54 protein-coding genes and 1 pseudogene are annotated in these 56,536 nt (G+C 53.3%); 22 read left to right on the top strand and 33 right to left on the bottom strand.

The window, feature by feature from the left end; translation table 11 throughout:
• Nucleotides 1-321: 321 nt before the first annotated feature.
• Complete coding sequence (locus SYN7336_RS20285) at nt 322-750, bottom strand: hypothetical protein (protein ID WP_017327777.1); 429 nt, start codon at nt 748-750, stop codon at nt 322-324.
• A gap of 74 nt (nt 751-824) precedes the next feature.
• Between SYN7336_RS20285 and SYN7336_RS20280 the strand changes: the two genes are divergently transcribed.
• Nucleotides 825-1,607: an IS5 family transposase gene (locus SYN7336_RS20280; RefSeq protein ID WP_017324155.1), complete on the top strand. Its 783-nt coding sequence runs from the start codon at nt 825-827 to the stop codon at nt 1,605-1,607.
• A 407-nt stretch (nt 1,608-2,014) separates the two neighbouring features.
• Here SYN7336_RS20280 and SYN7336_RS20270 read toward each other — a convergent pair whose 3' ends face one another.
• The 7 genes from SYN7336_RS20270 to SYN7336_RS20240 form a co-directional block, all read right to left on the bottom strand.
• Nucleotides 2,015-2,473: a type II toxin-antitoxin system VapC family toxin gene (locus SYN7336_RS20270; RefSeq protein WP_026101186.1), complete on the bottom strand. Its 459-nt coding sequence runs from the start codon at nt 2,471-2,473 to the stop codon at nt 2,015-2,017.
• Nucleotides 2,466-2,714: a hypothetical protein gene (locus SYN7336_RS31585; RefSeq protein WP_162139129.1), complete on the bottom strand. Its 249-nt coding sequence runs from the start codon at nt 2,712-2,714 to the stop codon at nt 2,466-2,468. The genes SYN7336_RS20270 and SYN7336_RS31585 overlap by 8 nt, the downstream gene beginning before the upstream one ends.
• 82 nt (nt 2,715-2,796) lie before the next feature.
• The gene (locus tag SYN7336_RS20260) at nt 2,797-4,911 is read right to left on the bottom strand and encodes an FAD-dependent monooxygenase (RefSeq protein ID WP_017327773.1); all 2,115 of its coding nucleotides are present in this window, start codon (nt 4,909-4,911) and stop codon (nt 2,797-2,799) included.
• A gap of 147 nt (nt 4,912-5,058) precedes the next feature.
• Nucleotides 5,059-8,208, bottom strand: coding sequence for a translation initiation factor IF-2 (infB, locus tag SYN7336_RS20255; RefSeq protein ID WP_017327772.1), 3,150 nt, complete (start codon nt 8,206-8,208; stop codon nt 5,059-5,061).
• Between the two features lie 337 nt (nt 8,209-8,545).
• Nucleotides 8,546-8,824: a YlxR family protein gene (locus tag SYN7336_RS20250; protein WP_017327771.1), complete on the bottom strand. Its 279-nt coding sequence runs from the start codon at nt 8,822-8,824 to the stop codon at nt 8,546-8,548.
• Nucleotides 8,825-8,886: 62 nt separating this feature from the next.
• Entirely contained in the window at nt 8,887-10,368 is a 1,482-nt protein-coding gene (gatB, locus tag SYN7336_RS20245) for an Asp-tRNA(Asn)/Glu-tRNA(Gln) amidotransferase subunit GatB (RefSeq protein WP_017327770.1), read from the bottom strand.
• 70 nt (nt 10,369-10,438) lie between these two features.
• On the bottom strand, nt 10,439-10,864 hold the full coding sequence (locus tag SYN7336_RS20240) for a TerB family tellurite resistance protein (RefSeq protein ID WP_017327769.1): 426 nt from the start codon (nt 10,862-10,864) through the stop codon (nt 10,439-10,441).
• A gap of 89 nt (nt 10,865-10,953) precedes the next feature.
• On the opposite strand from SYN7336_RS20240, the gene SYN7336_RS20235 reads away from it, so the two are divergent.
• Nucleotides 10,954-11,712 carry a 5'-methylthioadenosine/adenosylhomocysteine nucleosidase gene (locus SYN7336_RS20235; protein ID WP_017327768.1) on the top strand — a complete coding sequence of 253 codons (759 nt, stop codon included), beginning with the start codon at nt 10,954-10,956 and terminating at the stop codon, nt 11,710-11,712.
• Here SYN7336_RS20235 and SYN7336_RS20230 read toward each other — a convergent pair.
• From SYN7336_RS20230 to SYN7336_RS20220, 3 genes are all read right to left on the bottom strand, one after another.
• Entirely contained in the window at nt 11,709-11,909 is a 201-nt protein-coding gene (locus SYN7336_RS20230) for a hypothetical protein (protein WP_017327767.1), read from the bottom strand. The genes SYN7336_RS20235 and SYN7336_RS20230 overlap by 4 nt on opposite strands.
• 198 nt (nt 11,910-12,107) lie before the next feature.
• Nucleotides 12,108-12,728 (bottom strand): hypothetical protein, encoded by a 621-nt coding sequence (locus tag SYN7336_RS20225; protein WP_017327766.1) that lies wholly within the window; start codon nt 12,726-12,728, stop codon nt 12,108-12,110.
• A 60-nt stretch (nt 12,729-12,788) separates the two neighbouring features.
• Nucleotides 12,789-13,247, bottom strand: coding sequence for a CBS domain-containing protein (locus SYN7336_RS20220; protein ID WP_017327765.1), 459 nt, complete (start codon nt 13,245-13,247; stop codon nt 12,789-12,791).
• 277 nt (nt 13,248-13,524) lie between these two features.
• Between SYN7336_RS20220 and SYN7336_RS27005 the strand changes: the two genes are divergently transcribed.
• Nucleotides 13,525-13,914, top strand: coding sequence for a hypothetical protein (locus SYN7336_RS27005; protein ID WP_017327763.1), 390 nt, complete (start codon nt 13,525-13,527; stop codon nt 13,912-13,914).
• A gap of 1,046 nt (nt 13,915-14,960) precedes the next feature.
• Nucleotides 14,961-15,512 carry a TPM domain-containing protein gene (locus tag SYN7336_RS20205; protein WP_162139128.1) on the top strand — a complete coding sequence of 184 codons (552 nt, stop codon included), beginning with the start codon at nt 14,961-14,963 and terminating at the stop codon, nt 15,510-15,512.
• A 284-nt stretch (nt 15,513-15,796) separates the two neighbouring features.
• Here the strand turns inward: SYN7336_RS20205 and SYN7336_RS28330 are convergent, their stop codons facing one another.
• Nucleotides 15,797-16,099, bottom strand: coding sequence for an ISL3 family transposase (locus SYN7336_RS28330; RefSeq protein ID WP_017327761.1), 303 nt, complete (start codon nt 16,097-16,099; stop codon nt 15,797-15,799).
• A 627-nt stretch (nt 16,100-16,726) separates the two neighbouring features.
• Here SYN7336_RS28330 and SYN7336_RS29265 point away from each other — a divergent pair.
• Nucleotides 16,727-16,936, top strand: a pseudogene (locus tag SYN7336_RS29265) (transposase); the annotation flags it as partial.
• A 209-nt stretch (nt 16,937-17,145) separates the two neighbouring features.
• Here SYN7336_RS29265 and SYN7336_RS29260 read toward each other — a convergent pair.
• The 3 genes from SYN7336_RS29260 to SYN7336_RS20175 all read right to left on the bottom strand — a co-directional run bounded on the left by SYN7336_RS29260 (nt 17,146) and on the right by SYN7336_RS20175 (nt 18,634).
• The gene (locus tag SYN7336_RS29260) at nt 17,146-17,484 is read right to left on the bottom strand and encodes a type II toxin-antitoxin system PemK/MazF family toxin (protein ID WP_071590827.1); all 339 of its coding nucleotides are present in this window, start codon (nt 17,482-17,484) and stop codon (nt 17,146-17,148) included.
• Nucleotides 17,484-17,720 (bottom strand): hypothetical protein, encoded by a 237-nt coding sequence (locus tag SYN7336_RS20185; RefSeq protein ID WP_017327758.1) that lies wholly within the window; start codon nt 17,718-17,720, stop codon nt 17,484-17,486. Before SYN7336_RS20185 ends, SYN7336_RS29260 begins: the two co-directional genes overlap by 1 nt.
• Before the next feature lie 701 nt (nt 17,721-18,421).
• Nucleotides 18,422-18,634 (bottom strand): hypothetical protein, encoded by a 213-nt coding sequence (locus tag SYN7336_RS20175; protein WP_017327756.1) that lies wholly within the window; start codon nt 18,632-18,634, stop codon nt 18,422-18,424.
• A gap of 370 nt (nt 18,635-19,004) precedes the next feature.
• On the opposite strand from SYN7336_RS20175, the gene SYN7336_RS20170 reads away from it, so the two are divergent.
• Complete coding sequence (locus SYN7336_RS20170) at nt 19,005-19,268, top strand: type II toxin-antitoxin system Phd/YefM family antitoxin (RefSeq protein WP_227498550.1); 264 nt, start codon at nt 19,005-19,007, stop codon at nt 19,266-19,268.
• A 1-nt stretch (nt 19,269) separates the two neighbouring features.
• Nucleotides 19,270-19,539: a type II toxin-antitoxin system RelE/ParE family toxin gene (locus SYN7336_RS33120; RefSeq protein ID WP_071590826.1), complete on the top strand. Its 270-nt coding sequence runs from the start codon at nt 19,270-19,272 to the stop codon at nt 19,537-19,539.
• Between the two features lie 229 nt (nt 19,540-19,768).
• Here the strand turns inward: SYN7336_RS33120 and SYN7336_RS26995 are convergent, their stop codons facing one another.
• Together SYN7336_RS26995 and SYN7336_RS20160 are read right to left on the bottom strand one after the other, a co-directional pair.
• Nucleotides 19,769-20,281 (bottom strand): GNAT family N-acetyltransferase, encoded by a 513-nt coding sequence (locus tag SYN7336_RS26995; protein ID WP_017327754.1) that lies wholly within the window; start codon nt 20,279-20,281, stop codon nt 19,769-19,771.
• Between the two features lie 153 nt (nt 20,282-20,434).
• On the bottom strand, nt 20,435-21,061 hold the full coding sequence (locus SYN7336_RS20160; RefSeq protein WP_017327753.1) for a Uma2 family endonuclease: 627 nt from the start codon (nt 21,059-21,061) through the stop codon (nt 20,435-20,437).
• 403 nt (nt 21,062-21,464) lie between these two features.
• Here SYN7336_RS20160 and SYN7336_RS33115 point away from each other — a divergent pair, with 403 nt between their 5' ends.
• The gene (locus SYN7336_RS33115; protein WP_026101183.1) at nt 21,465-21,770 is read left to right on the top strand and encodes a phage integrase N-terminal SAM-like domain-containing protein; all 306 of its coding nucleotides are present in this window, start codon (nt 21,465-21,467) and stop codon (nt 21,768-21,770) included.
• Between the two features lie 226 nt (nt 21,771-21,996).
• On the opposite strand, the gene SYN7336_RS20150 is transcribed toward SYN7336_RS33115, so the two are convergent.
• The 12 genes from SYN7336_RS20150 to SYN7336_RS20095 all read right to left on the bottom strand — a co-directional run bounded on the left by SYN7336_RS20150 (nt 21,997) and on the right by SYN7336_RS20095 (nt 33,193).
• Complete coding sequence (locus tag SYN7336_RS20150) at nt 21,997-24,231, bottom strand: ComEC/Rec2 family competence protein (RefSeq protein WP_017327751.1); 2,235 nt, start codon at nt 24,229-24,231, stop codon at nt 21,997-21,999.
• A 169-nt stretch (nt 24,232-24,400) separates the two neighbouring features.
• Complete coding sequence (locus SYN7336_RS20145; RefSeq protein WP_017327750.1) at nt 24,401-24,829, bottom strand: type II toxin-antitoxin system VapC family toxin; 429 nt, start codon at nt 24,827-24,829, stop codon at nt 24,401-24,403.
• Nucleotides 24,826-25,194 carry a hypothetical protein gene (locus SYN7336_RS32470; protein WP_017327749.1) on the bottom strand — a complete coding sequence of 123 codons (369 nt, stop codon included), beginning with the start codon at nt 25,192-25,194 and terminating at the stop codon, nt 24,826-24,828. The genes SYN7336_RS20145 and SYN7336_RS32470 overlap by 4 nt, the downstream gene beginning before the upstream one ends.
• Before the next feature lie 105 nt (nt 25,195-25,299).
• The gene (gene bchD, locus SYN7336_RS20135) at nt 25,300-27,321 is read right to left on the bottom strand and encodes a magnesium chelatase ATPase subunit D (protein ID WP_017327748.1); all 2,022 of its coding nucleotides are present in this window, start codon (nt 27,319-27,321) and stop codon (nt 25,300-25,302) included.
• A gap of 108 nt (nt 27,322-27,429) precedes the next feature.
• A complete protein-coding gene (locus SYN7336_RS20130; protein WP_017327747.1) occupies nt 27,430-28,092 on the bottom strand; it encodes a Na(+)/H(+) antiporter subunit B in 663 nt (220 codons plus the stop codon).
• On the bottom strand, nt 28,089-28,778 hold the full coding sequence (locus SYN7336_RS26990; protein WP_051039852.1) for a DUF4040 domain-containing protein: 690 nt from the start codon (nt 28,776-28,778) through the stop codon (nt 28,089-28,091). The genes SYN7336_RS20130 and SYN7336_RS26990 overlap by 4 nt, the downstream gene beginning before the upstream one ends.
• Nucleotides 28,771-29,049 carry a monovalent cation/H(+) antiporter subunit G gene (locus tag SYN7336_RS20120; RefSeq protein ID WP_017327745.1) on the bottom strand — a complete coding sequence of 93 codons (279 nt, stop codon included), beginning with the start codon at nt 29,047-29,049 and terminating at the stop codon, nt 28,771-28,773. The genes SYN7336_RS26990 and SYN7336_RS20120 overlap by 8 nt, the downstream gene beginning before the upstream one ends.
• Nucleotides 29,046-29,297: a hypothetical protein gene (locus tag SYN7336_RS20115; protein ID WP_017327744.1), complete on the bottom strand. Its 252-nt coding sequence runs from the start codon at nt 29,295-29,297 to the stop codon at nt 29,046-29,048. Before SYN7336_RS20115 ends, SYN7336_RS20120 begins: the two co-directional genes overlap by 4 nt.
• Nucleotides 29,294-29,683 (bottom strand): Na+/H+ antiporter subunit E, encoded by a 390-nt coding sequence (locus tag SYN7336_RS20110; RefSeq protein ID WP_026101181.1) that lies wholly within the window; start codon nt 29,681-29,683, stop codon nt 29,294-29,296. Before SYN7336_RS20110 ends, SYN7336_RS20115 begins: the two co-directional genes overlap by 4 nt.
• Nucleotides 29,680-31,131, bottom strand: a complete 1,452-nt coding sequence (locus SYN7336_RS20105) for a cation:proton antiporter (RefSeq protein ID WP_017327742.1) — start codon at nt 31,129-31,131, stop codon at nt 29,680-29,682. Before SYN7336_RS20105 ends, SYN7336_RS20110 begins: the two co-directional genes overlap by 4 nt.
• Nucleotides 31,128-31,487: an NADH-quinone oxidoreductase subunit K gene (locus tag SYN7336_RS20100; RefSeq protein WP_026101179.1), complete on the bottom strand. Its 360-nt coding sequence runs from the start codon at nt 31,485-31,487 to the stop codon at nt 31,128-31,130. Before SYN7336_RS20100 ends, SYN7336_RS20105 begins: the two co-directional genes overlap by 4 nt.
• 14 nt (nt 31,488-31,501) lie before the next feature.
• Nucleotides 31,502-33,193 (bottom strand): SulP family inorganic anion transporter, encoded by a 1,692-nt coding sequence (locus SYN7336_RS20095; protein WP_017327740.1) that lies wholly within the window; start codon nt 33,191-33,193, stop codon nt 31,502-31,504.
• Nucleotides 33,194-33,483: 290 nt separating this feature from the next.
• Between SYN7336_RS20095 and SYN7336_RS20090 the strand changes: the two genes are divergently transcribed.
• From SYN7336_RS20090 to SYN7336_RS29245, 7 genes are all read left to right on the top strand, one after another.
• On the top strand, nt 33,484-34,038 hold the full coding sequence (locus SYN7336_RS20090; RefSeq protein ID WP_017327739.1) for a response regulator transcription factor: 555 nt from the start codon (nt 33,484-33,486) through the stop codon (nt 34,036-34,038).
• 522 nt (nt 34,039-34,560) lie between these two features.
• Nucleotides 34,561-35,073, top strand: coding sequence for a chemotaxis protein CheW (locus SYN7336_RS20085; RefSeq protein WP_017327738.1), 513 nt, complete (start codon nt 34,561-34,563; stop codon nt 35,071-35,073).
• A gap of 181 nt (nt 35,074-35,254) precedes the next feature.
• The gene (locus SYN7336_RS26985; protein WP_017327737.1) at nt 35,255-39,478 is read left to right on the top strand and encodes a GAF domain-containing protein; all 4,224 of its coding nucleotides are present in this window, start codon (nt 35,255-35,257) and stop codon (nt 39,476-39,478) included.
• A 128-nt stretch (nt 39,479-39,606) separates the two neighbouring features.
• On the top strand, nt 39,607-43,803 hold the full coding sequence (locus SYN7336_RS28320; protein ID WP_017327736.1) for a response regulator: 4,197 nt from the start codon (nt 39,607-39,609) through the stop codon (nt 43,801-43,803).
• 38 nt (nt 43,804-43,841) lie between these two features.
• A complete protein-coding gene (locus SYN7336_RS20070) occupies nt 43,842-44,312 on the top strand; it encodes a chemotaxis protein CheW (protein WP_017327735.1) in 471 nt (156 codons plus the stop codon).
• A 96-nt stretch (nt 44,313-44,408) separates the two neighbouring features.
• Nucleotides 44,409-45,047, top strand: a complete 639-nt coding sequence (locus tag SYN7336_RS20065) for a Uma2 family endonuclease (protein WP_017327734.1) — start codon at nt 44,409-44,411, stop codon at nt 45,045-45,047.
• Nucleotides 45,048-45,054: 7 nt separating this feature from the next.
• Nucleotides 45,055-45,312 carry a DM13 domain-containing protein gene (locus tag SYN7336_RS29245; RefSeq protein ID WP_083885829.1) on the top strand — a complete coding sequence of 86 codons (258 nt, stop codon included), beginning with the start codon at nt 45,055-45,057 and terminating at the stop codon, nt 45,310-45,312.
• 110 nt (nt 45,313-45,422) lie between these two features.
• On the opposite strand, the gene SYN7336_RS31815 is transcribed toward SYN7336_RS29245, so the two are convergent.
• The 4 genes from SYN7336_RS31815 to apcB all read right to left on the bottom strand — a co-directional run bounded on the left by SYN7336_RS31815 (nt 45,423) and on the right by apcB (nt 47,656).
• Nucleotides 45,423-45,569: a hypothetical protein gene (locus SYN7336_RS31815; protein ID WP_017327732.1), complete on the bottom strand. Its 147-nt coding sequence runs from the start codon at nt 45,567-45,569 to the stop codon at nt 45,423-45,425.
• Between the two features lie 203 nt (nt 45,570-45,772).
• Nucleotides 45,773-46,072, bottom strand: a complete 300-nt coding sequence (locus SYN7336_RS20050; protein ID WP_017327731.1) for a hypothetical protein — start codon at nt 46,070-46,072, stop codon at nt 45,773-45,775.
• A 220-nt stretch (nt 46,073-46,292) separates the two neighbouring features.
• Nucleotides 46,293-47,129: a TlyA family RNA methyltransferase gene (locus SYN7336_RS20045; protein WP_017327730.1), complete on the bottom strand. Its 837-nt coding sequence runs from the start codon at nt 47,127-47,129 to the stop codon at nt 46,293-46,295.
• 23 nt (nt 47,130-47,152) lie between these two features.
• On the bottom strand, nt 47,153-47,656 hold the full coding sequence (gene apcB, locus SYN7336_RS20040) for an allophycocyanin subunit beta (protein WP_017327729.1): 504 nt from the start codon (nt 47,654-47,656) through the stop codon (nt 47,153-47,155).
• 276 nt (nt 47,657-47,932) lie between these two features.
• Between apcB and SYN7336_RS20035 the strand changes: the two genes are divergently transcribed.
• The 7 genes from SYN7336_RS20035 to SYN7336_RS20005 all read left to right on the top strand — a co-directional run bounded on the left by SYN7336_RS20035 (nt 47,933) and on the right by SYN7336_RS20005 (nt 56,530).
• Nucleotides 47,933-49,762, top strand: coding sequence for a response regulator (locus SYN7336_RS20035; protein WP_017327728.1), 1,830 nt, complete (start codon nt 47,933-47,935; stop codon nt 49,760-49,762).
• A 53-nt stretch (nt 49,763-49,815) separates the two neighbouring features.
• Nucleotides 49,816-50,448 (top strand): chemotaxis protein CheB, encoded by a 633-nt coding sequence (locus SYN7336_RS20030; protein WP_173399672.1) that lies wholly within the window; start codon nt 49,816-49,818, stop codon nt 50,446-50,448.
• Nucleotides 50,445-52,301 (top strand): CheR family methyltransferase, encoded by a 1,857-nt coding sequence (locus tag SYN7336_RS20025; protein WP_026101176.1) that lies wholly within the window; start codon nt 50,445-50,447, stop codon nt 52,299-52,301. Before SYN7336_RS20030 ends, SYN7336_RS20025 begins: the two co-directional genes overlap by 4 nt.
• 534 nt (nt 52,302-52,835) lie before the next feature.
• Nucleotides 52,836-54,908 (top strand): PAS domain S-box protein, encoded by a 2,073-nt coding sequence (locus SYN7336_RS28315; protein WP_017327725.1) that lies wholly within the window; start codon nt 52,836-52,838, stop codon nt 54,906-54,908.
• A complete protein-coding gene (locus tag SYN7336_RS20015; protein ID WP_017327724.1) occupies nt 54,877-55,257 on the top strand; it encodes a response regulator in 381 nt (126 codons plus the stop codon). Before SYN7336_RS28315 ends, SYN7336_RS20015 begins: the two co-directional genes overlap by 32 nt.
• A gap of 255 nt (nt 55,258-55,512) precedes the next feature.
• On the top strand, nt 55,513-55,821 hold the full coding sequence (locus SYN7336_RS20010) for a two-component system response regulator (RefSeq protein ID WP_156820246.1): 309 nt from the start codon (nt 55,513-55,515) through the stop codon (nt 55,819-55,821).
• A 430-nt stretch (nt 55,822-56,251) separates the two neighbouring features.
• Nucleotides 56,252-56,530, top strand: coding sequence for a hypothetical protein (locus SYN7336_RS20005; protein ID WP_017327722.1), 279 nt, complete (start codon nt 56,252-56,254; stop codon nt 56,528-56,530).
• Nucleotides 56,531-56,536 lie beyond the last annotated feature (6 nt).

The following is a 56,536-nucleotide window of genomic DNA, read 5'->3' as shown; positions in this document are numbered from 1 at the left end:
AATTAAGACTGAAACTCCTTCACCATTTACCCTTAGAGCGTGTTTGAGAAGTCTACCGTCCTACGAAGGAATAGGGGTTCCAGACATCAACTCCGAACGCGAGAATCAGGGTTTCAGGCTTCTTAGCTACCTTTTCAAACGCCCTCTAAGGAACAACGATGGCTAGCATAGAGACAGAGATTGATGCTTATTTGCAGAATCATCAGCTTCAAACACCACAGCAGATTCAAAATACTACCGCTCATATCTACAACCTGGCTACTCAATCATAGAGCGGAAAGAGAGTAACACTAATTAATCGAGATGCCTATTGGTGAAGACTTAAAGAATAATAATTGGCGGGACAAGTATAATATCTTCTAACCGAGACCCATGACTTACAAGATTGCTAATTGCATGATACTCACAACTTCTTTTTGCGACTCCTATAAAGTAATTAAAACCTAGATCCAATCTAGACTCTGCGATCAAAAAGGCTTCACAAAAAGTTGATATATCAGTAAAAAGGTGCTCCTGTTCACTTCCAGTGACAACCTCCTTAAAGACAAAAGAATGAGGAAATGAAACCCTTGAATTCATTAGCATTATCCGACAAAATGCCATTGGGACAAATACAACAATCTCATTAGCAAGATCTTTAGAGATTCCTCTGGAGAGAAAAACCTCAATAAGCTCTTTATCATCTAAGTCCTGTAGTTCTTGAAAAATATCTAGAGCAAGTTTAATAGACTGTTTTAAGCTAATATGCATTCTTGTAAGCCTAAGAGCGTGTCTGAAAAGGTCAGCAGATAAAGTTGAGAGGCTGAGTTAGAGCCTCCCAACCAATGACACGCCAATCCTACGACACCGATCTAACCCCTGCCCAGTGCGAGCTTCTAGCTCCGCTATTACCGCCAGCTAAGCCAGGCGGTCGTCCCCGCAGCGTCAACGTTTTCGAAGTGGTCAATGCCATCTTCTATCTGTTGAGAGCCGGATGTGCCTGGCGTCTGCTGCCCCACGACTTCCCCGCTTGGCAAACGGTCTACCATTACTTCCGTCAGTGGGAAGCCGATGGCACCTGGGAAGCTCTCAACCATGCTCTGCGCCAGCAACTGAGAGAAACGGTGGGGCGCAATCCTTCTCCCTCGGCAGCCTGCCTGGATTCCCAATCGGTCAAAACAGCTGGTGCCGCTCAAGAAACAGGCTTTGATGGAGGCAAAAAAGTTAAAGGTCGCAAGCGCACTATCCTGGTTGATACGATGGGTCTACTGCTGGGTGCCAAGGTCCACAGTGCCCGACGCTCCGACCATGACGGCCTCACCTTGCTGGGGATTTGGTTTGCCAGTATGTGGAGTTGCTTGCAATTGATTTGGACCGATAAAACCTTTGGTGGCAAATCTTTTGTGGCTTGGGTTGAGCAAGCGTTTGGCTGGACTATTGAAGTCGTACAACGGCCTGCTGAGCAAAAAGGGTTCCAGCTTTTACCTCGGCGATGGGTGGTTGAGCGCACCTTTGCCTGGTTTGGTCGATACCGTCGCTTGAGCAAGGACTACGAATATTTGCCCACTACGAGTGAGACGATGCTTTACGCTGCTATGGTCAATCTCATGCTTCGTAGGCTGGCTTGAGACTTTTCAGACACGTTCTTACAAATTGACGAAAATGCCGAGCTGCTCTCGACGTCAGTGGAAGGAGATACTTTTATTTACGATATGCGGTTCTCGAACATCAATGCCCAGGAGACTAGCCCAGAGTTGGTGGCTACCGTGCTTGACTCCATCTTCACTTCTTTTGCTTGTGAAGATGCCTCGATAAAATCCCTACTCAATCAGGGCATCTCCCTGCGTTTTAACGTAAAAGATATCAACTACACTCCGCTAACCGATTTAAACTTGCATCCTAGCGATTGCAGTACCTAACCCAGCGATCGAGCTGGCGAGCTCAACTGACGGTAGCCCCTTCAGAGTCAGCTCTGGCCGATTGCAACCTATTTCAGAAGGCAAGCAACATTTGATGGGACGAGGACGGTCTCGAGCTACTTGTTTCGATCCGGCAACAAAAACGTTGCCAGAGAATGAATTTGGTAGGCTGTGCCCTGCAGCGATCGGATGAGTTTGCGATCGGCTGTCACTAAAGGAAGGCGCAAACGCTCGGAGAGTTCAACGTAGCAGGCATCGTAGGCTGAGATATTTTGAGCAATGGCAATGTCTAGCGCTTCATTCACAAGCTCTGGAATTGCAACTGTTTGGAGCGCCAGTGCCGCAAGCCTGAGTGAGCTGGCCTTTGCCTCAGCCGCAGGGTAATTGGCCCGTCGCACATACTGCCAAAGCACATTAGCGCATTCGGCATAAAACAGCTCTGGCACATACAAAGCGGTGTCTGGTTCATTACCGAGTTGGGCAAATAGAACTTCTGCTCTATCGGACCCCTCCCGATCGATGAAGAGTTTGATGGCAATGCTGGCATCGACCACACATCGAACAGGTCTACTCATCGTATCCTCGGATTTCTCGCAGGATCGAAACGCTATCCGGCACGGTTGGCGGAGGGGTCCATCGAGCTCGATGAATTTCCTGGAGTAACCTAGATTGAGTCTGTTGCTGCATCTCAACATCTAAGACTTGTTGCAGTAAGGACACAATTTGCTCGTTAATAGAGCGGGATTGAGAAAACGCCATCCCTTGAATTTGGCTGTACAGCTCATCTGGTATCTCTAGCGTTTTGATTTGAGTCACTTCGCTCACCTTCTTTACTATGGGCAAAGTCCGCTCGATGCATCTTCCGCTTGACATCAACCAAGCAGTCGATCTGACGAGTTCAACTGACGGTAGCCCCTTCAGAGTCAGCTCCAACGGAGCTAGGGGCTTCGGCCTCGCGCTCTGCTTCCACCAGCTCCGCCAGCGGAGGCAATTGAAACCGCATGGCTGGATTGCCCACACCGTAAGTGAGTAGATAGCTCCAAGCCTGCAGGCGGTGCCAGAGGCGGGGATAGCGGGGCAGCAGGATCGCCTCGAGGCGAGGGGCGATCGCCGGAACCCAGCCAAACAAAAATGACTGCAGCGCGCCGAGGGTGAAAGCTAGATAGGAGGGCAGCCAGCGCAGCATTCCTTCCCAGCCCACCATCTCCCAAATCCAGACCAGCAGTGCCGGATTGCGTCGAGCGGCGCGGAGGGCCATGCGGGTAAACGGAATCCAACCCGCTCGGTCTTTGACAAAAGCGTCTGCCACTGCAGGACTCTCCTCCCCCAAAATGCCGAAGAAGGTGGAGAGCATGGCATTCACTCGCTCGGGGGAGAGCGACTCGCCCGTGGGAACCATCATGCCCCGCGAGAATAACCAGGTGACGGCAATATTGCTCTGGTAAGTGCTAATGCGGCTGAGATCTTCCCCCGAGAGCAGATCGTATTGGAGGGCTGTGTGGAGCAGGTCGGTGACGCGGGGCAGATTGCGCACCAGGGAGCCAAAGCCGGTGAAGATCAGGGGGGATTGTAAAGAGGCGGCGTCGCCGATCGCCAAAACGCGATCGTAACCGGTACGGCGATCGCTAGCATTGCTCGTAAAACGTCCGGGGATATAGCCAAACGTCGCCTTACCCCATTGCAGTTTCTCCACATCGCAGCGGCGATATTCCGGCAGGATTTGGAAAAAGTCTTCGTACATTTCCAACAGCGAGCCGGGGTTTTCGGGGTGAATTTGGTGGTAGTGGAAGAGGTAAAAGGTCAGATCGTCCCCTTTGCCGGGAAATAGCTCCCAAATCAGTTGGCGACCGCGACTGATATCGCCGTGGCTGAATAAGACGTCGCCGTAGTCGCTATCCCACACCCCCGGCTCGAAGCCACCCTCAATCACGGCGCCGACTGTCGGGCAAACGCTGTCAAAAGCTCGACCCGCATTGATTTGCTGCGCGACAGGGGAAGCCGTTCCCATCGCATCCAGCATGAGGCGAGCCCGCAGGTGTTGCACCTCATCCGTCTCTAGATTGCGCAGCTTGAGGGTAATGCTCTTTTGGCCCACATACCCCCGCTCGAATTCGGTGCGCTCGAAGATTTGGCCTCCCGCTGCCACAAGCTTTTCACCACACAATTGCAAGAGGCGATCGCTGTCGAGGGCAATGTTGAGCACCGTCGGCGTGTGGAGTACCGGCGACTTGGCCCGCTCGGGCACATTCCCCTGAAAGAATAGATTGAACCCATCCCGATACTCCCTCAGAATCAGGCTTTCCACCTCTGCAGCCGAGAGCAACCCCACATCCACCAGTGCCTGCAATTCGCTGCGAGAAATATTCCACTCCCGGTTCATACGACCGAACTTCAGCCGCTCCACCAGTGCGACTTTATAGCCCAAGCGGGCCAGCATGGCAGCACTCAGAGCCCCCAGTGCCCCCCCGACCACCACCACATCCCAACTGGAGTCGGCTTGTTTGACTTTCGGAGCACTGCGAACAATGGGCTGCGTTTTGACATCGACTCGGGCCGCGAATCCAGAGGCAACGCTCTCCCGCCAGCGTTTTTCCCACCAATACACCCGCTGCAAATCGAATTCGCCATTGGGAATTTTGCGGAAGTATTTGGCGGTGAGGGGATAGTGGGGTTCTAGGGCGGTGAAGATGTCGGTTTGGGATAGATCGAGGTCGGGCAGTTGAGGGGGCCGATAGGGAAAAGCTTGGCGAAGGGCGGTAGAGAATTGCTCGATCCATCGATCTTGCTGGGGAAACAGGCGCTCGGACCACTGGAAGAGTTTGAGGTAGGTGGTGTTTTGGACCGTCCAGGTGAAGCAGGCTAGGGTCGCGCTTCTCGCAGTGAGGCGGATACCGTCAGGGGTAGGCTCAACTGTCGCGCTTGCCGGGGCGAGCGCGGTTGGGAGTTGCTGCAGCCAAGTACAAACGGCGGCGGTATCGGGAGTGGGGAGTTCGAGGTAGAGCAGTTGTTTCATGGCAGCAGCGATCGCCCTGTAGGGGGGCAAAACGAAGGGTGGAACTGATGTGTATTGTAGGCGAGGGGCGATCGAGATCGATACGTCAACGAGATCGCCAATCCCCTGAGTATTGGGGGATTGGCGAAAAGGTAGAGGCAAGCAGTCTTACTTGGCAGCAGCTAGCGTGCGGCGTTTGGCAACTAACTGGTAGACCTCCATCACATCGCCCTCCTTCCAGTCGTTAAACTTATCGATCGCAATGCCGCATTCGAAGCCAGAGGCCACCTCGCGCACATCTTCCTTAAATCGCTTGAGGGAATCGATGCGGCCTTCGTACACCTGTTCGCCCCCCCGCATCACCCGCACAAAAGAGTTGCGGACGACCTTGCCGCTCTGGACGTAGCTTCCGGCCACTACTCCCTTGCCAATCTGAATCAACATGCGCACTTCCACTCGACCGAGCCACTCTTCCACCTCTTCGGGCTCTAACAGACCTTCCATGGCAGCCGTGATTTCTTCGAGCAGGTTGTAGATGATGTCGTACTCGCGAATATCGACGCCATAGCGATCGGCGGCAGCCCGCGAGCCAGGAGCCAAGGTGGTGTTGAAGCCCACAATAATGGCACTACTGGCAGCGGCCAAGTCAATATCGGTCTCGGTAATCTCTCCAGGAGCCGCCATCAACACGCGAATCTGCACTTCTTCCTGCGAGAGCTGCTCCAACGAGCCGAGAATCGCCTCGACAGATCCCTGTACGTCCGCTTTGAGAATGAGGTTGAGTTCCTTCAGCTCGCCCTCTTGAGCTTGGGCGGACAGGCTGCCCAAGCTGACGCGGCGGGAGGCCATTGCTTGCTGCAGGCGCGATTGCCGCCGCTCGGCAGCGCGGGTCTCGGCCACCTGACGGGCCTGCTTATCTTCGGCAAAGACATCGAACTCGTCACCCGCCGCCGGCACATCATTCATGCCCAGCACCTCGACAGCGGAAGAGGGACCGGCTTCCTGCACGCGATCGCCGCGATCGTCCACCATTGCCTTGACCCGACCCATGACAGAGCCCGCCACCAGAGTATCGCCCACCCGTAACGTACCGTTTTGCACCAAGAGGGTGGCTACAGGACCGCGCGCTTTATCCAAATTGGCTTCAATCACGGTACCTTTAGCCGGACGATCGGGGTTGGCTTGCAATTCGCCCACTTCCGCCACCAGCAAGAGCATCTCTAGCAATTCGTCTAGATTCTGCTTGGCTAGCGCACTCACCCCCACCATGGGGATATCTCCCCCCCATTCTTCGGGGACGAGGCCGCGTTCGGCCAACTCTTGCTTGACGCGATCGGGGTTGGCCCCTTCTTTGTCAATCTTGTTAATCGCCACCACAATGGGCACTTCTGCCGCTTTTGCATGACTGATGGCCTCTAAGGTTTGGGGCTGGACGCCATCATCAGCAGCCACCACCAAAATGGCAATGTCCGTGACTTTAGTACCGCGTGCCCGCATTGCGGTAAACGCTTCGTGACCGGGGGTATCCAAGAAGACAACCCGCTTTTCCTCTCCTTCCACCGTTAAATCGACGTGGTAGGCACCGATGTGCTGGGTAATCCCTCCCGCTTCGCCCGCTGCTACCTTGGTTTCGCGAATGGAGTCGAGCAGAGTCGTTTTACCGTGGTCGACGTGGCCCATGATGGTGACCACCGGAGGTCGCAGCAGCAAATGCTCGATATCTTCGACATCCAACATCTCGGTCTTGGTAGCAGCAGCTTGAATTTCTTTGTGCTCGACTTCGTAGCCGAGCTCGACCGCTACCATTTCAGCGGTTGGCACATCGAGGGTCTGGTTAATATTGGCCATCACCCCTTTCAAGAACAGCACCTTAATAATCTCGGTTTCGGGCAGCTTCATCCGTGCGGCCAATTCCTGCACCGTCAAACTCCCCTCCAGTTCCAAAATAGTGGGAACTTCCTCGACTACAGCAGGCTCGACAGGCTTACTGGCTTTAGCATCCCTGCGCCCTCGTCCCGGCCTAGCAGTTTTCTGTCTGGCAGTGCGGGTGGGACGCGGACCGCTGGAGGGAGGTTTAGCTCCCGGCCTGGGTAAGGGTTTGAGTGCAGCTAGCTCCGCCTGCTTGGCGGGAGACAGCAGTTCGGTGTCGACCTCCAGTCCCTCGTCCTCGCTGGCTAAACCGCCGCCGCGACGGCGCTTGCGCTTGGTGGTGTTGCGAGAGGCGGGCTGCTTGAGTGCTGCCATCTCGTCATCTTCACTGCCAGCACCCGGCTTGCGTTTGGTCAGGCGGCTGGGGGGACGCTTGGGGGCGGCGACCAGTTCCGGCACGGGAGCCGCGATATCTTCAGTGTCTTGCTGTTCTCCCGCTGCTTTAGCAGCAGCGGCGGCGGCCACCGCTTTAGCTCGAATGGGCGGTCCCACCAGCTCTGGTAGCTGTTTTTTGGGGGCAGCGGGGGCCGATGTCTGGCGATCGCGAGCCGGTTGGACAATCTTCGCCTTGACTCCAGGACGGGTGGGGGCTCCTACCAATTGAGGTTTTTTGGGGGCGGCGGGCTTGGCTTTGGCAGCAACTTTTGAACTGCGATCGCCATCGCGAGATTGGCGCGCGGCATCGTCACGACTGGGCTTGACCGAGCGTTCTGTCTGGGCGAGGGGTTTAGCTACTTGACGGCGGGGTGGCGTGGGAGGGGCCGCAGGCGTAGGAGGCTTGACCTCGGGAGCCTTGGCTACAGGAGGAGGCGTTGGCTTAGCTGCAGGCGTTGGCGCTGGGGCTTGAGGGGGTTGAGCTTCTGGCTTGGGCGCAGCAGGTTTTGCCGCCAGGGGTTTGGCGGCTCGTTTAGCCTCTTGAGGTTTGGGTGGCGGCCCTGCGAGGGTGGGAGATTTCGGAGTAGCCGCCTTGGGGGGTGCTGTTTTCGCACTAGGGGCTGCAGGGGCGATCGGACTGGGGTGCTCTGGGCTGGCCGGTCGCTCGGGGGGCGAAACTGTTCCGCTTGGGGAGGTAGCCTTGCGCACTTCAACAATTTGCAAGCCAGATGGGGCTCGCTCTGGCTGGCGCGGGGGCTTAGTTTGGGGAGTAGTGGCTTTACGAGGTTTGTTGGGCCGAGGGGAGGGGGCAATCGCCCCCCCAAGACGCTCGCGAATGCGGACAGCATCGTCGGCACTAATAGTGCTGCTGTGACTCTTGTAGACAATCCCTAACTCATCGCACGCATCTAGAATATCTTTGTTGTCTCGACCGAGTTCTCGCGACAGGTCGTAGATACGAACCTTAGCACTGTGGCGAGAAGTGGGGTCTGCGTGGGACGAGGATTGGGTCATATGTTGTGGAGTTGGGGACTGTGCAGTGAGGGGGTGGAAGTTAAGTGCGAGCAAAAAGAGCCTGCTCTAAGGTAGTAGCATTTTAGGCTAACGAATGGGGAAGTGGCAAAGTCTCCCGAAGCCAATGCCAGCGTATCGGCTATGCTAGCTTAGCTCGCAATGGCTGCTCGGCCAAAAAAATTCCGTCGGAATAAACAGTCGAGAATTGGCAAGGCTGAGATCGAGATGTGTTGCCAGAGACTGTCTCCTCTTGGGAATTGGAGAGCTTGTCTTGGGAATTGGAGAGCTTGGGAATTGAGAGCTTGAGAATTGGAGGGCTTGAGAATTGGAAAAGAGGCTAGCGATCGCCGATCTGTGAATCCAACACGAATAGCATCTGTAATTCATTGTAGATCTCTGGCGGCACTGGAGTGCGCAATGCTTTACCGAGGCGGTTCTTTTTTTGGCTGCGTCGCAAACAATCGAGCTCGCGGCAGATATAGGCCGAACGACCCATGCCCCGATTGAGTTGCACTTGTCCGGTCTCGAACTGCCGCACTACGCGGAAAAACTCGTGGCGGGGGGCGAGTTTGCCACAAGCAATGCAGCGGCGAACAGGCTCTTGACTGGCAGGCACGATCGCTCCTAAGCGTAACTCGAAAATTTGAACAACTCGGTATCCAGTTGCCTAGCTTCGGGCTATCCGTCCGATTGAGCTTTCAACTTCTCGGCAATCAGTTGATTGGCCAACTGAGGATCGGCTCGACCTTGGGTTTGCTTCATCAATTGGCCGACAAAGAAGCCCAACAGTTTGGTTTTGCCCGCTCGGTATTGCTCCACCTGCTTGGGATTGGCCGCCACGATCTCGTCAATTTGACTCTCTAGCGCCCCCACATCCGAAATTTGCGTCAGCCCCTTGGCGGCCACGAGCCCCTTGGCCGTCCCCCCCCGTTCGAGCAGCTCGGGCAAGATTTCTTTGGCAATTTTGCTGCTGATGGTGCCAGTATCGATCAGGCCAATCAATTCCGCTAGCGTTTCGGGTTTGAGAGCAATATCGGGATATCCCAGCTTGCGATCGTTTAGATATTTAGCGATATCGCTCATGATCCAGTTGGCCGCAGCCTTCGGATCGGCTCCGACTGCTACTGTGGCCTCGAAGTAGGCTGCTGTGTCTCTGTCGTCCGAGAGATAGCGCGCGTCATAGACCGAGAGACCGTACTCGTTGATGTAGCGATTGCGCTTTGCCTGGGGCAATTCGGGCAATTGCCCCCATTCTTGCAACTGAGCCTCGGAGATGCGAATGGGCAGCAAGTCGGGCTCGGGGAAGTAGCGATAGTCGCTAGATCCCTCTTTGGTGCGCATGCTAGTCGTGCGTTGGGTATTTTCGTCCCACAGGCGAGTTTCTTGCACGATCGGCTCGCCCGCTTCCACCATTTTGACCTGACGCTTAAACTCGTACTCGATCGCCTTTTGGATGGCGCTAAACGAGTTCATATTCTTAATTTCGACTTTGATGCCAAATGCCTCTGTGCCTTTGGGACGGACGGAGATATTGACATCGCAGCGCAGCGAGCCTTCTTGCATATTGCCGTCCCCTACCCCGAGATAGCGGATAATGCGGCGCAATTCCTGAGCGTATTCTGCTGCTTCTAGAGCGCTGCGAATGTCCGGTTCGGAGACAATTTCCACCAAGGGAATGCCCGCCCGGTTGTAGTCCACCAGCGAATGGGTGGAGCCAGCTAAGCGATCGCTCCCGGCATGGACCAATTTGCCCGCATCTTCTTCCATATGGAGGCGGGTGATGCCGATTCGCTTTTGGCTGCCGTCCTCTAGCTGAATGTCGAGGCAGCCGTGCTCGGCGATCGGTAGGTCGAACTGGGAAATTTGATAATTTTTGGGCAGGTCTGGATAGAAATACTGCTTGCGATCGAACTTGCTGTAGCGGGCGATGGTGCAGTTGAGGGCCAAGCCTGTCTTGACCGCATATTCCAGCACCTTTTGGTTGAGCACGGGTAAGGTTCCCGGCAAGCCCATGCAGACAGGGTCGATGTGGGTATTGGGGGGAGCCCCAAACTGGGTGGAGCTACCGGAGAAAATCTTGGTTTGGGTGGAGAGCTGGCAGTGGGTTTCTAAACCGATCACTGCTTCGTACTCAGTTTTGACGGGTGCAGCAGTTGTCATACGCCCTCTTTGCCGATGCGATAGTGGCAGCATTGCGCAATGCCTGTTTTTCAATGCTATAGCAATCCCGTCAAGCGGAAGGGTGGCCCGTCACTTTGCCGATCGCCGATTTGACAAATCGCCCGATAGATTTGACCAGCTCCGGCGCTTCAGCATGGGCGGGAATGTCGGCCATCATGGCGTGAAAGTCGTCCAAGAGCAGGTGTTCTTCCTCAGAGATATTGCGATCGGCAAACATCATGGTGCCGATCGCCCCCAACAACTGCTGTCGTTCTTCGGCGGTGGAATCGTAGAGATATTCAGTCATCCAGCGTTCGGTGAGCTGCAGGGAGACAGGCTTTGCAAGTAGGTGTTTGAGTTCGCGATCGTACTCTTCTCCATACCGTTGCAGCAAAACCGCGAGATACTCTTCTTCCTCTGGTTTGAGAACGCCATCGGCCCAAGCGGAGCCAATTAAAATTTTGAGGGTGAGATGGTGTTGAGCCGAGCTATCCATTTCGCAATCGTGGGAAGGTGTAGGCGTCCCCATTCTAGGGCTTGTGGGTGGGAGGTAGGTTCGTGCTTGCAAATGGGAGGTCAATCAGAATGGCAAAGACTGCTGCGATCGGCATTATTGGGGCGATGCCGGAAGAAATTGCCCGCTTGCGATCGCGTCTGGAACATTCTAGAGAAGTGACGATTTTACAGCGCCAATTTTACTGCGGCCAGTTGCAGGGTCAGTCGGTGGTGTTGGTGCAAAGCGGCATCGGCAAAGCGCGATCGGCGATTACGGCAACCGTGTTGGCCACCCATTTTGGAGTGCGGGGTTTGATTGTGACGGGGGTGGCGGGGGCATTGCGATCTGGTCTGAAGGCGGGGGATGTGGCGATCGCCTGCGAAGGTCGGGAACACGATTTTGGCACGGCGAAACCGGATGGATTTGAGTTGGGGCTGGCCTTTTTACCCGGCCAAGAATACCGCCCCATTGCCGCCATATCGGACTATTACGATCTCGCACTAGAGCTGGCCCGCAAGGAGACTGCCTTTGAATTGGTGGCGGGTAAGACTCAAACTCCGCAGGTGTTTGCAGGAGTGGTGGCCACTGGGGATGTGTTTGTGGCCGATCCGCAATTGCGCGATCGCATCTACCAGCTCACGCGAGCGGATGTGGTGGAGATGGAGGGCACTGCCGTATTGAGAGTGGCGCAGGCTGCCGAGATTCCGTGCGTATTGGTGCGCACGGTCAGCGATGGCGGCAGCAGCGAGGAATTCCTCGATTTTTTCGCGGCAGTTGCCAGCAACTCCGCTGCCATTACTGAAGCGATTCTGACGGCCCTGTCAGGTACTGCGAGACTCGATCGCTAACACTGGTCGGGCACGACTTTCAGACAGCTATTGCGCGCGGAATCTCGAAACGTCTGAATTCGGTCGATCGTATTGAGTTCTCCGCAACTGGGGCAGTAGAGCCGATCGCCCTCTTTCGGTTCAATGTCCGCCTGACTCCACCACGCTCGGCAGTTGTCGCAGCGAAAGTGATAGAGAAATTCGAGGGCTACCTTCATACGGTTGCGTTCCCAGCGCAATTTAGCGACTCAGATACTTGTATCTCGTTTAATCTTAGAATGCCATCAATTCTTATGGCTAATCTTAGGGGTAAATTGCGCAATTTTAGAAAATTTGTCCAAATCGGTGCAATTTCAACCTCAGACTTAACTGAAATTTCGCCTCGAGCTGCAGGAGTCCGAACGGCAACCCACAGCCTAATGGGTCAACACAATGCGATCGTCTCGAATCTCCAATCGCTTCACCCGCGCTGCAAGCTCGGGTAAATCTGTATCGGCCAAGAGATCGTCGAGAGCATTTTGCTGCTCGAAACCAGCCAAAATTGCTTCTTTTAACTCTGGCGGCAACGTATCGTCCGCCAGCTCAAAATCTTCCATCCCGAGATCTAAAACCCCATTATCGATCGCAACATCCAGTACCAATCTGCCGTTAAAATATCGATCGCCCAGCAACGGCAGTTGAAAGACTCGGACATTGCCCGATGCCACCAATAAATTGTTCTCGATCTCGAAGAAAATCTGCTCCGCCAACTCGGGAGATTGAGAGACTAGGACATTGAGATCGCGAGCTGTTAACACTAACTCAGCCGGTCGGTCTGCGGCGATCGCTTGCTGGAAAGCTTGCCAGCGTCGGTTTTGCTCGTTCACCTCTGCATCGGTCACTTCCGTTTTGGGGATGGATAGAGTCGGTCGAGCGTCTGTAAACAGCGCGATCGTTCGATACCCTACGAATGCCGTGCAGCCCCCGCCCAGTAATAGCAACACAAACAGTGACAGGCAGCCCCAAAAGCAGCAACCTTTACCTTGCTGTGATGACATCGATTGCCAGCCTCCAAGCTACACTCGTCACGGCTCGATCGCGGCGATCGGGATGTGACTTTATTCACTTGCCATCGCCCGTACCACATCGCCACGGGTGACAATGCCTAACAGGTGCCGATCGCGATCCACCACCAATAGGCTATTCACATTTTTAGCGGCTAACTGCTGGGCAGCTTCGGGCAGCGGACAATCGGGCGGGACAGATTGAGGGCGATCGCTCATCACTTCCCCCACCGTCTCGCCAAACACCTTGTGCAGCTCTTTCTCGTAATCCTTCGGGTTCTTGAGATAGATGGCCAAGTCCAAAAACATCACAAACGGACGCGGCGATACCCCCGATTCCCTTTGCATCAAATCGGATTCGGAGAGCATTCCCACTAACTGACCGTCGCGATCGCACACGGGTACGCCCCTAATTCGCTTTTCAGCTAAAATCTGAACTGCCTCTCGCAGGGGGGTTTCTGGCCTCACGCAAATGGGGTTTGCCGTCATCACATCTGCAACCGTTTGGGTCATACTGTACCTCCAGAGCTTTTACCTTCGATCTTAGGTCGCCACGCCAGTTCGCCCCCCCAGTTCGACACATACTGCAATGGATCGAAGCAAGCGTTGAGCGGCAGCACTAGCGGAACTCCTGCCCAAATTTCTCGAACCATTGTGCCGATCGCTGTCATACCCTGGAGACCCCGAGACTTTGAAAATAATGCTGAAGTTTCCTGTCTATCGTCCAACTTGCGAGAGTCTTTGCCTGTCGCCTCAGTACAAGTCCAGAGATTGTCTGGGGAGGGAGCTTTTGCAGCAAGGGGATCTGTTTGCGAGCCCTGGTGGAGAGGTGTTTTATCGAGTGGCTGGGGGGCCGGTGTGTTTACTGTACGACCGGGAGGGGTTGCCTTGGCCCTGTTGTTCGTTGGAGTGGCGGGGCAAGCAGCCGAGTTGGAGGCGAATTGGGCGACGGCTGATTCCCGATATAGGGGGGAAATACCGTCCTTGCTATGCGGTCGAGCAGGTTGGGGGCGCGGGGGGCTTACAGGTTAAGGTGTTGAGCTGGGTGGAGTTGGACCCGTTGCTGAAATGCTGGTGGTATTCGATTGAGATGAATGCATCGAACGTGCAGCATTGGCGGCGGCAGGGCGAGCCACCTCGTTTGGGAGGTGTTGGGGGAGCGAGTGGTTTGTCGGGATAGATAGAAAGGGGGTGCTCGGATAGGGTCTGCTGTGTCGTGCGGTTTTGGATGGGGCGATCGCTCTCAATGGCAAGTGAAAACGGGTTTGTCTTTGCAGCTACCCGACGGGCTCACCCCAGCTAAAACATCCCGTAAGTAGGGTGAGAAACGGACTTACCGCTTGGAGTTTCAGGTTCGCACTATATCGACGATCGTGAGTAGTTTTGTCAATCGATTGGTCAGAATCATCGAACCTTCACTGCTTTTTGCGTACTCTGGATTGCCATAAACCGGTATTTATACGTACATGAGTCCTATCCGCCTGACCTTTTCAGTAAAGATATCGGGCTCGCAGCATCTTCATGAAGGTAGCATGAAGACAGAACATTCATGAAGGCCCGATAAAGTCGGGAGTAATCTTATGACGTCAATCTCTCTCAGAAGAGCTGGGTTAACGATGATGTATTTGTGGAGGGCGAAGAAAATATTAAATTATAAATGCCAATGATGAACTGATTCACGTGCTTACTCTATCTGATTCAGCACCAACCCTTACAGTCAAGGAAAATTTATCGCAAATGGTTGAATTATTTGGCGTTCCAACAGATTTATTAGGATTGCGAACAAACTTTTCAGTGGCTGGCTCGAGTATGATTCAAATCACTTTTCTTAGCATCGCTAGCACAAACAATAAAGGCGAGCAAATGCTCTCAAGCCCGATACATGATTTTTAAAGAATTTAATGATATATAGAGATTCTTTATCGATCTGCCTGCAAATATCTCAAACATATCAATATTCGAATATTTATATGTTCATCCTAAGTGAGATTGAAGAGTAAAGCTAGCTATAGCAAGGGCTTTACTTCGCCTCAATTTTCATAATCAACTGCGATTGATATCGCAGCCATACATAGAATTAGAGAAGCGATCCAGACAGAATAGAAGGTTCATCCCGTGTCGCTCGCCAGAGTGAGTCGGGGCGATCCTACAACCGTCGCGGCTGCATTTACTTTCTCAATTTTCTGTGTAATGCCATGCAAATTCTACTCAGTCGTGAGGAATATTATGACTTTCATTGAACTTGCACGCGAAAAATGGATGCACGATCGCGCCTCGCTTATTCCAGCCGAATTTTCGGAGCTGGCACCAATCATTACGGAGATCGAAGCAAATTATGGGGTTCGGATTTATTGCATCACTGTGCCAAACTTCGACGGTGTGAGCTATCGAGATTATATAGCAGGAGTTGCGAATACCCTGTTTGGGGAACTCGATGAAGGAGAGATTGTTTTGGTGATGTCTGCGAACGGCAGATGGTCAGTATTAGTAGGCGAGAACTCTCCCCTGACCCAATATGAAGTCCATCAAGTCATTCAAGCAGAGGCTGCGGCCTTTTTCCAGAAGGGATACCACTACCAAGGAATGCAAGAAGCATTTCCGGCTCTAGAACAGAAGCTAGCCGGGTCGTGGGAGCCGCCGGGTACGGTTCAGCCAACTGCTCTGACACTCATCACCTGGGGTCTGCTTCTAGCAGCTATCTTCCTCGGGCTGGGGGTCTGCGTCAATCAATGGTTCAAAGGTAGTCATCCACACTCCCTCCCTCAAAAGAGTCATTAACCAGCCTGCGATCGAGAAGTTACCCTTCCCTCTGCAGTCGGGGAAGGGATTAGAAGATTGGGGACAGTTCTCGATCGCGTTCGCGTTCGGATAGGGTTTCTATGTAGTGCAATTTTGGATGGGCGATCGCATTGGGGTCTTGTCCGCTTTTGGTGATGTAAAAAATATCCCTAAAAGAAGCGCTACACGAGTAATAAATCAGCTTGTCAAAATGAGGCATTTGGCCAAAAGGTCTAGCCCTGCCCGCCCAAACATCTGTCGCTTCAGCATTTTGAGTCGGTTGTTTAGCCCCTCAACGGTCCATTGCTGACATCGAGAGTCAGACCCGCTTTAACCGCATCGTAGTCATCCTTCAGACCCTTAGCAAAACTCTGAAATACCTTAATCGAGCTGGTCCGAGCTCGTTCGGGCCAATCGTCGAGATTGTCAGGCAGCCGTTTGCGCACCAGTTCAATGAACCCTTGCGCGAGGGCGATCGCATCCGCTAGCTCAGGCTGTTGGCATAGTTTCTCCAGAAGTGTTTCCTCCTCAGTATCGAAGTTTTCCGAGCGCTTCAAAATAAGCCAAGCCGCTCGCCGAGCACTCAAGGGCTGTTAAGCGGAAGCGTCGTTCGCTGGGGCTGGCCCCGACCGGGTAAGTCATTCAGGGACTCCCGGCTGGGTTTGCTCTACAGTTCTTTGCTCTGTTGGCTTCCCTGCTTCCATGGGTCTCGCAAATAAGGTTTGTATGGATCCAAGCAACTGCTGCCCTTCGCCGTATCGTGGGTTGCCGTTCTGGAAAAGTGGGAGCGGCAAGGTAGGTGTAGGCAGGACGCCTATGCTGGGGGGCTACCGTTGGCGTAATGCTCCTCTGTTCGGTGTGAAGCTGCGCCTTCTCAACCCGTGTAAGGGTTTGAGTTTGCCCTTTGAAGACTTTCTCTAACACCTCTTCAAGATTCTGCAGAAGATGGAAGCGATCGGCAACTTGGATGGTGTCAGGGGCTCCTGCGCTCATTCCTCGCTTATAGGTTTTGGATTCGACGCGTCGTCTGCCGCTCTGGGCACGACCCAGAACCGGCGATGGCTTCCCGCAAGCAACATCGCAAACGGAAATATCGCTTGGAGTTCCAGATTCTCCGCCCCGATTGCATCCCTTGCTCGGCGTCAGGGTAGCCCTGCGGGGCGAGCGAGCTGCTTTTTGTATCACAGCGATGATTCTTTTGTCAGTCAATCAGCATCTACACCACCAATGCCATCGAGTCCCTCAACCGCTTTCTGCGCAAGGTGATTAAGACCAAGGCTGTGTTTCCCAATGAGGAATCTGTGTTGAAGTTGATGTATTTGGCGATGAACAATATTGCCAAGCGATGGACTCGCCCCATCAAAGATTGGAAGGCAGCTCTGTCGCATTTTGCTACTCTGCTTCCAGAGCGCTGCACTTTTTGAACAACTCTCTGCTTACACAAAATTCCGATCGCTCTCATTTTGATGAGTAAGGTCAGCCTCTCAACTCATGGCTTTTCAATTTCATGGGCAAGTGTTGTCATAACCGGAATACAAAGGAGCCTAACGGCCAAGCTCACCGGAAGCAGATAACCTTGAAAACCCAACCGACAGATTAGAACATTCCGGTGCAGCGATTTGTTAGCTTGTAGCTAGAGATACAAAACCACTCGTAAACCCTCATCTACCTCCTCTTGCGAATAGTTTGGTAGTGAACCGATACGTTCAGTTAAAAACGTTTTATCAACCGTAAAAATCTGAGATACATTAGCGACAGAATCTCTAGATAAACCTGATACTTCACCAGGCAATAACACATTTCCTGGTGCTCCTGCTAGCTGAGTATTCGAGGTGATGATTACGACGATAACTGTATTGATACGGCTTTGAGTAAAAACATCATCTTGAATCACCAAGACAGGACGACGGTATCCAGGTTCTGAACCTACTGGGTTGGGTAAGTTCGCCCACCAAATTTCTCCCCGATACATTACCAGTCCTCATGAGGCAGAGACATAAACTGCATCTTTGCCATCACTGCATCTAGCTCAGAAGGCTCTTTAGAGTAAATTTGGTTCAGCTTATGCAAAATTTGATTGCGGTTGTACTTTTTTAGATAAGTTTTTAACGCTTTCGTATAAAGCTCACTACGTGACAGCCCTAGCTGCTGAGCCATGGCTTCTGCCTCTTCAAACACTGAGTCTGGAAGCGAAATTGCAGTTTTCATAGCGATCTTAGCTGCAAACCCTACGCTTTAAGTTATACCCCAGTTATACCAATATTACAAGAGCGACTACACTCAGGCAACAGTAAGTGACCTTTCTGCATGTCTCAAGCCAGAAATGGAGCTAGCTAACGGCCTTGAGCCTGGCGGTGCTAGATCAACTCTCAACGAAGAAAGAAAGTTTAGCCAAGCATCCGCTGCGGTGAAGGGTTAGGTTTGATGGCCCATTTGCAATAGCCAAGCCAATTAGGGCGATCGCAGGCTAGCACCTCCCAATTTTAACCACAACTTAAGGACAGCAGAAATCTAACGGAGTTGCTCAGGGGCGCGAAAGTAGCCTAAAATTCAAACAGGTAAAGTGTGGACTGAGCGTCCCTTGCAGAAAGTTTTTAGGAAGTAGCTCACACACCTTAGAGGATAAGCGATCGCCATCTCAAAAACTCTATTATGGAAAAATTCGATATATCTCTCGACGATGTGCTACTTTTTGGCAAATAATTCGCTTGCCTGCTGAATCAACACTGATGCCAATTCTATAGTCGCTAATAAGGATCTTATACTTATTGGTGTACCCTTTCATCTTCTCAATATATCCAAGGCCAAATGGGTTCTCTGATTTGAGTTCTTGAAACACAATAGACTCCGCTCTAGCTTGAACATTATCTGGCAAGCGTGAAAGCTCTTTTAAGAATCTCTTTGTATACTCAACTTCCCACATTTTGCATTTTTATTGACTGATAGTATGAGTGCGCAGGACTGCCAGAAAGTAACTCATCATTTTCTACTTCCTTCATTAGCTTTGCCAGACCAAAGTCTTCTAAAATCTCTTCAATCTGATTGTACACTTCTATTGGGATTTGAACAGCAAGAGTACGTTGCTGCTCATCAAGAACATATTGCTTTGGAATTTCAAGCATCAATGGACCTCAACCAAGCTTGTATACTTCTACAGTATATAAGATTATCCTCAAAAATAATACCCTATAAAACAAATAGGCCAGAAGATCGAAACAGTTAGAAAATTTCTTACTGAAATTGGGGGGATTGCTGAAATAGAAGGGACTAACGGCCTTGAGGTTAGCGGTGCTAGAGAGACTCTCAATTAAGATCGACAGTTTAGCCAAGCATCCGCTGCGGTGAAGGGTTAGGTTTGATGGCTGACTTGCAATAGCTAGACCAATTAGGGCGATCGCAGGTTAGCATCCCCCACTTTACCAGGATATTGAAATACAGCATTACAGCTTTTATCTGTGGTACGCTATGTACATGACGTACAGGATTCTTACGATGCGTTCCTTATCTTCTGGAGAAGCGAGAAATAGCTTTGCCGATACGCTCAATCATGTCGCTTATGCTTCAGAGCATGTTGCTATACAACGACTTGGGAAAGAACCGGTGTATATGATTCCAGCTAAAGACTACGAACTTTTTTTGAAGCTTCTGCAACAAGCAGAAGATGACCTCGATCTTCAAGGAGCGGAGAAACGCATGGCTGACTCAAAGCAAGAACGGGTTGACTTTGATGATTTTTTTGCGGAACTAGAGGCGTGATGTGAGCCAATACAGGATTGAGTTCGATCGGCGTGTAAAAAAGGATCTTAAATCAGTTACTACTCAGGAAGTAGTTCGCATCCAAACTGCAATATCTGACCTAGCGAATAACCCTCGTCCCTCTGGCTGCAAACAATTGAAAGGGAAAAACTGTGAATATTTTAGGATCAGAGTCGGTGATTACCGAATTGTCTACACAGTTGAAGATAAAGTTCTGTTAATAGTCGTAATCCGTGTAGGCCACCGAAGGGAAATCTATAAAAAACTATAACTATAGCCTGTTTTGCGTGCCTAACGGCCTTGAGGTTAGCGGTGCTAGATAACCTCTCAACAAAGAGCGACAGTTTTGCCAAGCATCCGCTGCGGTGAACGGTTAGGTTTAATGGCCCACTTGCAACAGATAAGCCAATTATAGCGATCGCAGGCTAGCACCCCCGATTTCACCGACAAATCTTAAGGACAGCAGAAACCTAACTCCGCCGTTAGACGTGGCGCTGAATCTATTTGATGTGGGTTGCATAGCGAATCTCAACTAAACCCGATTTAGGATGGGTTTTGCTCTCCCCGTCTACAAGAAAGCCATGTTTCTCGTAAAAATCCCGCGCCATGCGATTGCCCTCAAGAACCCACAAAATTATCTCCGAATTCCCAAAGCCACGAAAAAACTCAAAGGCTTTTGCGATTAGTCTCGAGCCGTATCCTAGCCGCCAATTGCTCGGGTGAACATATATAGCAGCGATTTCGCCAACCGTTATACTGTTCTTGTCCGGGTCACGGCATGCGCACAAGGACGCAAACCCGGCAGTTGAACTGTTCACCTCTGCGACGTAGCTATGATTCTCTGGATTAGTAAGTAGGCTTTTCCACGCTTCCGTCTTTGAAGAGACGTTCAATGCATCGAGTACATCGTCCGGCATCAATCCCTTATAAGCACCCTTCCAAGACTCGACGTGTATACGAGCTATCTCCGATGCATCGGATTCCAGGGCTTTTCGAATGGTAACGATGGTCATGCGGCTAGCACCTCCCAATTTCACCAACAAAAATTAAGAACGGCAGCAACCTAACTTGTGTTTAAGATTACGGCTCTGCCTGAGTAATGGGTGCAGTGGCGTTTTAATAACGTAAGTGAGCAAGCCAGCTTGTAATACGCTACAGTGGCGATGTTACCTATCAGCCTTCAACACTTGTTCAGCCGTCAGGTTCAGACCAGGGAATGTAGCAGAGGCGATAGTCTCATTGCCTCGGAGCAACTGAATTTCATACTCTTCATCCACTAACGTACAGATAGAAAGGGTAGGTTGTTTGGGCTTCCCAATGTGCCGAATACCACCTAAGCCTGCGTAATCTGCAATCCAATATTCGGGAATGCCTAAAGCCGCGTAGTCTTCGACTTTACGGGCATAGTCATTTTGCCAATTGCTACTAACGACTTCCACCACAAATTTAATCGAACTGCCTCTCGTTATGATTGACTGCTCAGACCAGAGTAGTTCTTTGGAAAGTTCTGCGCGATCGACGACTGCGACATCAGGCCGAAATGCTGTCATAACAGCATTAGAAGGACGAAGTAGTCCTCGCTGAAGAACAAACCAAGGTAAGCCTGCTCTGTCGATCTGAACACAGGCTTTTGTAGTGATGAAGGCGGCAACTTCTTCATGTTTGCCTGTTGGTTCCAAGTCAAAGACCTCTCCATCGATCAGTTCATAGCGCTTATCACCACCATAATGGGCGAGAAATTCGTCAAAGCTCAGGGGTTTCTGTTGTATTGGTCGGTCGGTTTCAAGGATCATTAAGTTACCTCAGTCCCAATCAATGCCTTCAGTCTACTAAATTTGATTATGTGACTGTACTGCCTCACAACATACTTCCTTGGAATAGCGGATTTCCAAAAACAGCCAACTACCGATTCACTTCAATCCGATAATCTTATGCCATCTTGATTTTGAGTATTGGCAGATACAATTTTGAGCCCGACCTAACTATTTAATAGACGGACCCATTCCGCATAATACCCCTGAGGAAGGTGATTAGAGAGAAATATTCCGCATAATACCCCTTAGATGGGTGTTTAGGCGGAATATTTCAGTGAATTTTCGGTCCGAAAGTGGCGTTTTGTCCGCCTAATATGCCGGAAAAGATAATTAGCCGGACTGGATCGAGCTGTCGCCTATACCACCCCCTCCCCAAAAACTATTGGATCGAGTCAGAGACTCCATCCGCATGAAGCACTACTCTTACCGCACCGAACAGTCGTACGTTCATTGGATTCGTCGCTTTATCCTGTTTCACAACAAGCGGCACCCCCGAGAGGAAACGGCAGAGATCGAAGCCTTCCTGAGCTATTTGGCGGTGAATGAAAAAGTTGCTGCGTCAACTCAGAATCAAGCCCTTAGTGCCTTACTATACTTATACTTATACAAATACGTACTTCAAATTGAACTAAACGGCCCTATCGATGCCATGCGGGCTAAGCGTTCCCGCTTCATACCTTATGAATAAGAATAAAAACTCTAGCTGCTATACCATAAGCATTTGAGGCTTGTGATGAAATTTTCTCCACGCCATTTGTATGATGAACTTTTGCTCCACTATGACTGACTTGACAGAAGAGGGCTATACCAAACCTCAGTGAGATTGAAGAATCACCCTAGTCATAGCAAGGGTTTTGGCTCACCCCGTTCTCCAGAATCATCTGGGATTGGTATAGCTTTGCTAGCGCTACGGACTAATCAAAATCTTGTCGGGTTAGACGAATCTCCTGCGGCTGCCACAACACGGCCCCGACCCGATCGGTCCACAGCAGGGGAATGTCGTTTTGGGTAAACCGTTGAGAATTGCCGGGATGAAGACTTTGGCCGCCCACCACCCCACCTCGCAATTGCAGTTTTTCCAACCAGTCTGGCGACAGTGACGAGCCATCCCACCACAGCCAATCGATTGGGATGAGACTGGCATGGGAACGCAACAGGCGATCGATCGCAGGAATCGGCGTCCCGACCAACAGGCCTCGCTGACCGGCAACCGCAAAGCTGAGGGCCCGATCGCCCACCAACTCCCATTCGGTCGAACCTATAGTTACCGCTGTCCCCTCAGCCCAGCCATGCAACTCCGTCCCCGACTGCTGCAAGCAATTGAGATTGGCAGCCGCTGCACTGGCGATCGCAAATCGCTCTGGAGTCCAAATCTCGCTGATGGGGACGCTTTGGGCCAACTCCGACCAGCCATGATTGGCATTGCCGTCAGCGAGAGCAAAAGCGCGATCGATGTGGCGAATCCCTTCCCGGCGCAAAAAGGGTAGCACCACCTGCTGCACGGTTTGGGCAGAACCGCTATTGATGAGTGCGGTCTGGTTAGCACTACGGGCGATGAAGACAGGAGTCTCGGCAGCGAGAGCGATCACTTGCAGTGGCGGCTTGGGCCACAAGACAGGGATGGCAACCAGAATGACGATCGCGCCTGCCACCCCCATAGCAGTGCGCTGTAAAGTACTCAATCGCAATCTCGGCCACCAACGGTTGCCAAACGTCAGGAGAAGCATGACGCCATACAGTCCTACACATTGCAGTACCGAAGCCGTTCCCGTATCAATAGACGGACTGGGCCAACTTGCTATCCACTGGGCGAATCCCACCATTGGTTGGAGCAAAAACTGCAGTGGCCAAACCGCCACAGCACCCAAGGGCGGCAGCACGAGGGCGATCGCAGCTATTACCATGCCTGCTGCCACGGCTGCAATAGTCAGCGGACTCGTGAGGAGTGCAGCTACGAGAAAATAAGTGGATACTTTGCCAAACACCGCCAGTTGCAAGGGCAAAGTCCACAGAGTAGCGGCGAGCGGCGTCGCAATCGCTTGGGCGATCGCTGGCGGCAAGAACTCCAAGCAAGTTTGGATGGGGCGCGCGCTGACCAGCAGCCCTGCCGTGGCTGCAAAGCTGAGCTGAAACCCCAAATCGCGAATCCAGAGGGGGTTGAAGAGGGTGAGTAGAACCGCTGTCGCCAACAGAAACCCCAAGGGCTGCAAGCGTCGCCCAGTAGTTTCCAACTCCTGCGAAAGCGCCACAGCCACCCCCGCGATTGTGGCTCGCCACGCAGACGGGCTGCCCCCTGTCAGAGTTACATAGGCCAGCAAGCTGGCGATCGCGATAACCTGCTGTTGTCGCACCGGTCGCGATCGCGCGATCGCCAACACAATGCCCAATAACAAAGCGACGTGAAAGCCGGAGGCCGCGATCGTATGAGCCAAACCCACCTCGCGAAAAGCATCTTGAAGATCGAAGGGCACCTGGCTGGCAGCAGAGCCCAACACTAAAGCCCCCAATAAGGCCCCGAGGCGATCGCCCAACCCTGCCACAAACGCATCCACAATTCGCTGGCGCAGCAGCCATCCCCCCCATTGCACATCGGGATCGACAATCGCTACCTGGCGCGCGCTCAACCCCGCAAACGCATTGTGGCGAGCCAAATAGGCTTGAAAATCAAAGCCCCCCGGATTCTGCGCGCCGCTGGGGCGATACAGAAATCCAGTTAATTCCAGCCTTTGACCGGGCAGTAAATTCGGGAGCTCCTCCTGCAGCGGATAGGTGACGTAAAGCCGACTGGCGATGGCGGACCCACTCCGGTGGGGGGAGCGATAGTTCTCCGTTCGCAACCACAGTTGCTGGCGACCCGAGCGGGTTTGACGGGGCACGGTTTCGACCTGACCGACGACAGTGGCATTGGGTTGCGGGGCGCGGGTACTGATATCGAAGGGGGACGGTGTAGGGGTTCGCAGGCCGATATAGGCCCAGGCCAAACATCCAATCAGACCGGCAGCGATGTAAGTTCTTGCCAAACGAGGCTTGCGAATGTGACTGACAGCAGCGATCGCGGCGATCGCCAAGATCCACAGCCAGCCCCACCAGAGCGATCGCGAGAGCAGCCCGAATAACCAGGCCAACGCAATCCAATAGGTCTGCACCATGACAGTCGCTTCCGGTCATTTCTACGGCAGCCCCAGCTTTCCCTCACTTAGCGATCGTGGGAATTATGAAGGCTCGGTGTTTACCCTCAAGCTCTCAATATTTGTATAAAAATAGGTCAAATTATCGAGGGATTCCCCATTGGCGATCGCCCTCAAGTTAGACACTTTTTCACGCCGTCCAATCTTCACTGACTAAACCCGGAACCTTGCCAAAATCGCGCACATTCCGCGTAAGCAATATCAGGTTGTTCGATAAGGCGATCGCAGCAATGCGCAAATCCATCGTGGCTACCCGAACCTGTTGCGAGCGTAGGGATTTAAAGATTTCCACAGCCTGTGAGTTAAAAGGCAGTACTGGAGCCGCTGAAAATCCCTTGTGGATTTCTGAAAGGAGTCGATATCCGCGAATTACATCTGCAGCATTTTGGGTGCGGGTGATAAGTGTGTGAGCTCCAAGAACTTGCTCGTGAAAACTGACAATGAAGAAAGCAAGGTCTGAGATTGGGTGGTCGGTAAGCCGAGCCAGCAACGCAGCACGATCCGGCCCTGCTCTACGTTGCAAAATGCTGATATGGTCGGTATCGAGAAGATATTTCACAAATCCTCATCATCTCGGTCATTGGGTCGATCGGCTTCGCGCATCTGCCGGCCATATTCCAATGCTTCGAGAAACGCCGATTCATCGGAAACAGAGCCCATGACGATTTCTAGCCAATTACTTGATGTGGGTTGAGGGACCCCTATATGTTGCTGTAAATTTGCTACCGTTTGTTCGAGAGTAGTTAGACGTCGATCTATCGTTCGATCGCTTTGCATGATTTCCTCAAATGAATGCCAGCAACTATCCTCATGCCAGCAACTATCCTCATGATAGAGGGCCAGCTCGACCCAAGCCTTCATCGGCGCTTCAGCAACATTCTGCAATGCCAGCCGCAATTCTTCAGGATTGCAATCTTCTAACACCGCATCTAGATATACTGCTACTTCTTGAGGATTTTACAGCGATGCAATTTAAGACGAGCAATCGCTTGGACTCGTTGGCCTGTTCTCCCCAATTTCCACCAGGTATTACAGGTTAGTGAAGGTCTCTCGCACTGTGGCGGCGATCGCCGCATCGTTCGCCCGAGGAATGTAGAAATACTTGCCGCCTGCCAAATTCGCGAGCTCTTTGGTGAAGCCGCTACTGACAAACCGACTTTGGGTATCGACCAGCAGGAACTTAAAGCCCAGCGCTCGCATTTTGGTCGCAATATCCCGCAACTCCTGTTTGAGATCGGGCTTTTCTTCGTCGGGATCGAGGGCGGTGCCGAGCGATCGGCTGAGGGGAATATTGCCGCGACCGTCCGTCAGCGCCACCACCATGACTTCACCCACATCCCCCGCCGACATCTCGTTCAAGCCCATGCGAATGGCCTGCGTAAACGCATGAGCTAAGGGCGAACCGCCGCCGCAGGGCATCGTCTCCATGCGGCGGCTAGCGGCTTCAATCGATCGCGTCGGTGGCAACAACACCTCCGCCCGCTCCCCCTGAAACGGAATCAGCGCCACTTTGTCCCGATTTTGATAAGCCTCAGTCAGTAGGCGGAGCACTGCGCCTTTAGCCGAATTCATCCGGTTGAGGGCCATCGACCCCGAAGCATCCACAATAAAGATGACTAAAGCCCCGGCTTTGCGAGCGAGTTTTTTGCTGCGGATATCGCTTTGCTCGACGATGACATTGCGATCGGGATGGCGCCGACGACGGGCTTTTTGGTAGGGGGCAGCAGCGCGCAAAGTGGCGTCAACGGCAATGCGCAGGGTGTCCCCCTGCGGCAGCATGGGTTTGATATAGCGACCGCGATCGTCTGAAAACACCAAACTGCGGGAACCGCTCTTGCCCTGTCGGTTCGCGGATTGGGCAAATCTCAACAATTCCGGATCGAGTACGACCCCTTCGGGATCGAAGACGAACTCTTCGGGAATGCTGGGGGGGGCAGAATCGCTATCGTCGTCGTCGGTGTCCTCGTTGTCGGTGTTGTCCTCATCCTCGTCCTTCGAGTTATCCTCGTCGTCCTCTCGGTCTTCGGATGAAGGCGGTGGCGGGGGCTCGGCAGGCGGTGGGGGCGGTGCGTCCATCGCCCGAGGTAAAATTACCAGTTCCACTGCCGTGCGCAGATCGTCTGCTTCGATAAACGTGCGGCCTTCCAAAGCTGCTAAGACTTTTGCCACCCGCAGGGCAAATAACTCGGCCCGATGGCCCTGAATGCCGCTGCGAATCGCTTCGACGATCAGATACTTCACCTGCTCGGGGGTGGCGCGCACGTCTTTGAGCCATTCGCGAGCTAAGACGATCTGGGTGCGCATTTGGTCGATCGCCTCACTTTCTGCGGCCCAAAACGCTTCGGGACGATCGGCAAAGGCGGTGGCCCGTTCCACCACCTGCAAGCGCATGTCGAGGTCTAGGGCGGCATCGGCGGAGAGGGCGATCGCCATCCGATCGAGCAGGTGGTCTCGCAGTTGGCCTTCTTCGGGGTTGAAGGTGGCAATCAGGATGGGCTTGCAGGGATGTTGCAGGCTGATGCCTTCCCGCTCGATGATGTTGACGCCTTCGCTGGTGACGGCTAACAGCAGATTGGCGATTTGGTCGTCTAGCAGGTTCATTTCATCGACGTAGAGCACGCCTCGGTGAGCGGCGGCTAGCAGGCCGGGTTGGAAAACGGTTTCGCCGGTTTTGACAGATTTGCTGACATCGACCGAGCCGAGTAGGCGATCTTCGGTGACACCGAGGGGAATTTGAATGAAGGGGGCGGGGACGACTTCAGTTTCGGGAAAAACAGTCGGGTCGGGATACTGTTCTTTGGCCCAGTCCGACCAAGTTTCGGGATGGCGGGGGTCGTCGTTGCAGGGGGAGCCTTTGACGATCTCGATGGGGGGGAGCAGATCGTGAATGCCTCTGGCCAAGATGGATTTGGCGGTGCCTCGCCGTCCGGCGATCGCCACTCCGCCCAAACCCGGATCGGCAGCAGCCAGGAGTAGGGCGGTTTTAATGGCGGCTTGACCGACGACAGCGGTAATGGGGAAATTGGGGACGCGGGTGCGGGAACTGACCATGCTAGAAGGATATCGGAGCTCTTGGATTGCCGAAGCCCTCTTATCCTGACATACTCCCGACGCAGGCGCGGCCTAGAGCGCGGGTGTCTCAGAACTTCCTGGCAACTCTCACAACAATCCCCGATAGCGAATAAAAACCAAAATGGCAGCCCACGACCCCAAGGCAACTTTGATGGCAACCAGAAGATTGAGCAGCGGAATCCACCCACCACTGACCAAGGTGCCAAACTCTCCCTGCGGTAATTCCATACCAACCAGGCTCAGAACCGCCAGCACAATGAAAATCAGCACCGAAACCTTCTCCCAGGTGGCGGCATGCCAGCGCTGGTAAATCGCTTCCATCCGTTCTGATGATGAGGTGATGGCCACAAGGCCAATCGCCGTTCCGCCGGCGACGCCCGCCGCAAACCCACCGCCTGGACTCAAGTGCCCCCGAATCGCTAGCTCGATACCGATTAATGCCGCAATCGTGGCTCCCAAGCGTGCCAGCACGATCGAGGGGCGATCGGTGAATTGGTAGATTTTGCTGGAAGGTTGTTCGTCGGCCAACAGAAATCGCACTCCCAAGATCGCGATCGTGAAGACCACAACCTCGAAGATCGTGTCATAGAGTCGGTTTCTGAAAATAATGCCCGAAACGGTGTTGGGCACCCCGCTATCTCGCACAATCGACTCAACGATCGAGAGCTCGGCTGAGTCGATCGCCAGATTGGGGAAGACGAGCATCTTAATGTACAACGCTATCCCGACCGCAATGTAGATCCACTTCATGCTCGATCCCCCATGAGATCGGGTATCCCGTCCCCTGACTGACTGGCATTGGACTGGCTGAAGCTGCCTGAGTCGATATAGGTCAGGCTGGCCAAGGTTGCTGGGAGTTCCTCCTGCATGATGTCGTAGAGACGTTGGACCCGGGTTTGGATGTGGTGACGCGGCTGTCCGTCTGCGGGGGGCGATTGAGATGGCTCCCAGGCAACTGACTGCTCTGACAAGTCATAGTCTGACAAGACATAGATTGTATGAATCTCTTTTGCCATCAAAGCGGTTTGTAAGGCTTGAAGATTGGTATAGGTCACCAGTTCGAGACGCATGTGGTATTTGTTCGATGTTTTGCGTAAAGCCGAGAGCAATTGCTCGGAAGGATGCGCGAGCTCTGACGCTGCTGCATTCGCCAGAGGTGCGCTTTTCGCACTCGACTCGCGAGCGAGCAAGCCAACGCGCATACTCAGTGAAGAGCGCACCGCCACTGCGTAGAGGGTAATGGATAGCATGGTGCCGACCAAGGCTTCGGTCAAGGCGACATCCGCTGCCCCAAAGAGTGCGTAGACCAGTGCGGCAACGGCACCCAAAATGCCGCGAATGACCAGGGCGTGATAGGGATTGACCTGCAAAACCACCATACAGGCTGTTAAGGGAAGCAGAGCAACGATCGCGATAACGTAGAAATCCTCAGTCATCCTCACCTCCACTGCTAGAACAGTAGGCCAACACATACCCCAGCACCGTATTCCAGATCGCGAGGGAAATCAGCGCCAGAATCAGCAGCGGCCATTCTCGGGGTATTTGGAGGAGCAGCCCGAGAAGAATACTCATCGAACCGAGGGTATCGGCGACTGAAAGACTGTGCAGCTTGAATAAGACCGAGCGATCGCCAATCAGGGGAAATGTTCCCCAGAACCAGAAGATAATTCCAATTCCGATACAGATATAGCTGATAGTATCAATCATTGTTCGTTCATCCGCCTGAGGACATGAGCCAGCAGCATTAAGGCTGCATTCCCCACACTTAAAATGAGTACCCCAACCACCCCGATCGTCCAGTCATCCCGCAAGACAGATACGACCAGAATCATCATAGATGTTTTGGTTGCAATACTGGCAAAGGCCAACATTTTTTGCCAAATGCTTCTGTCCTTACAAGCCTCATAGATGGGGATGAGTAGGGCCAGAATCATGGGCACGAGCACCCAATTCATGTCTTTGGCCTCCGCTGTACCCGATGTACTTCATACCAGCCATCTTCGCGATATTTTAAGACGATTGTTTTAGGGGTAAAAGTGATGAGGAAAATATCTAGAAAGATGAGTCCGGGGGTCCGCTGGGGTTTGACTCGCTCCAGCACGATCTCTTCCCGAGTGTGGGGGCGAAACATTATTTCCAAGGCTTCAAAGTATGCTCTGGGAATAGCGATGAGGATTTCCCAGAATATTCGCAACCAATCTTTCAAGGCCCCTGGAGCTGTGTAGGGTCTCGGCAATAGAAGCGCAACGCTAACACCGATGAGAATATTGGCTACACTCGCATCGGCAGTGAGTAGAAACCAGATAGCCAACCGCAATGAAAAATCTAGATATCCAATCATGCCAAAGCCATCCAAAAAAGCAGGGTTAACATCAGAGTCATGACTCCAATTAAATGCTCAAATTTCTCCACAATTCGAGGAATCTCAACCTTCAATTTCTGAAAAATCAGAAGATACGCGAGCCAGCCAATAGCAATTGTGACCAGTGGCTTGACAATATTTGCTACGGTATAGGCTTCATAATAGATGCCATTTGCGATAACCAACCCGCCGAGTAACACAGTCATTGCTGGCCAGAAACCAGGCTTAACATTCCCTTTGCCCCCATGAGGCAGGAAAATAAATTTAGCAAACGAGATTGCAGTTCCCAGAGCCGCAATATTCATACCAATCACTTGCCAGGGCGCTAGATTCTTCATGGTCAGTACCTTCGCGCCAAAACCAGATAACAGGGGAAAACCCGAGATTGAAAAGCTGGCGATCGCCAGGGCAATCCAGATTGGAGTGGGAATCGGCTTCTGTTTGAGCGCTTCGAGCTTTCGGCTCGGTAGGTTCCCTGCAACCAGGAAGAGAGCCGCTTTGACCAGACCGTGTGTCAGCGCATAAAAACCACCGACTTCCGGTGCTGCAAGGACAAAGCCGAGTTGAGAAATCGTGTGAAACGCGAGCATGCGCTTTGTATCTTTGGCAAAGACCGCATAGCCGACTCCCAAGAGGGCCGTGCCAACCCCAAAGATACGGACGATTGGGTCGAGCTCAGCCACAATGAGGGAGCAACGGACTAGCGGAAAGACCCCTGTTTTGACCACAACTCCCGACAGTAGGGCCGATACGGGGGTCTCGGATTCGGAGTGGGTTAAGGGCAGCCACAAACCCGAGACAAAGATTCCCCCTTTGGTCAGGAGTCCGAGGAAGATGAGGGCGATCGCCTCGGTGGGAGCCCCCTGTAACCCAGCAAATGCAAACGAATGGTTGGCCTGATAAACGAGTACTGCCCCAATCAGGTAAAACAGCATGGCTGTATTGCTGACAAAGAGGTAGCGCAAGGCAACCCAAATCGAGCGGTCAGTCCGGGGATAGGCAATTAAGAGGAACGCAGCAATACCGATGACCTCTAGGGCCACATACAAACTGACAAAATCTGCACAGATAAACACCGCGTTGACACTGCCATGCAAAATGATGGCCTGCATGTAGAAAAAAGCCGTTTTATCGCTTTGCCAGCAGTAGAGAATGACCGCTGCGGTCACGAGTGCATTGGTCAGAATGAAGTAGCCACTTAATGGATCGACGACTAATGTGACGCCAAAACGATCCAATAACTGCAAGCTCAGGGGGACGGGGGCGAAGACTTGCTGTAGACCATAGCCAAGCGAAATCAGTGCCACCCAGAGTGCGAGGTGGCGATCGAGTTTGGGGAGGAGATAAATGCTGAACCCCACAAAAAATGGCAGGGCAATCCAGGCGATCGCCGCAGTCGTACCTCCGGTGAACGCCAGCATACTCATGGGGTATTATTCTTCTCGATCTCGTCGATCTCCAGAGTCGGGTTATCTCGGGCTAGCTTCATGACTCCCACCAGCATTAAGGCTTGGATCGAAAAGCCAATCACGATCGCTGTCAAAATGACCGCTTGGGGCACCGGATCTGCGTAAGCAACGGGTTCGGCATCCGCAGCAATGGGCGCAAATACCCCCCCTCGCGAGGCAACCAAAATGTAATAGGAGATCGCCCCAGTGCTCATCACATCCATTGAGACGATCTTCATCATGAGGTTCTTTTTCAGGATGATGCCGAAAAATCCACACAATATTGTTGCAAAAATGCATGCTTCTAGTACGGATATTTCTGGCTGCACGTTCATTCCCGTTGCTCGATCTAGGTTATGGTCGGTGCCCCCAAATCTAGGGCTTGCACATTAGATTCGGAGAAGACTGTGTCGACCGCACGCCTCAATGCCTCCGAACGATTCATGTAGAGATTTTGAGGCGGGACCAAACTGAAGATCTTCAGGTCTTCGAGACGACGCTTGGTTTGTCCCGCAGCTCCCACAATAAAGACTTGGCGGTCTTTCTCAACAGCCTCCTCCATTGCATTCTCTAGAGCTAACGATGCCGTCACCCCCAGATGTGGGACATCGCTGAGGTCAAAAACGATCGCATCGCACTCCCCGATCGCATTATGTTCGCGGGAGATCGCTTTGGCAACACCGAAGATCATGGGGCCACTCAATTGGAATAGGAGCACGCGACCATTGGCTTCGTCAAGCCAGCGCGCCTCCTCGGAATTGAGCTGAATGGTATCGTCAGCATCGCTAATCGCCTTAACAGACTCCGACTGCAGATCGCTCATGCGCTCGATCGTCAGAATGTTGGCAATAAAGACCCCAATCCCCACTGCTGCGATCAGGTCAACCAAAACGGTCAGCAGAATAACGCCGTACATAATTAGGGAGCCCTTACGCGAAATCTGATGGGCCCGCTTCAAGAAATCCCAATCAATAATGTCAATCCCGACCTTGAGCGCAATTCCTGCCAATACTGCGAGAGGAATGGTAGCCGTTAAGTTCGCCGCACCTAAAACCACAATCACCAATACAATGGCACGCGTCAAACCCGATAGTGCTGTCCTGCCACCCGTTTGAATATTGACAACCGTTCCCATCGTGGCTCCAGCACCGGCAATTCCCCCAAATAAACCAGACATTAAGTTGCCCAGCCCTTGCCCGATCAACTCTTTATTAGAAGCGTGTTCCGTACGGGTCAAACTATCTGCAACCATCGAGGTTAACAGGGCATCAATACAACCCAACATGCCTAACACAGCCGCATCTACAAACATGAGCTGGAGCTGATCGGGGCTAAAGGTCGGTATCTGAATAGCCGGGAAGCCCGTCGGAATTTCACCAATCCGACGAATATCGAGTCCCGGGAACAAAATTAGGGACAAAACAGTACCGGCAATCAGAGCAACCAACTGGGGAGGCACAATCCGCTTGAACTTCGAGGGCATGAACCAGATGATGGCGAGCGAGATCGCGGCTAACGCCGTTTCTGCTGGCTGAATATTAACGAGCAGCGCCGGTATTGCTTGGAGAGTTCCGATGACTCCTCCCCCGGGACTGTCCTGTCCCAGGAATGGAGCGAGCTGCAGAATGACAAGAATGATGCCGATGCCGGACATAAAGCCCGAAATGACTGTGTAGGGCATCATCGTGACGTATTTACCGAGCCGCAGACTGCCAAAAATAATTTGGAAAACCCCGGCCATCATCACGACGGTAAAGGCCATGGCCAGACCATTGTCGGGATTGGCAGCCGTTAAGTTCGCGATCACAGCCGTCATGACCACTGTCATCGGGCCAGTGGGTTCCGAGATCAGAGTTGGCGTCCCGCCAAATAAAGCTGCAAAGAAGCCAACTAAAATAGCGCCCCACAAGCCAGACACTGCACCGGCCCCAGAGGCAACCCCAAAGGCCAAAGCCAGAGGCAACGCGATAATGGCTGCGGTAACACCCCCGAAGATGTCACCGCGTAAATTTCGAAAATGAATTTGATTGGTCAGTTGCACGGCTAAAAAACCTCTTAACTGGGTAAAGTAAATTACGTCAGGCTGTATGGTGGACGTGCAGGTTTCCCTACGTCCGCCTAAAAATAAAAAAGACAGTCATTAATGGGCATCTAAACATTAATGGGCATCTAAACACAGAAAACTCCAATTGCGATCGCTAGCGACACGATCGTTTGTAATGGGGAAGATAAAGAGAAACTTATCATTATAGGCCGCATCTTTACTAGAGACCGAGAGTCTTCAGATACTGCAATCGACCCCCTAACTATCCGTGGGGGAGTTGCGCTGCGGTGGCAACGGCAGCCCCTCAATTGAGAGCAACTCTGCTGCCCGAAGGGCAAAAGTTTGAGGCTTGGCGATCGCAACTTCTTCCTTGCAGCCTGGGTAAGCTAGCGATTGTGGGTCCAGCTTGCATCGCCGGATTTGTCCAATGGCCTACCCAACACATCATCTGTATCGCGCAAAAACGGAGTATTCCCTTGAGGACTGTATTGCTTGTAGAAGACAGCCTGACTGAAGCTGAAGTGCTGACGCAGTACTTGAAACAGGCTTATTTTGGGGTCGTTAAGGTTTCCAGTAGTGAAGAAGCTCAATCGGCCATGCGATCGCAGCGCCCGGACCTCGTCGTGTTAGATGTGATTTTGCCGGGACAAAGTGGCTTCGAGCTTTGCCGCGATCTCAAATCTGACCCTGCCACCAAAGATATTCCGGTAGTGATGTGTTCCACCAAGGGGACTGATGCCGATAAACTTTGGGGCTCGATGGTAGGGGCCGATGCCTATGTCCCCAAGCCAGTCGACGGTCAAGAATTTCTCAGCACGGTGCGGCAACTCCTACCTGCCTAGCGAGCTTGAAGTAGATGTAGAATTTCTGCGAGCAATGACTCCATTGCTCGCAGCGTCTGTTAGATCTCTTGGCAAAAATCGATTGAGACTCTTCTAACTGACAGTCAATGTATTGCATCGCCTCCCCAACCTTCTATTTCTACCCAACCTTCTATTTCGATCTTGCTGGCAGATCTCCAACAGATGTTCTAGATTGTCGCACAACCCCCGAGTGCAGGATATGCCAAGCAGTTCAGCCACTGTAGAACTCTCGCCTCAGCATTGAGACCAGAAGTCTATTGATGAATGAGATCCTACTGCAAGTGGCAACCATAAAAATCGTGAAAGCCAACGCGGACAGGTATTAATATTTCTCATTTGGGCAAACTAGCCCTAGAGCAAGCCAATTGAGCTCAAATCTTTGCTAGTGCTGAATGGGCAAAAGCACGATCGCGGTTCGTCGGTTGACGGCGATCGCGAGCGACTTGGCTTGGGAAGCCTCTAGATCTGCGATCTGCACGAATGGAGCAACACGGATAGCGTATGAGCGAGCAGCAATTACAGGCTGGAGTAACGGGACTTGAGGGCTTTGCACTCGAACCCCCCGCTCCAGACCTGCGACAAGCCTTTCTTCGCCTTCAGTTAGGGGAGGAGTGGGCTCTCTTGCCACTAGCTCAAGCGACTGAGATTCTCCATATCCATCCAGTCGATATTTTGCCTGTACCCGCCATGCCCACCTGGGTATTGGGGGTCTACAACTGGCGAGGGGAAATGTTGTGGATGCTCGATCTGAATGCCTTAACGGGCATGACTTCAGTCTGCGAGCTCGAGAGCGCGCAGCAGAGCGTGAAGGCGATTGTCGTCCAGGTGGGTCAGCAGAAACTGGGCATCGCGGTACAGGCCGTACAGGATATCGAACTGTATGACGAAGACCGGTTGCAAGAGGCAGGACCGGGGGTTTTTCCCGAGCAACTTTTGCCTTATTTAGGCGGATATTTTATCGATGCCGGACCTGTTATCGATACTCGCACACTCGATTACTTGCCGCTCAGTTAGTCAGTTAGCCTCCATCGCTAAGGATAACTGACAGTCTGCGATCGCCTCTCAAAGGCTCGCGCTAGCGGTTGCTCGAACCTCCAGTGGGTCTCTCCTCTGCCCCTGTCATAGAAAGCAAATTCACCCCTTGCCCGAGCATTCGCCTCACACCCTTTAGCCTCACATTCCAAGGACACCGACGATGCAAAACAGCAATCCCATTCCTACCTCGCTCCCCCAAGCTGGAGACAATCTCGAAGACCAGCCGACAAAAGCCCCCACTGACCCAGGCGGGCAGGGGCGCACGGGGAATGGCAGCGCTGCGAACCGATCTGGGGTTTATCGCTCGCAAACGGCCAGTGCGACAGCGGTATCCTCGCACAGCATAACGACGAGCGGCCAGAATGTGTCGAACGGATACCCCGCGAACAATGCCGCTACCGTGCAGCGAGAATCCTTGGATCTTGCAAGGACCGCCGATAAAACACGAGGGGAACTGCTCGCTCATTCGGGGCCTCATTCGGCGCAGGAAGTGACGGTAGAAGTTGAAAGTCTCTCGAACGTCCGCAAGATTTTAGCCTTTGGCGATCGCCTGCGACGCACCAACACGCTTGAGGAACTACTCGATACAGCTGTGGGGGAACTGTTTAGAGTCCTCAAGGCCAATCGCGTCTCGATCTTCCAGTTTGTCGATGGCGAGCGCGGCAAGATCTTGGCAGAGGCCATGACCCCCGGCTATACCCCCACCCTCGGCACTATCCTGCCCGCGATCGCCTTTGGCGGAGATTTTTCCACTTATCTCCAGTCCCCTCTAGTGGAGATCGACACCGAGAACAGCCAATTTAGCCCCTATCAACAGCAGTTAGTGGAGCAATTCCAAGTCAAGTCCAGCCTGAGCTTACCGATTGTCTTTGACGATCGACTCTGGGGGCTTTTGGTGGTGCAGCAATGCGATCGCGTGCGGCAGTGGCAGGACGCAGAAGTGATTCTCACCTCCCAAGTGGCGACAGAATTGATGCTGGGGCTGCAGCCGGTAGAGTTTCAGGCCACCCTGGACGAACAGCGCGAGCGCGAGAAACTGATCGCCAAGCTGTTGGCCAACCTGCAGCAGTCATCCGATATTGACAGTATTTTCCAGACCGTGACGCTAGAGTTGCGGCAATTGCTCAATTGCGATCGTGTCGGTATCTACAAGTTTTACCCCGACTGGAGTGGCGAACTGGTGGCCGAATCGGTGGGTTCCGGCTGGCCCTCGATTGTGAAGCTACAAGATTCTGACGACAAGCTGAAGCAGGATTTGATGAGCAGCGATCGCTGTTTGATTAAAAATCTCGACGCCCCCCGTCAGGTCGGCAGCGATACTTACCTGAAAGATACAAAAGGCGGCCTGTATATGCAGGGCAAGCCCTATAGCCGAGTTGACGATATTCGCGAAGCAGGCTTTTCGGCTTGCTACCTGGAAAGTTTAGAAAAATTCCAATGTCGGGCCTATATCAACGTCCCAGTTTTTCTCGGGGACAAACTGTGGGGACTCTTGGCGGCCTATCAGAATGACGGCCCTCGGGAATGGGGGGACGATGCCGTCAATTTAGTGGTGAAGGTCGCACAGTGTACGGCGATCGCCATTCAAAAAGTGGAGACGATTGACGAACTCGCGGAGAAAGTCTCTCAAGAGGAGCTGGTGGGCCGCTTGCTGGCCAACCTGCAGCAAACCACTGACGCAAAAACTATCTTCAGCGCCGTTACACAAGATACGCGCAAGCTGCTCAACGCCGATCGCGTCGGCATCTACAAGTTCTATCCCGATTGGAGCGGCGAGTTAGTGGCGGAATCCGTCGGTCCTGGCTGGCCTTCGATTGTGGACTTGCAGCAAACCGATAGCAAACTCAAACAGGACTTGATGAGGAGCGATCGCTGTCTGATTAAGGATCTCAATGCTCCCCAAAAAGTCGGTACCGATACCTACCTGAAAGATACGAAGGGCGGCCTCTACATGCAGGGCAAGCCCTACAGCCGCGTTGACGATATTCGCGAAGCAGGCTTTTCAGCTTGCTATCTGGAAAGTTTAGAAAAATTCCAATGTCGAGCCTATATCAACGTGCCGATTTTTCACGGCGAAAAACTGTGGGGACTCTTGGCTGTCTATCAAAATGACGGTCCGCGAGATTGGGGGGACGATGCCGTCAATCTCGTACTCAAGATTGCTAAGTTTGTGGCGATCTCTCTACAAAAATCCGAGACCTTCAACCAGTTAACTGCGAATGCAGAGCGAGAAAAGTTAGTCAGCCGCGCGGTCTCAAAAATCCAGATCGCCCGCGATGAGAAGTCGATCTTCCAGGCAGTCACCCAAGATATGCGCCAGCTACTCAAGGTGGACCGAGTCGGCGTTTACATGTTCTACCCCGATTGGAGTGGGGAATTGGTGGCGGAATCTGTCGGTCCCGGCTGGCCATCGATTGTGGATCTGCAAGAGCGAGACGACGCCCTCAAAAAAGACTTAATGAGTAGCGATCGCTGTCTCATCAAAGACCTCAATGCCCCCCGTAAAGCCAATGCCGACACCTACTTGAAAGACACGAAGGGCGGGCTGTATATGCAGGGCAAGCGCTTCAGTCGCGTTGACGATATTTACGAGGCAGGATTTTCCCCTTGCTACCTCGAAAGTTTAGAGAAGTTCCAATGTCGGGCGTATATTAACGTCCCCATTTTTCAGGGCGATAAGCTTTGGGGTCTCTTGGCGGTTTACCAAAACTCGGGACCGAGGACTTGGCAGGACGACGAGGTGAATGTTGTTCTCCAAATCAGCAATTTCTTGGCAATTGGCTTAGAAAAATTGGAGAATATTGCACAGTTAGAGCGCAAGACCCAACAGGAACAACTCATTGCCAAAGTTGCAGAGCGCTTGCGCCAGACCGCCGATTTGCCACAGGTATTGCAAGCTTCGGCACGGGATATCCGCCAATTGCTAAACGTCGATCGCGTTGGCCTGTTCCAATTCTCGCCGGAGTCAAATTACACCTCCGGCGAGTTTGTGGTCGAAGATGTCTCCGAGCCCAGATACTCGGCCATGGCAGCCAAGATTCAAGACCATTGCTTTGTCAATCAAGTAGAAAACTATCGCAAAGGGCGCACTTGGATTGTTCCCGATGTTAACGAACTGGGAGACCTTGAAGATTGCTTGGTTCAAGTGCTCTCCAAGCTGCAGATTAAAGCCAGTATGTTGATGCCCCTCGTCAAAGGGGATGTCTTGTGGGGTCTATTTGCCATCCACAAGTGCGATGGCCCCCGCCAGTGGGATGACTCGGAGGTGGACTTTGCCCGCCGTATTGCCGGTCAGCTTAACATTGCCCTGCAGCAAGCCGACTATTTAGAAACGGTTCAAACTCAGTCCGAGCAACTGGCTGAATCTGCCAAACGGGAGAAAGTCGCGAAAGAAGAATTTCAGCAGCAAGCGGTGCAATTGCTCACCGCAGTGCGTCCTGCCCTACAGGGAGATCTGACGGTGCGCGCGCCGATTACCGAAACGGAGGTCGGAACGATTGCTTCTGCCTATAACTCTACGCTGCAAAGCCTGCGGGCCATTGTGGTGCAGGTACAAGCAGCCTCCAGTGGTGTAGCCGAAACCTCTCAAGCCAGCGGTACGGCGATCGCCAAAGTGGCCACCCAAGCGGAGAAACAGCTTGAAGCGATCGGCGAAGCGATCGCTCAACTGCAGGGGATGGTAGTAGCCACTGATGCAATGACAGCAAACGCCGGTCAGGTCAACGAGGCGGTCGAGCAAGCCAATCAAACCGTTCGCGCTGGAGACTCCTCTATGGACCGCACGGTAGAGAGCATCTCTGCCATTCGCGAAACAGTGGCGGAAACCAGCAAGCGCATTAAGCGCTTGAGCGAATCTTCTCAGAAAATCTCGAAGGTGGTCAGTCTGATTGAGAACTTCACCACCCAAACCCACCTGCTCTCACTCAATGCCGCTATTGAGGCTACCCGGGCGGGCGAGTATGGGCGGGGCTTTGCAGTGGTAGCGGACGAAGTCCGTTCGCTAGCTCGCCAATCGGCCACAGCAACCACAGAGATTGCAGCTCTCGTGGAAGAAATCCAGGCAGGCACCGTAGAGGTGTCCAATGCAATGGACAGCGGCATTCACCAGGTGGTGGAGGGAACTAATTTAGTGAACGACGCCCGCCGCAACTTGAACGAGATCGTTCGGGCTACCGAGCACATTCGTCAACTGGGGCAAGGGATTGCAGCCGCTACCCAAAGCCAAACCACCCAATCGCAGCTCGTGACTCTCACCATGAACGAAGTGGCGGAGATTGCCAGCCAGACATCGGCAGATACCACCGAGCTCTCTGCTTCCTTCGAGCAGGTGCTCGCCACCGCCCAAGACCTACAATCTCGGGCTAACCAGTTCAAGGTGGATTGAGGCAGCGATATTCGATCTCGGGGAGAGGCTGTAGGGGCGGGGATTGCCTCGTTCCTCGTCTAACCTCGACCCTCCTGACTCGACCCTAATTTCCGATCGCCCCGTTGGCTTCTCCAGGCAAGTATGTCATGACCATCGACCCATCCATTCGAGCACAAAGCTACGCATATTTTCGAGAAGAAGCGCCCGAACTGCTGCGCGAGATGGAGGAAACTCTTTTTGCCATGCAGGAGGAATACCACCTGCAACAGATGCACGCACTGATGCGCGTCACCCACACCCTGAAAGGGGCTGCCGCCAGTGTGGAGGTGAGTACTGTCGAAGCGGTATCCCACACGCTAGAAGATGCCTTCAAGGCGATGTGTCAGCCCGATCTGGAAATGAGTCCAGAGATGCTAGGGCTGATGTTTGAGGGATACGAATGCTTGCAGGCACCGCTGGAAGCAGAATTGGCAGGCTTGCCTGTGTCAGATGGGTCTGCTTGTGTCGAGCGCGCCCAGAGAATTGTGGAGCAATTGCAGGCACTGGCAGGGGATGCCTTTCACGAAGAAGCTGAAGTGCCCTCTTCTGCCGAGCTGGGGTTCGATCTGACTCAATCGATGTTTGAGACGGGGGTAGAGCAGCGGCTGGAGCAGTTGCAGGAGGCGATCGACGGCGACTCCTGCGAATTGGGGCAGATTTTGCCAGTGCAATGCGAGGTGTTTGCAGGGTTGGCAGAATCGTTGGGGCTGACGGGTTTTGAGGCGATCGCCCACACCACTCTGGCGGCATTGAACTGCCATCCCGACCGCGTCGCGGAGATTGCCCGCTTAGCCCTGACAGATTTTCGAGCGGGCCAGCAGGCGGTTTTGCAGGGCGATCGCGACTCTGGCGGTCAACCCAGCGAATCCCTCTGCGAATTGGCAGGAGGTATCGCTTCGAGCGCTCCTGCCCCCGATATAGAAGAGGTCGAGCCGGATTTTTTTGACGAAGCAGACGTTTCAGAGCTGAAGAATTTATTTGCCCCTACGGGTGAAGCAGGAGGACTGGATGACTTTTGGGGCAGTGCAGATGCCGACTTAGAGCTCTCCCAATCTGGCGATGGGGAGGGGGTCGATGATGACAGCGCGATGTCTGCTCTGGACGAATCGTTAATGGATGAGCTATGGGGCAAGGCCTCTCCATCCGTACCTGACAGAAATGGCAGCATCGCCGATACGACTGACGCATCGGCCGACTTCAGGCTGGCTAACTTCTTGGAAGAGGCTCCCGAGACTCCTCATGAAAGCGGCGATAGTGGGTTGCCGGAGCTGTTGGAAGGCGCAACGAATCTGCCGTCTGAAGTCGAACTGATTTGCGAGACTGTGGCAGAGAGCACTTCTGAGACTGCCGATCTGGAGGAGATTCCGATTGCAGCCGATGGGGCAATGAGTGCGATCGCGTCTGCGGAAGTAGATGCACCTGCAGACCCAGAGCATTCGCTGCCCGAAGTCAAATCTACACCCGAGATTGCGGAGGCAAGCGCTCTTGAAGAGCCCGAGGAGCAGCCGATTTCCCCCGCAGCAACCCCCGAATCCAGTCCGCCAGAGCCTATCGATGTTGCCTTCGATCGCCCCCTCGATCTGCCAGACTTTCAAACACTGTCATTCGACGACCTCACGGCACTTGCCGCGCGCACCCTATCAGCAGTCAGGTCGGGTAATGAGGAACTGACCGCCCCCGCTGCCCAGATTGAAACCTCCAGTTCCGATCGAGAGACTGCTAATGGATTGGAGCCATCCGAACCCGTCGTCCCTCCAGCTCAGTTAGCTGATACCCAAGCCGATCGTTCCGACCCCTCTGCAGCAGTTCTTTCCCAGGAACCCGCCAATCGAGCAGTCGATGGCGATCGCCCAACTACTGCCCCAACTCCCCCAAACGATTCGCCAGTTTCGACGCTAGAGGCGCAGGAATCTGAAGGCGATCGCCCGACATCGCCAGCCGCAGCAGACGATCTCCCCTCTATCGAAGCATTGCTGGCCAAACTCGCCTCGCTCATTGCCCAGCAATCACCCAATTCTCCCAGCAGCGATCTGCCAGTGCCGACACCAGCAGCGCAGGAACCGGAAGAAAGTGCCAAGCCAACATCGCCAGCCGAAGCGGACGATCGCATCTCTGCAGGCGCATTCCTAGCCGAACTCCCCTCGCTAATCACCCCACCATCTGCCCGATCCTCCAATCGCGATCCCGACCGCAGCAATCCCTCCAACAGCGATTCTGCCCTCAATATTTCATCCACATCGCTGCTATCGGGCTTCGGCTTTACCAACCCCGAAAAATCTCGCTTTGCACCCCAACCAGCCACCTCAGCAGAAGGCTCGTCCCCAGTCCCCTCTCCCTCTGCCGAAACGGTACGGGTGGACGTCGAGCACCTCGATCGCCTCAATTACTTCATCGCTGAAATCCTCACCCTGCACAATCGCCAAGTCCTGCAAAACGAGCAACTGCGCGACGCCGTGCGCACGCTCTTTCTCAAACTAGAGGGGCACCAAAACCGCCTCGGCAAGCTGCGCGAGATCTCCGATCGCATCGCCACCCTTGCGGTCCGCCAATCCCATCGCGATCGCAGCCCAGAGCAGCGCAGCGATGACTTCGATCCGCTCGAAATGGATCGCTATTCCGAAATTCAGCACCTGCTCCTAGATACAGCCGATAGTTCGGTTTACTTAAGCGAGTCCGCAGGCGCGATCGAACTCTTTGCCCGAGACTCTAACCTCGCCCTCGAAAAGCAGCGCTGGCTGGTCACCAATAGCCGCAACACCTTGATGGATGCCCGCATGGTGCCGCTGGGTACTCTACTCGATCGCTTCCCCCGCACCTTAAAACAACTCAGTATTCGGCACCGCAAGCCGGTCGAACTAGAGACCATTGGCCGACACGTGCTGGCCGACAAAGCCGTCGTCGAGAAACTTTACGATCCCCTCTTGCACCTAGTTCGCAACGCCTTCGACCACGGCATCGAACCCGTCGAGCTGCGCCAGAAGGCGGGTAAGCCCGAGCGGGGCCATATCGCGATTCAGGCCGACCATCGCGGCAGCAATCTGATTGTGCGACTGCAGGACGATGGAGGCGGCATCGATCCCCAACGAATTTGTCAGCGGGCGGTCGAGCGAGGTCTCCTGTCAGCGGAAGCAGCCAGTCAACTCGATCGGGATCGCGCGATTGAGTTGCTCTTCCAACCGGGCTTTTCCACCGCCGAATCCGTCAGCGATATTTCCGGTCGCGGCGTCGGTCTCGATGTGGTGCGATCGCGACTGCAAGCTTTACAGGGGAGTATCGCCGTCGAAACCGAACTGGGCCGAGGCACCACCTTCACCATCCAAATTCCCCTCAAGCAAACGATTGAAAAACTGCTGCTGTGCCAAGTGGGACACAAATCCTACGCCTTACTGGCGGAGGCAATTGAGCATATTGTCAGGCCGCAGCCCGACCAGCTCAAGCAACAGGGTGGCAAGCCAGTCCTGCGCTGGGGCAAAGGAGACGAAACTTGCCTCATCCCGGTCTATCCCCTCGCCGAAATTCTGGACTATCACTCCACCGTGCCCGACCCCAACGAGCCACCTCCCAACAGCTTCCTAACCCTGGAGACAAACCTGACATCGACAATATTGCTGGTGCGATCGCGAGATCGCCAGATCGGCTTAGCCGTCGATCGCGCCCTAGCCGAACAGGAATCGATCGTTCGCCCCCTCGGCAGCGCTCTGTCTCCCCCGAACTATGTCTGCGGCGGTACGGTTCTGGCTGACGGTCGCCTCGCCCTGGCGATCGATGGCGAAACCCTGGCGCAGCAGATCGATCGCGAAGCGTCTCGCGCGCGGACGATTGCCATTCCCCAGCGCTCGGGAGCGACCGCTCTGCCCTCCTCCAACGAAAAGGCGGCGGCTTCAACAACTCCGACTGGGGGCGATCGCAGAGCAACCGTATTGGTTGTGGATGACTCCATCACTCAACGCATGTCGCTATCCCTCACCCTCGAAAAAGCTGGCTACCACGTGCTCAAAGCCCGCAACGGACGCGACGGTCTCGACCAAATCCAGCAATACGAAGGTCGAGTTGGGCTGATCTTTTGCGATATCGAGATGCCCCAGATGAACGGCTTTGACTTCTTGCGCCAGCGCCAACAGGATGTCCAGCTCAAAGAGATTCCAGTTGTGATGCTGACCTCCCGCACGGCTGGCAAACACCGCCAAACCGCCCTCAGTTTAGGGGCCACGGGCTATCTCACTAAGCCCTATATGGAGCCGATCATCCTCGAAACCGCCACGCGCTATTTGGCACAACCCGCCCTCGCGATCGCGGCACCTTAATTTCCAAGCCGCTTATTTCCAGAGATAAGGACTGTCATATGGCCACGACTGAATCCCCTACCACTCAATACCTCACTTTTGCAATTGCCAATGTTCCCCTCATGCTGGCGGCAGAGACGATTGTCAAGGTGGTAGAAGCTTCTCCACAGGTCATCCTCAGCTTTCGGGAAGCGGGGTTCGTGCCCTCTGGCTCCCATTCCATCCGCTGGCTCAACCTGCACGAGCGCTTGTCCGAAGCTACCCCCAGCAGCGATCGCCAATTCCTAATTGTCTTGCGGGATGGCGATCTCAATCTTTGGGGCCTGTTGGCCGATAGTTTGCCGAATCTACTCGCGATTGCAACCGAGGCTTTAGAACCTCTTCCGCCTGCCGAAGAATCGATCCCGTCTGCCGAAGCTTGCCAATCTCCCCACGCGATCGCCAGTCACGTTCTGTTCGCTGGCAGCGGGCGTGTTTTCGTCCTCGATCTAGAGAAAATCCTAGCGCTATCGATTCCGGTTGCTGCTTAGAAGTGTAGCCAGTGTATCAACTACACTGGGATCGTCGATCTTTAACTGGGTGAAAGATTTTCCACTTTCCTGCGATTTTCGGGACTGGGGCAGAGGATGTTTGCAGTTGTTACGCCAGATCGACTTCAATTACCGCCAGGTGCAGTAGTGCGCCTTCCAGGAACCTGGGATGACTATCAACAGTTGACTCAACAGCGAGGCGATCGCGCGCTTCCTCGCCTCAAGTACCGAGCGGGAGAAATTCTGTTAATGGTTCCCCTACCCGACCACGGGCGCAAGGTCCATATGCTTGCAGCGATCGCGATGGCTGTGCTGGATAGTTTGGAACGCGATTGCGAGGCATTTACACCCATTACGATGGCTTTGCCACAGGAGAGCGGCATAGAACCGGACTACTGTCTGTATATCGAGCATTGGCAAGCAGTAGCCGGAAAGGATCGAATGGATTGGAGGATAGATCCGCCACCGGATTTAGCAATTGAGGTGGATGTCACCAGCTATACGGATGTGAATGACTATCTCATCTATCGGGTTCCCGAGGTGTGGTTGTTAAAAGAGGACGAGTTAGTGGTTTATCGCTTGGAAGGCGATCGCTATGTTGCTCGTACAGATAGCCGCTATTTTGCGATCCGCAATATTCCTCAGATTGTTTCTGAGTCTTTGCAGGCGGCGTATAACTCTAACACCAGTGCCGCAAGCCGTCATTTGCGCAGACAGTTAGAGACTCTCTCATAAGCCTCTCATCCCAGGAGATGTAGAACTGGATGAAAACTTCCGCACCGATCGCGGTCCCGATCTGTTCGTACTGCTGCACGCACGAGACATTCCCCGCAGCTATAACGCTAGCGACTACGTCGTCAATCTCGGTCGCCTAGAGCGAGTCAGCGGTACGCAGCGCTATCGGGTGCCAGAAGATGTCGATATCGAGGCGTTTGAGTCTGCCGTGATTTGGTGCCGCCGCTTTAACGTGACCTTCGGCTACGCGACCTTTGGTTCGTAACCCTCAGAAACTGACCCAAGCTTCAATTGCACCCACAGAAAAGCCCAAGCCCTGGCAGCAAACATCCGCAGGCTTGGGCTTTTCTATATCAGTTAAAACTGGCACAAAGCTTATTCTTCATCCGAGTCGCGCCGCCCGCCCGTGCTGTTACCCGATCCTCGCCGAGAAGACCGGCTGCGGGATAACTGGCGGAGCTTGCGGGCATATTCGCGATTGCGCTGCGCTTTTTCTTTCTTCAAGTTGCGGCGTTTAGCCATAATCAAACCTCGAGACGTTAGTGCGTTTGAACCCGTATTTCGGTCGAATGTGAAACCCCGTTGATGGTCCGATTCAAGTTTATTTTCCGGTGGCAGAAGCGAGACAAACAGCAGAAATGGCGGCCATATTTTCCCCTGCCGAGTGGCGGGGACGACTTCGGCCACCATTTCTCTCGCGCTAAAAAACTTAGCGGGGCTGTAATTTAGTATCGGGGCTGAAAGGAACCGGAACGGGCGCTATCGGAACGGGGACGGCTGTTTTCGCGAGGTCTAGCTTTGTTCACGCGCATTTCGCGGCCCAGCCACTCGGCACCATCTAATTCTTCAATCGCCTTTGCTTCTTCCTCGTCTGCAGATAATTCGACGAATGCAAATCCTCTCGGGCGTCCGGTTTCGCGGTCCATAGGCAGAGTGACGTTCTTTACAGTTCCGTACTCGCTAAAGACTTCTGTAATATCTTCCTTAGTGGCTCTGTAGGACAGATTGCCAACATAAATGGACATTTGATTGAGCTCTCCAGTAGTGAAATTGCCTCGGAACTACTACAGTAGGGCGAAGTCTACAGACGCACGCCAGCGAACCGCAATAAACTAAGGCGCGTCTACTCTAGCATGTTTGCCAAGGGCTGAGTCTCAATTGTGTCTGGGATTAAGGTTTTGAGACAATTCTATTTTTCTGGCGATCGCCAGCGCTCCAAATTAGTGCTGTGGCCGCCAGATCGACCTACCGTCGCGCCGTATCTGCCAATGCCAGCCGAGCCTCCCGAGCCAATGCTTGCAAGTGCGAGAGCGCAGGCTCGTCAGGACCGCTGCGGTCCTGCAGCCACAATAGAAACTCCAGATTGCCAGCAGGGCCGGGGGCTGACGACCAAGTGACGCCCCAATAGTGCCAGCCGAGTGCTCGGGCCGCTGCTAAAACAGAGGCGATCGCCTCCGCCTGTACCTGCGGATTGCGCACCACCCCTTTTTTCCCCACGCGATCGCGTCCCGCTTCAAATTGGGGCTTGACCAGCAATAGAGCCTCCTTCGGCGATCGCAACAGGTTCCACAGCGCGGGCAGAACCTTCGTCAGCGAAATAAACGACACATCCACCACCGCCAGCGTGGGCCAGCACTCGGGAGGCAGATCGGCAGGATAGAGCTCCTCCGGCTTGAGATGGCGCAAATTCGTGCGTTCTCGAAGATGAACGCGATCGTCCGTCTGCAGCGACCAGGCCACCTGACCGTAGCCCACGTCTATGCCATAGACCTCGCGAGCGCCGTGCTTCAAGAGGCAGTCGGTAAAACCGCCTGTGGAAATCCCCCCATCCAGACAAATGCGATCGCGGATATCCAGATCGAAAGTCTGCAATGCCCCCGCCAGCTTGTCTCCTCCACGAGAGACATATTTGGGCTTGGCTTTGACCCGCACGACAGCATCGTCGGCGATCGCCGTACCGGGCTTGTCGATCGTCCTATCGTCAACAAAAACTTCCCCCGCCAAAACTGCCCTCTGAGCCTGTTGGCGCGATTCAAAGTAACCGCGATCGACCAACCAAACATCGAGGCGCTGACGGGGCATCTAGAGAGAGCGGTGAAGGCGAGTTAGATATTGGTTTCGCTGAGTTGGGCAGCCATATACTCGAACGGCGCGGTCACCAGGCTGGAGTCAGCACCATCCTCCAGCAGGTTCAAGACTTCGTCTTTCATCCGTTCGATGCTCTGAACGATCGGACCGGGGGGGACACCTAAAGAGTTGTAGGTTTCTCGCAAACCCGCCAAGACCCGCTCGTCGAGCACGTCGAAACTGCCAGCCACTAAGGCATAGCTGGCGTAGCGCAAAAAGTAGTCCATATCCCGCAGGCAGGCAGCGTAGCGGCGAGTGGTGTAGGCATTGCCGCCGGGACGCAGCAGGTCGGGAACGTCGGTAAAGAGTTGTGCGGCTGCAGATTTGACGATATCGGCAGCATTGAGATTGATCGCCCGAACGGCCTGAATTCGTACCGCGCCCGAGTCGAAATAGGACTTGAGACCGGCGATCGCATTCGGGTCGAGATAGCGGCCTACGCGGTCGTAGTTTTGAATAATGGTTGCGACAGCATCGCGCATGTTTCGGGATCTCCCAACGGTTTATTCGATCTGATGCTTATTAATAAGGTTGCCGCCACTGACCTAGAGGCACTTCCTGAAGTCCGAGTAGGCCGAGCAGAAACCCCCAAAATTTGTTTCAAAGTCTATCATGCTAGGGTTACTGCGCTTGGCAACTGTTACAGGAGTTTGCGATCTCTCAGAATTCAAGCACAAAGCCCGAGTACATCACACTTATCGCCAAACTGAGATGCAACCTGTGTCAGGACTTGCGACGACATTCCAGACAGCGATCGCATGCGAATTCTACTCGTAGAAGATGACGAACTGTTGCGGAAGGCGTTGAGCGAGTGCCTTGCCGGAGAGCACTATGCCATCGATGCTGTTGCCGATGCTAAAACTGCATGGGAGTATCTCTCGGTATTTAGCTACGACCTTGTTGTGCTAGATGTCCTGCTCCCAGGACAAGATGGCATTCGATTTTGCCAGGAGCTTCGTTCTCGCGGTTACAGCCTGCCCGTTCTCTTGCTGAGTGCTCGCGACACCAGCATCAACAAGATCGAAGGACTCGATGCGGGAGCCGATGACTTTGTAACCAAACCATTCGACATCGACGAGCTCGCGGCTCGAATTCGCGCCCTCTTGCGAAGGGGAAGGCCGGAGTCATCCCCAATTTTGCAATGGGGCCAACTCAGTTTAGATCCGAGCCAGGCAGTAGTGACTTATGGCGGACAGCCTATAACGCTGACGCCCAAGGAATACGCTCTCCTAGAGCTGTTCCTACGCAATCGCCAGCGAGTGCTCAGCTTTAACAAGATTATGGACAGTCTGTGGCCCGCTGGAGAATATCCCGGCAAAGACACTGTCAGAAGCCACATTAAAGACTTGCGCCAGAGACTCCAAGCAGTCGGCGCTCCCTACGACACGATCGCAACGGTTCGAGGTCGAGGGTATCGCTTGAAGTTGCCCGCTCCTACCGTAAATCCTCAGGCGGATGCATTGGGAACGCCCAAGCCTCAAACCGCTCGGAAGGCGGAATATTTAGCTGCTCGGGCAGAGGTTTGGGAGCAATACCAGAGCAGGTTTGCCGAACGTTTGAATGTTTTGTCTGAAGCCTGCAGTCGGCTGAAGCGGCATGGACTCGATCGCGAATTCCAGCAGCGCGCGGCTAGAGAGGCTCACACTTTAGCGGGAACTTTGGGAACGTTTGGCTTGGCTGAGGGATCGCGATTGGCACGGGAATTAGAATCCATTTTGCTCGGTATCGATTCGCCGGACACCGTGCAAGTGACTCTGCTCGATGCGCTTGCGACCGCTCTGCGTTACGAGATTGAAGTCAGTCCCTCCGAGCGCGCGGCTTGGCTAGAGCGAGGCCAATCTCCTTTAGTGTTAATTGCTGGCTGCAACGCAGGGATGGCGCAGCAACTGGCCGAACAGGCTGCGGCGGTCGGCCTCCGAACTGCGATCGCTTCGACCTCGGCAGAAATCAGACAGGCGATCGCGCAGGAAATCCCTTCAGCGGCATTCATCGATCTATCGCTGTTACGAGATGCTGAGGCAGAAGCAGCTGACTCGATTGCAGCATTGGCCCAGCAAACCCCGCCAGTACCGGTTATCGCGATCGGGGAAAGCGATCGCCTCAGCGATCGCATTGAGGCCACTCGTTTGGGAGCGAGCACTTTCCTCAAAACTCCCGTTACACCCGAACAGGCGTTCGAGGTACTGACTCAAGCCCTTTCTCGCAGCCATGCTGGGGCAAAGGTCATGGTTGTGGATGACGATCCTCAGTTATTGCAGAGGTTAACGACGTTGCTCGAACCTTGGGGATTCAAGCTCTCGCTGCTTGACGATCCCCGACAGTTTTGGCAGGTGCTCGAGGCCGTGAAGCCCGATTTAGTGGTGTTGGATGTAGCGATGCCTCATGTCAGTGGCATTGAGTTGTGTCAAGTGCTGCGCGGCGATCCCGATTGGAATCGCTTGCCCGTTTTGTTTCTCACGGCGCGTTCGGATGCAGAGATTCGCAGGAAGGTGTTTGCGGTGGGCGCGGATGACCATGTGAACAAGCCAGTCGTGGCGGCAGAACTGGCCAATCGCATTCTCAACCGTCTGAGCAGGGGGCAGAACTGAGCTATTCATCCTACTGTTAGAGAAGGAAGCAATACCATCACTCTGTGCCCGCTGTGGATAATTCGAACTCCCAGAACACCTACGATCGGGACTCTCAATTGGCCGAGACGGCATTTGACATCGTGGCGATCGCCACCTCTGCCGGCGGACTTAACGCATTGAGTGAAGTCCTCTCCAATCTGCCAGCCGACTTTCCAGTCCCCATCGTTGTGGTACAACACCTCGATCCCAGGCATCGCTCTCTGATCGCGGATATACTTAGTCGCCGTACCTCCTTAACCGTCAAGCAGGCGGCACAAGGCGATCGCCTCGTGCCGGGAATGGTCTATATCGCGCCACCCAATCGCCATCTGTTAGCCGACCCAGACCGAAGCTTGAGCTTGACTCAGTCGGAATTGGTTCATTTTGTTCGCCCATCTGCCGACTTACTGTTTGATTCAGTCGCCGCCAGTCACAAAGACCGCGCCATCGCCGTAGTTCTTACGGGGACTGGCAGCGACGGCGCTATGGGAGTGGAAGCGGTGAAAAAAATGGGCGGTACCGTTATTGTTCAAGAGGAGCAAACAGCGGAATTCTCCGGCATGCCGAGCTCGGCCATCCAAACCGGTGCTGTAGATTTTGTCCTCCCTCTACCCGACATCGCGGCCGCATTGGTTGCATTAGTAACCGCTAAGGATTCTGAATGAGTTCGAGTACTGAGGAAGAACGAGTATTTGAAGCCCTGCTGGACTATCTGAGGCGGACGCGAGGCTTTGACTTTACGGGCTATAAGCGATCGTCACTCCGGCGTCGAGTGACGAAGCAAATGCGCAGTCGCGAGATCGACAATTTTGGCGATTATCTCGATTATCTCGAAGTCCACCCGGAAGAGTTTGATGCTTTGTTCAACACCATTTTGATTAATGTAACGGCCTTTTTTAGGGACAAGTCAGCCTGGGATTATCTCTGGCACCATACATTGCCCAACGTGCTTAAAGGCAAGACATCTAACGAACCCATTCGGATCTGGAGCGCGGGGTGCGCTTCGGGAGAAGAAGCCTATACTCTGGCCATCATCCTGGCGGAATCGATCGGGGCCCATCAGTTTCGCCAGCGGGTCAAAATCTATGCTACAGACGTGGACGAAGAAGCTCTCACCCAAGCCCGCCATGCCAGCTATAGCTCAAAAGAGATCGAGCCTCTGCCGAACGAACTACGAGAAAAATACTTCGAGCCCCTTGGGGATCGCCATGTCTTTCGCCAAGATCTGCGCCGTGCGGTCATCTTTGGCCGCCACGATTTAGTGCAAGATGCCCCAATTTCCCGACTCGACCTGTTAGTCTGCCGCAACACCCTAATGTATTTCAATGCCGAGACTCAAAGACGCATCTTGGCTAGGCTTCACTTTGCCCTCAAAAACACGGGTGCTTTATTTCTGGGCAAAGCAGAAATGTTGATGACCCACCCCAATTTATTTACTCCTCTGAGTTTGCAACATCGCATCTTTGCCAAAGTGCCCAGTGTTAACTTGCACGATCGGCTGTTAGTGCTGGCTCAAACCGGCAATGACGAGGCCGGTGGCATTCTTACCGCTCAAGTTCGCCTGCGAGATGCGGCATTTAACAGTGGGCCAATCGCACAGATCGTGGTGGATTTTAACGGCAATATGGTTCTAGCCAATGCCCTAGCCCGCTCCCTATTCGGCATCAATCTAAAAGATATTGGCCGCCCCCTTCAAGATCTAGAAATTTCCTACCGCCCATTAGAGTTGCGGTCTTTAATCGATCGGGTCTATAGCGAGGGGATGACGATCGATATTCCTGACGTGACGCGCAACGTGTCGGAGGAAGAAACTCAGTTACTGGAGGTGCAGTTCAGTCCTCTTCGAGAAAATGGTAGCGATATTCTCGGAGTCAGCATTTCGTTTGCCGATGTGACCCGCTATCAACATCTACAGAACGAGCTGGAGCGTTCCAATCAAGAGTTGGAAACCACGAATGAAGAGCTCCAATCCAGTAACGAGGAGCTAGAAACCACGAACGAAGAGCTCCAATCCACCAATGAAGAATTGGAAACCACTAATGAAGAGCTCCAGTCCACGAACGAAGAACTGGAGACGATGAACGAAGAGCTCCAGTCCACCAATGAAGAGCTGCAGACGATCAACGACGAGCTGCGCTTGCGCACAGCCGAACTCAACCAAGCCAACGCATTTTTGCAATCCATCTTCGCAAGTCTGAAAGTTGGCCTCATTATCATCGACAGCCAAATGAATATTCTGGCCTGGAACCACGAGTCGGAAAACCTCTGGGGGTTGAGGTCGGATGAGGTGAAAGATCGGTCCTTATTCGGATTGGATATTGGCTTGCCCCTCGAACAACTGCGAGAGCCGATTCACAATTCTCTGGCTGGAGAAGGACCCTGCGAAACGAGCCTCGAAGCCGTCAACCGTAAGGGTCAGCCCATTCAATGTAAAGTTAGCTTCGATCCGCTGGTGGGAGCGGATCGCCAAAATCGGGGCGCGATCCTGCTGATAGAGACCATCAGCTCAGAAGCTTGACGGTGTTTCTCGCCACGTCAGTTCGACAAAAGTCTGGCCCCCATCCCCTAACCCCTTCCCCCAATTTTGATGCTGCTGGCGAAATTCATATTCCGAAACATTGGCCATTTGTCTAGATGCCTGTGGCCCCCTTCCCCTAACCCCTACCCCCAACTTTGGGGGCAGGGGAACAAGGCCCCGTAAGGATTTTCGGCTGTTTCTCCCCTCTCCCAAGTTTGGGAGAGGGGCCGGGGGTGAGGGCCATGCAGAGGACTTGCACCATGCCAATATTTCTAAATGTTAAATTGGCCAGCAGTATCAATTTTGGGGGAAGGGGAACAGAACCGCAGATTATAGGGTTTCAGACTATTGCTCCCCTCTAGCAAAATTGGGAGAGGGGTCGGGTGTGAGGGCAATGCAGAGCCATCGAACTCAGGTAGGACAATCCAACAAAGGGTTAAGCAGAGCCTAGCTGCCTGGAGTTGCAGTCATCATAGAAGAGGGAAGAGTTCGAGCAATTTCCAAAGAACAGCCACTCGTAGTGGCGCGACAGACATGAAATCCGATCTCGATATTTTGCAACGAAAATTTGATGCCGCCCAAAACCATCTGGATAGCCTACTCTGGCGTGCTGGCCAGGAGCCCCAGCCATCGGTCATCGTCGCAGAAGCCTTAGGAGAACTTTCGATCGCCTTAGAGGAACTGCACGTTATTTCAGAAGAGCTTTACGCACAATCCGAGCAATTGCAAGTTTCGAACCAAACTCTAGAGGCAGAGCGCAAGCGATACTTAGAGCTGTTTGAGTTCGCCCCGGATGGATATCTCGTCACCGATATCCAAGGGATCGTTCGAGAAGCCAACAGCACTGCTGCCAAACTGCTCAATTATCCCGCTAGATTTTTAATCGGCAAGCCTCTGGCGATCGCCATCTCGCCCGACCAGCACAAGCGTTTCTATACCCTCTTAAACCATTTCTATACCCTCTTAAACCAAATGCAGCAAAACTCTGCCTCGATGCAAGCGGAGCTGATGCTGCAACCGAGAGAGAGCGATCCATTCTGGGCTGCCTTTACGATTTCTGCCGCGCGCGACGACCGAGACCGAGTTCGCGGCTTCCGTTGGGCCTTCCGCGATTTGACAGAGTCTCGCCGGACTAAAGCTGCTCTGGAGAACAGCGAAGCTCGCTATCGAGCCATCGTCGAAGATCAAACAGAATTGGTCTGTCAGTTCCTTGCAGATGGCCGGCTGACATTTGTTAATTCTGCCTCCTGCCGTTATTTCGCCCAACGGCAGGAGGATCTGGTCAGCGATAACTTTCTATCTTACGTGCTGGAAGACGATCGACCGGCAGTCCAAAAGTACCTGGATGCATGCAGCCGAAGGCAGTCTTTAGGCGCTCTCGAATCCAGAGCGATCCCTCAAAATGGAAAGGTTCGCTGGATACAGTGGACCTTTCGGGCACTCTACGACCGGCAGGGTCGCTTTTTCAGGTTCCAGTCAGTGGGCCGAGATATCACAGCCCGCAAGCAAGCAGGAGAGACACTGCAACGTCGGGAAGCGCAGCTCCGGCTTATCACCGACGCTCTACCCGTCGCGATCGCTTATATCGATACTCAAGAGCACTATCAGTTTGCCAATCAGACCTGCGAGGTTTGGTTCGGTCGATCGCGCGAGACAATCTTGGGTCGTCACCTGCAAGACATCTTGGGGCAAATCATCTACGAAGAAATTCGAGAGCCTATTCAAGCCGCATGCTCGGGCGAGGAGGTAACCGTTGAGTCGGAATGGCTGTGTGGAGATGGCCATCCCCGCAGCATCTGCGCCACATTCATTCCTCACCGCGATGAAAGGGGAACTGTGATGGGGATCTTTTCTCTCGTTATCGATATCAGCGAGCGCAAAGCTATCGAGCAGATGAAGGACGAATTTCTCTCTATCATTAGCCACGAATTGCGCACCCCCCTCACCTCCATCCACGGCTCTCTCAAACTCTTGGCGACTGGAGAGCTGGGGACATTTTCTGCAGATGGCGAGGAAATGCTGGCGGTCGCTGACGAAAATTGCGATCGCTTGGTGCGCTTAATCAACGACCTGCTCGATTTCCAGCGTTTGGAGGCGGGCAGGCTGACCTTGCACCGGCAGGTCTGGGATGCAGGCGAGGCGATTGCGAAGGCTGCAGAGGCCATGCAGGGGATGGCTCGAGAGCGCGGGATTAGCCTGGAAACCGCCCCAGTCTCCCTGTCGATCTGGGCCGATCCCGACTATATTATGCAAACCCTAACCAATCTGATGGGTAACGCAATTAAATTCTCGCCCGAGGACAGTACCGTTTGGATAAATGTTCGAGAACGAGGAAATGAGGTATTGTTCTCTGTTATAGATCGGGGGCAGGGAATCCCTGCAGATCGGCTGAAGAACATCTTCGAGCGCTTCCAGCAGCTCGACGCATCCACGACTCGCCAAAAAGGGGGAACGGGCCTGGGCTTAGCCATTTGCCGCAGTATTGTCGAGCAGCACGGCGGCCAGATCTGGGCTGAAAGCACTCCAGGTCGAGGCAGTACCTTTTATTTCACGTTGCCAACTGGAGCGCACAGGCATGATCCCCAAACGCATCCTGATCGTCGATGACGAAGAGGGGATTCTTGCCGTCGTTCGAATTGGTCTCAAGATGACAGCGGGCTGGGAGGTGCTGACCGCAACGTCGGGAGCGGAAGGCCTTGAGATGGCTAAAACCGAACAGCCAGACGCCATTCTGCTAGATGTGATGATGCCCGATATGGACGGAATTGCTACCTTTAGGCAACTGCAAGCGGACCCTCAAACCCAGAAAATTCCCGTTATCTTGCTCACGGCTAAAGTTCGAGGCGGTGCTCCGAACGGTGTATCCGATCTGGAGGCTGCGGGGGCGATCGTCAAACCCTTCGATGCACTCGAGCTTGCCGAACGCATTACCAATATTCTGGGATGGACGCCATAATTCTACACAATTGCATTCGACCAAAAGATGTAATTTTACGTATTTTTCGCAATTTGCTTGTACGGCATTCCATACTGGGAAGTATTCGAATGGCCTTCGATCTGTGCAATCTAGCCAGTGATGGCCGAGTGAAATTTCCCTCGCATTGCGTCGTCCAGTGCAGAGAACATCAGGATGTGTCAGGCGAAACCAAAAAGGATTCTGCTGCTCGTTCACTCAGATGACTATTGGAAGGTCATCCAACTCGGCCTGAGAATGGCATCTGATTGGGAGGTGCTATCCGCCAACTCAATCGACGAGGGGGTGGAGATCGCAGAGCGAGCCGAACTCGACGCTATTTTGCTGGATGGAGATAGGGGGGAAGAAGATCTGCTGAGGGTTCTTACCCATCCCTCCACTGAAAACCTCCCCGTCATCGCGATCGTCGAGGGCAGACCTGCAGATTGGAGTTCGTCCAGCTTGCGCAATGTCGCTGCTGTCATCTCTAAAGCATCGAATCCCCTTTCTTTGGCCGAGCAGATTGCAAGAGCATTGCACTGGCCCATGCCCGACTTCAACAATTGAGCGATCGCTTAACAGAACTTCATTACTAGTTCCAATCCCTCCATACTATCTCCACATTCAATTCTTAAAATAAAAATGTATAGGCAGTAAGTATTTCGCGCGAGGCTTACATCGTTCTCTCTGGGGCCAGGTCATCGTAAAGGAACTTCCTAAGGCATCAAAAGGTCATTGGGCGCTGCCTCTAATCGGTCGATTTCGGCCCCTTTTTGTATTAGCACTATTCCTGAAGAGATCGTGAATCTCCAGATGGAGGGCCAAGCTAATGCACTGATTTTTAAACCTTCAATTTGGATGCTGCTGGCGAATCTCCGATCGGCATTCTGGACTGTTGCACAACCTCTTAAAGCCCATTAAAAAACTCCAGATCTCAATACTGCCATCAGAAATATTTGGTACGACCACTCATTATTGACTTGTCGGGCAGATCGTTATGACTATCGAAACCGTCGTTCATCAGGTGCTTGCATCCGGCGTTTTTTTAGAGCGCCACCGCAAGGCTGTTCTCATCCTGCTCGAGGCTGGCAAATGTACCAACAAGGATATGGCTGCGATCGTTCGCCTACAGGCTGCGGTCAATAGAGGCGAAATCCAGAATCTATGCTTTACACAACCCTATGAATCCTCCAAAGTCAGAGATAAAGACTGGAATATTAAAACGTCTCGGACCAGCGCAGAAAACTCGGGCCAATCCCAGGCTCGGGCCTCTTAATCCCCA

It is taken from the genome of Synechococcus sp. PCC 7336 (genome assembly GCF_000332275.1).
Lineage (GTDB): Bacteria > Cyanobacteriota > Cyanobacteriia > Thermostichales > PCC-7336 > PCC-7336.
This window is presented reverse-complemented; position numbering and strand designations above follow the sequence as displayed.

What these genes read in the sequence shown, in the direction of transcription:
- SYN7336_RS20285 (WP_017327777.1), bottom strand. Translation starts at nt 750, where the DNA reads ATGCATATTAGCTTAAAACAGTCTATTAAACTTGCTCTAGATATTTTT.
- SYN7336_RS20280 (WP_017324155.1), top strand. Translation starts at nt 825, where the DNA reads ATGACACGCCAATCCTACGACACCGATCTAACCCCTGCCCAGTGCGAG.
- SYN7336_RS20270 (WP_026101186.1), bottom strand. Translation starts at nt 2,473, where the DNA reads ATGAGTAGACCTGTTCGATGTGTGGTCGATGCCAGCATTGCCATCAAA.
- SYN7336_RS20260 (WP_017327773.1), bottom strand. Translation starts at nt 4,911, where the DNA reads ATGAAACAACTGCTCTACCTCGAACTCCCCACTCCCGATACCGCCGCC.
- infB (WP_017327772.1), bottom strand. Translation starts at nt 8,208, where the DNA reads ATGACCCAATCCTCGTCCCACGCAGACCCCACTTCTCGCCACAGTGCT.
- gatB (WP_017327770.1), bottom strand. Translation starts at nt 10,368, where the DNA reads ATGACAACTGCTGCACCCGTCAAAACTGAGTACGAAGCAGTGATCGGT.
- SYN7336_RS20240 (WP_017327769.1), bottom strand. Translation starts at nt 10,864, where the DNA reads ATGGATAGCTCGGCTCAACACCATCTCACCCTCAAAATTTTAATTGGC.
- SYN7336_RS20235 (WP_017327768.1), top strand. Translation starts at nt 10,954, where the DNA reads ATGGCAAAGACTGCTGCGATCGGCATTATTGGGGCGATGCCGGAAGAA.
- SYN7336_RS20230 (WP_017327767.1), bottom strand. Translation starts at nt 11,909, where the DNA reads ATGAAGGTAGCCCTCGAATTTCTCTATCACTTTCGCTGCGACAACTGC.
- SYN7336_RS20225 (WP_017327766.1), bottom strand. Translation starts at nt 12,728, where the DNA reads ATGTCATCACAGCAAGGTAAAGGTTGCTGCTTTTGGGGCTGCCTGTCA.
- SYN7336_RS20220 (WP_017327765.1), bottom strand. Translation starts at nt 13,247, where the DNA reads ATGACCCAAACGGTTGCAGATGTGATGACGGCAAACCCCATTTGCGTG.
- SYN7336_RS20205 (WP_162139128.1), top strand. Translation starts at nt 14,961, where the DNA reads ATGACTTTCATTGAACTTGCACGCGAAAAATGGATGCACGATCGCGCC.
- SYN7336_RS29260 (WP_071590827.1), bottom strand. Translation starts at nt 17,484, where the DNA reads ATGTATCGGGGAGAAATTTGGTGGGCGAACTTACCCAACCCAGTAGGT.
- SYN7336_RS20185 (WP_017327758.1), bottom strand. Translation starts at nt 17,720, where the DNA reads ATGAAAACTGCAATTTCGCTTCCAGACTCAGTGTTTGAAGAGGCAGAA.
- SYN7336_RS20175 (WP_017327756.1), bottom strand. Translation starts at nt 18,634, where the DNA reads ATGCTTGAAATTCCAAAGCAATATGTTCTTGATGAGCAGCAACGTACT.
- SYN7336_RS20170 (WP_227498550.1), top strand. Translation starts at nt 19,005, where the DNA reads ATGCGTTCCTTATCTTCTGGAGAAGCGAGAAATAGCTTTGCCGATACG.
- SYN7336_RS26995 (WP_017327754.1), bottom strand. Translation starts at nt 20,281, where the DNA reads ATGACCATCGTTACCATTCGAAAAGCCCTGGAATCCGATGCATCGGAG.
- SYN7336_RS20160 (WP_017327753.1), bottom strand. Translation starts at nt 21,061, where the DNA reads ATGATCCTTGAAACCGACCGACCAATACAACAGAAACCCCTGAGCTTT.
- SYN7336_RS20150 (WP_017327751.1), bottom strand. Translation starts at nt 24,231, where the DNA reads ATGGTGCAGACCTATTGGATTGCGTTGGCCTGGTTATTCGGGCTGCTC.
- bchD (WP_017327748.1), bottom strand. Translation starts at nt 27,321, where the DNA reads ATGGTCAGTTCCCGCACCCGCGTCCCCAATTTCCCCATTACCGCTGTC.
- SYN7336_RS20130 (WP_017327747.1), bottom strand. Translation starts at nt 28,092, where the DNA reads ATGAAGTGGATCTACATTGCGGTCGGGATAGCGTTGTACATTAAGATG.
- SYN7336_RS26990 (WP_051039852.1), bottom strand. Translation starts at nt 28,778, where the DNA reads ATGACTGAGGATTTCTACGTTATCGCGATCGTTGCTCTGCTTCCCTTA.
- SYN7336_RS20120 (WP_017327745.1), bottom strand. Translation starts at nt 29,049, where the DNA reads ATGATTGATACTATCAGCTATATCTGTATCGGAATTGGAATTATCTTC.
- SYN7336_RS20115 (WP_017327744.1), bottom strand. Translation starts at nt 29,297, where the DNA reads ATGAATTGGGTGCTCGTGCCCATGATTCTGGCCCTACTCATCCCCATC.
- SYN7336_RS20110 (WP_026101181.1), bottom strand. Translation starts at nt 29,683, where the DNA reads ATGATTGGATATCTAGATTTTTCATTGCGGTTGGCTATCTGGTTTCTA.
- SYN7336_RS20105 (WP_017327742.1), bottom strand. Translation starts at nt 31,131, where the DNA reads ATGAGTATGCTGGCGTTCACCGGAGGTACGACTGCGGCGATCGCCTGG.
- SYN7336_RS20100 (WP_026101179.1), bottom strand. Translation starts at nt 31,487, where the DNA reads ATGAACGTGCAGCCAGAAATATCCGTACTAGAAGCATGCATTTTTGCA.
- SYN7336_RS20085 (WP_017327738.1), top strand. Translation starts at nt 34,561, where the DNA reads ATGAGCGAGCAGCAATTACAGGCTGGAGTAACGGGACTTGAGGGCTTT.
- SYN7336_RS26985 (WP_017327737.1), top strand. Translation starts at nt 35,255, where the DNA reads ATGCAAAACAGCAATCCCATTCCTACCTCGCTCCCCCAAGCTGGAGAC.
- SYN7336_RS28320 (WP_017327736.1), top strand. Translation starts at nt 39,607, where the DNA reads ATGACCATCGACCCATCCATTCGAGCACAAAGCTACGCATATTTTCGA.
- SYN7336_RS20070 (WP_017327735.1), top strand. Translation starts at nt 43,842, where the DNA reads ATGGCCACGACTGAATCCCCTACCACTCAATACCTCACTTTTGCAATT.
- SYN7336_RS20065 (WP_017327734.1), top strand. Translation starts at nt 44,409, where the DNA reads ATGTTTGCAGTTGTTACGCCAGATCGACTTCAATTACCGCCAGGTGCA.
- SYN7336_RS31815 (WP_017327732.1), bottom strand. Translation starts at nt 45,569, where the DNA reads ATGGCTAAACGCCGCAACTTGAAGAAAGAAAAAGCGCAGCGCAATCGC.
- SYN7336_RS20050 (WP_017327731.1), bottom strand. Translation starts at nt 46,072, where the DNA reads ATGTCCATTTATGTTGGCAATCTGTCCTACAGAGCCACTAAGGAAGAT.
- SYN7336_RS20045 (WP_017327730.1), bottom strand. Translation starts at nt 47,129, where the DNA reads ATGCCCCGTCAGCGCCTCGATGTTTGGTTGGTCGATCGCGGTTACTTT.
- apcB (WP_017327729.1), bottom strand. Translation starts at nt 47,656, where the DNA reads ATGCGCGATGCTGTCGCAACCATTATTCAAAACTACGACCGCGTAGGC.
- SYN7336_RS20035 (WP_017327728.1), top strand. Translation starts at nt 47,933, where the DNA reads ATGCGAATTCTACTCGTAGAAGATGACGAACTGTTGCGGAAGGCGTTG.
- SYN7336_RS20025 (WP_026101176.1), top strand. Translation starts at nt 50,445, where the DNA reads ATGAGTTCGAGTACTGAGGAAGAACGAGTATTTGAAGCCCTGCTGGAC.
- SYN7336_RS28315 (WP_017327725.1), top strand. Translation starts at nt 52,836, where the DNA reads ATGAAATCCGATCTCGATATTTTGCAACGAAAATTTGATGCCGCCCAA.
- SYN7336_RS20015 (WP_017327724.1), top strand. Translation starts at nt 54,877, where the DNA reads ATGATCCCCAAACGCATCCTGATCGTCGATGACGAAGAGGGGATTCTT.
- SYN7336_RS20010 (WP_156820246.1), top strand. Translation starts at nt 55,513, where the DNA reads ATGGCATCTGATTGGGAGGTGCTATCCGCCAACTCAATCGACGAGGGG.
- SYN7336_RS20005 (WP_017327722.1), top strand. Translation starts at nt 56,252, where the DNA reads ATGACTATCGAAACCGTCGTTCATCAGGTGCTTGCATCCGGCGTTTTT.